The organism is Pseudomonas sp. B21-035, from assembly GCF_024748945.1.
Lineage (GTDB): Bacteria > Pseudomonadota > Gammaproteobacteria > Pseudomonadales > Pseudomonadaceae > Aquipseudomonas.
In genome coordinates, this window is record NZ_CP087179.1 from 5562772 (window position 1) to 5619976 (window position 57205).

The 57205-nt window shown below is 62.9% G+C and carries 49 protein-coding genes (2 of these 49 running past the window's edge); 21 read left to right on the forward strand and 28 right to left on the reverse strand.

The features are described from left to right. The 6 genes from ssuC to LOY22_RS25520 form a co-directional block, all read right to left on the reverse strand. Nucleotides 1–733: the 5' portion of an aliphatic sulfonate ABC transporter permease SsuC gene (ssuC, locus tag LOY22_RS25495; RefSeq protein ID WP_045201157.1), read on the reverse strand. The gene continues 62 nt to the left of window position 1, outside the view; only the first 733 of its 795 coding nucleotides appear in the window; it begins with the start codon at nt 731–733; the stop codon falls past the left edge of the window. A 10-nt stretch (nt 734–743) separates the two neighbouring features. Beyond that, nucleotides 744–1892, reverse strand: coding sequence for an FMNH2-dependent alkanesulfonate monooxygenase (ssuD, locus tag LOY22_RS25500; RefSeq protein ID WP_045201156.1), 1149 nt, complete (start codon nt 1890–1892; stop codon nt 744–746). 58 nt (nt 1893–1950) lie between these two features. Beyond that, complete coding sequence (locus tag LOY22_RS25505) at nt 1951–2916, reverse strand: sulfonate ABC transporter substrate-binding protein (protein WP_258595337.1); 966 nt, start codon at nt 2914–2916, stop codon at nt 1951–1953. Between the two features lie 92 nt (nt 2917–3008). Beyond that, a complete protein-coding gene (ssuE, locus tag LOY22_RS25510; RefSeq protein ID WP_045201154.1) occupies nt 3009–3602 on the reverse strand; it encodes an NADPH-dependent FMN reductase in 594 nt (197 codons plus the stop codon). A 223-nt stretch (nt 3603–3825) separates the two neighbouring features. After that, a complete protein-coding gene (locus tag LOY22_RS25515; protein WP_045201153.1) occupies nt 3826–4464 on the reverse strand; it encodes a peroxiredoxin in 639 nt (212 codons plus the stop codon). Between the two features lie 162 nt (nt 4465–4626). Beyond that, nucleotides 4627–5952: an OprD family porin gene (locus LOY22_RS25520; protein WP_093378368.1), complete on the reverse strand. Its 1326-nt coding sequence runs from the start codon at nt 5950–5952 to the stop codon at nt 4627–4629. A 587-nt stretch (nt 5953–6539) separates the two neighbouring features. Between LOY22_RS25520 and tauA the strand changes: the two genes are divergently transcribed. The 4 genes from tauA to tauD are packed head-to-tail and all read left to right on the forward strand — an operon-like array spanning nt 6540 to nt 10016. Beyond that, nucleotides 6540–7517: a taurine ABC transporter substrate-binding protein gene (tauA, locus tag LOY22_RS25525; RefSeq protein ID WP_045201151.1), complete on the forward strand. Its 978-nt coding sequence runs from the start codon at nt 6540–6542 to the stop codon at nt 7515–7517. Nucleotides 7518–7532: 15 nt separating this feature from the next. After that, nucleotides 7533–8327: a taurine ABC transporter ATP-binding subunit gene (gene tauB, locus LOY22_RS25530; RefSeq protein WP_045201150.1), complete on the forward strand. Its 795-nt coding sequence runs from the start codon at nt 7533–7535 to the stop codon at nt 8325–8327. Further along, nucleotides 8324–9163, forward strand: a complete 840-nt coding sequence (tauC, locus tag LOY22_RS25535) for a taurine ABC transporter permease TauC (protein ID WP_093378363.1) — start codon at nt 8324–8326, stop codon at nt 9161–9163. Before tauB ends, tauC begins: the two co-directional genes overlap by 4 nt. 19 nt (nt 9164–9182) lie before the next feature. After that, nucleotides 9183–10016: a taurine dioxygenase gene (gene tauD / locus LOY22_RS25540; protein WP_093378359.1), complete on the forward strand. Its 834-nt coding sequence runs from the start codon at nt 9183–9185 to the stop codon at nt 10014–10016. 66 nt (nt 10017–10082) lie between these two features. On the opposite strand, the gene betT is transcribed toward tauD, so the two are convergent. Together betT and epsC are read right to left on the reverse strand one after the other, a co-directional pair. Continuing rightward, nucleotides 10083–12083 (reverse strand): choline transporter BetT, encoded by a 2001-nt coding sequence (gene betT / locus LOY22_RS25545; protein ID WP_045201147.1) that lies wholly within the window; start codon nt 12081–12083, stop codon nt 10083–10085. A gap of 173 nt (nt 12084–12256) precedes the next feature. Further along, the gene (gene epsC / locus LOY22_RS25550) at nt 12257–13189 is read right to left on the reverse strand and encodes a serine O-acetyltransferase EpsC (protein ID WP_045201146.1); all 933 of its coding nucleotides are present in this window, start codon (nt 13187–13189) and stop codon (nt 12257–12259) included. Nucleotides 13190–13381: 192 nt separating this feature from the next. Between epsC and LOY22_RS25555 the strand changes: the two genes are divergently transcribed. The 11 genes from LOY22_RS25555 (at nt 13382) to LOY22_RS25605 (ending at nt 24006) form a co-directional block, all read left to right on the forward strand. Next, nucleotides 13382–14380: a D-cysteine desulfhydrase gene (locus tag LOY22_RS25555; protein WP_045201145.1), complete on the forward strand. Its 999-nt coding sequence runs from the start codon at nt 13382–13384 to the stop codon at nt 14378–14380. Between the two features lie 106 nt (nt 14381–14486). Continuing rightward, entirely contained in the window at nt 14487–15287 is an 801-nt protein-coding gene (gene tcyJ, locus LOY22_RS25560; RefSeq protein WP_093378350.1) for a cystine ABC transporter substrate-binding protein, read from the forward strand. Further along, nucleotides 15287–15952 (forward strand): cystine ABC transporter permease, encoded by a 666-nt coding sequence (tcyL, locus tag LOY22_RS25565; protein ID WP_045201143.1) that lies wholly within the window; start codon nt 15287–15289, stop codon nt 15950–15952. Before tcyJ ends, tcyL begins: the two co-directional genes overlap by 1 nt. Nucleotides 15953–15955: 3 nt before the next feature. Next, the gene (gene tcyN / locus LOY22_RS25570) at nt 15956–16717 is read left to right on the forward strand and encodes an L-cystine ABC transporter ATP-binding protein TcyN (RefSeq protein ID WP_045201142.1); all 762 of its coding nucleotides are present in this window, start codon (nt 15956–15958) and stop codon (nt 16715–16717) included. A gap of 277 nt (nt 16718–16994) precedes the next feature. Further along, nucleotides 16995–18236, forward strand: coding sequence for an SfnB family sulfur acquisition oxidoreductase (locus LOY22_RS25575; protein ID WP_093378342.1), 1242 nt, complete (start codon nt 16995–16997; stop codon nt 18234–18236). A 22-nt stretch (nt 18237–18258) separates the two neighbouring features. Next, nucleotides 18259–19464 carry an SfnB family sulfur acquisition oxidoreductase gene (locus tag LOY22_RS25580; protein ID WP_093378338.1) on the forward strand — a complete coding sequence of 402 codons (1206 nt, stop codon included), beginning with the start codon at nt 18259–18261 and terminating at the stop codon, nt 19462–19464. Continuing rightward, complete coding sequence (locus LOY22_RS25585) at nt 19464–20855, forward strand: LLM class flavin-dependent oxidoreductase (RefSeq protein ID WP_258595346.1); 1392 nt, start codon at nt 19464–19466, stop codon at nt 20853–20855. Before LOY22_RS25580 ends, LOY22_RS25585 begins: the two co-directional genes overlap by 1 nt. Further along, nucleotides 20848–21651, forward strand: coding sequence for a MetQ/NlpA family ABC transporter substrate-binding protein (locus tag LOY22_RS25590; protein ID WP_093378331.1), 804 nt, complete (start codon nt 20848–20850; stop codon nt 21649–21651). The genes LOY22_RS25585 and LOY22_RS25590 overlap by 8 nt, the downstream gene beginning before the upstream one ends. A gap of 1 nt (nt 21652) precedes the next feature. Further along, nucleotides 21653–22783, forward strand: coding sequence for a methionine ABC transporter ATP-binding protein (locus LOY22_RS25595; protein WP_258595348.1), 1131 nt, complete (start codon nt 21653–21655; stop codon nt 22781–22783). Beyond that, nucleotides 22773–23417, forward strand: coding sequence for a methionine ABC transporter permease (locus LOY22_RS25600; protein WP_093378325.1), 645 nt, complete (start codon nt 22773–22775; stop codon nt 23415–23417). Before LOY22_RS25595 ends, LOY22_RS25600 begins: the two co-directional genes overlap by 11 nt. Before the next feature lie 133 nt (nt 23418–23550). After that, complete coding sequence (locus tag LOY22_RS25605) at nt 23551–24006, forward strand: REP-associated tyrosine transposase (protein ID WP_045201130.1); 456 nt, start codon at nt 23551–23553, stop codon at nt 24004–24006. A gap of 78 nt (nt 24007–24084) precedes the next feature. Here LOY22_RS25605 and LOY22_RS25610 read toward each other — a convergent pair whose 3' ends face one another. Genes LOY22_RS25610 through LOY22_RS25620 form a run of 3 tightly spaced genes read right to left on the reverse strand, consistent with a single transcriptional unit; the run spans nt 24085 to nt 29287 of the window. Continuing rightward, entirely contained in the window at nt 24085–27132 is a 3048-nt protein-coding gene (locus tag LOY22_RS25610) for an efflux RND transporter permease subunit (RefSeq protein ID WP_195885275.1), read from the reverse strand. Beyond that, nucleotides 27129–28199 (reverse strand): efflux RND transporter periplasmic adaptor subunit, encoded by a 1071-nt coding sequence (locus LOY22_RS25615; RefSeq protein ID WP_045201126.1) that lies wholly within the window; start codon nt 28197–28199, stop codon nt 27129–27131. Before LOY22_RS25615 ends, LOY22_RS25610 begins: the two co-directional genes overlap by 4 nt. Next, a complete protein-coding gene (locus LOY22_RS25620; RefSeq protein WP_093378311.1) occupies nt 28196–29287 on the reverse strand; it encodes an efflux RND transporter periplasmic adaptor subunit in 1092 nt (363 codons plus the stop codon). The genes LOY22_RS25615 and LOY22_RS25620 overlap by 4 nt, the downstream gene beginning before the upstream one ends. Before the next feature lie 144 nt (nt 29288–29431). Between LOY22_RS25620 and LOY22_RS25625 the strand changes: the two genes are divergently transcribed. Beyond that, the gene (locus tag LOY22_RS25625) at nt 29432–30592 is read left to right on the forward strand and encodes an AAA family ATPase (protein ID WP_258595352.1); all 1161 of its coding nucleotides are present in this window, start codon (nt 29432–29434) and stop codon (nt 30590–30592) included. Nucleotides 30593–30662: 70 nt separating this feature from the next. Here the strand turns inward: LOY22_RS25625 and LOY22_RS25630 are convergent, their stop codons facing one another. From LOY22_RS25630 to LOY22_RS25660, 7 genes are all read right to left on the reverse strand, one after another. Continuing rightward, complete coding sequence (locus LOY22_RS25630) at nt 30663–31553, reverse strand: ABC transporter permease subunit (RefSeq protein ID WP_010221198.1); 891 nt, start codon at nt 31551–31553, stop codon at nt 30663–30665. Further along, a complete protein-coding gene (locus LOY22_RS25635; RefSeq protein WP_093378301.1) occupies nt 31550–32470 on the reverse strand; it encodes an ABC transporter permease subunit in 921 nt (306 codons plus the stop codon). Before LOY22_RS25635 ends, LOY22_RS25630 begins: the two co-directional genes overlap by 4 nt. Beyond that, entirely contained in the window at nt 32467–33609 is a 1143-nt protein-coding gene (gene potA, locus LOY22_RS25640; protein ID WP_045201117.1) for a polyamine ABC transporter ATP-binding protein, read from the reverse strand. Before potA ends, LOY22_RS25635 begins: the two co-directional genes overlap by 4 nt. A gap of 59 nt (nt 33610–33668) precedes the next feature. Then, nucleotides 33669–34763: a polyamine ABC transporter substrate-binding protein gene (locus LOY22_RS25645; RefSeq protein ID WP_093378296.1), complete on the reverse strand. Its 1095-nt coding sequence runs from the start codon at nt 34761–34763 to the stop codon at nt 33669–33671. 163 nt (nt 34764–34926) lie between these two features. Beyond that, nucleotides 34927–36024, reverse strand: a complete 1098-nt coding sequence (locus LOY22_RS25650; RefSeq protein WP_258595355.1) for a polyamine ABC transporter substrate-binding protein — start codon at nt 36022–36024, stop codon at nt 34927–34929. Nucleotides 36025–36193: 169 nt separating this feature from the next. Next, a complete protein-coding gene (locus LOY22_RS25655; RefSeq protein ID WP_093378291.1) occupies nt 36194–37552 on the reverse strand; it encodes an aspartate aminotransferase family protein in 1359 nt (452 codons plus the stop codon). A gap of 47 nt (nt 37553–37599) precedes the next feature. After that, nucleotides 37600–38958 carry a glutamine synthetase family protein gene (locus LOY22_RS25660; RefSeq protein WP_045201108.1) on the reverse strand — a complete coding sequence of 453 codons (1359 nt, stop codon included), beginning with the start codon at nt 38956–38958 and terminating at the stop codon, nt 37600–37602. Between the two features lie 605 nt (nt 38959–39563). Here LOY22_RS25660 and LOY22_RS25665 point away from each other — a divergent pair. Next, entirely contained in the window at nt 39564–40940 is a 1377-nt protein-coding gene (locus tag LOY22_RS25665; RefSeq protein WP_045201104.1) for a glutamine synthetase family protein, read from the forward strand. Between the two features lie 91 nt (nt 40941–41031). Here the strand turns inward: LOY22_RS25665 and argA are convergent, their stop codons facing one another. Both argA and argE read right to left on the reverse strand, forming a co-directional pair. After that, nucleotides 41032–42330, reverse strand: coding sequence for an amino-acid N-acetyltransferase (argA, locus tag LOY22_RS25670; protein ID WP_195885279.1), 1299 nt, complete (start codon nt 42328–42330; stop codon nt 41032–41034). Between the two features lie 115 nt (nt 42331–42445). Continuing rightward, nucleotides 42446–43603, reverse strand: coding sequence for an acetylornithine deacetylase (gene argE, locus LOY22_RS25675; protein WP_258595363.1), 1158 nt, complete (start codon nt 43601–43603; stop codon nt 42446–42448). 126 nt (nt 43604–43729) lie between these two features. Between argE and LOY22_RS25680 the strand changes: the two genes are divergently transcribed. Then, nucleotides 43730–45097 (forward strand): inorganic triphosphatase, encoded by a 1368-nt coding sequence (locus LOY22_RS25680; RefSeq protein ID WP_093378272.1) that lies wholly within the window; start codon nt 43730–43732, stop codon nt 45095–45097. A gap of 3 nt (nt 45098–45100) precedes the next feature. On the opposite strand, the gene LOY22_RS25685 is transcribed toward LOY22_RS25680, so the two are convergent. Continuing rightward, nucleotides 45101–45571, reverse strand: a complete 471-nt coding sequence (locus tag LOY22_RS25685; protein WP_123565204.1) for an Lrp/AsnC family transcriptional regulator — start codon at nt 45569–45571, stop codon at nt 45101–45103. Between the two features lie 125 nt (nt 45572–45696). Between LOY22_RS25685 and LOY22_RS25690 the strand changes: the two genes are divergently transcribed. The 3 genes from LOY22_RS25690 to LOY22_RS25700 all read left to right on the forward strand — a co-directional run bounded on the left by LOY22_RS25690 (nt 45697) and on the right by LOY22_RS25700 (nt 48182). Beyond that, entirely contained in the window at nt 45697–46017 is a 321-nt protein-coding gene (locus LOY22_RS25690; protein WP_195885282.1) for a hypothetical protein, read from the forward strand. A gap of 85 nt (nt 46018–46102) precedes the next feature. Then, nucleotides 46103–47773, forward strand: coding sequence for a GspE/PulE family protein (locus LOY22_RS25695; protein WP_258595365.1), 1671 nt, complete (start codon nt 46103–46105; stop codon nt 47771–47773). Nucleotides 47774–47864: 91 nt separating this feature from the next. Then, nucleotides 47865–48182: a DUF2388 domain-containing protein gene (locus tag LOY22_RS25700; protein WP_045201089.1), complete on the forward strand. Its 318-nt coding sequence runs from the start codon at nt 47865–47867 to the stop codon at nt 48180–48182. A 51-nt stretch (nt 48183–48233) separates the two neighbouring features. Here LOY22_RS25700 and gcvP read toward each other — a convergent pair whose 3' ends face one another. The 7 genes from gcvP to LOY22_RS25735 form a co-directional block, all read right to left on the reverse strand. Then, complete coding sequence (gene gcvP, locus LOY22_RS25705; protein ID WP_258595368.1) at nt 48234–51107, reverse strand: aminomethyl-transferring glycine dehydrogenase; 2874 nt, start codon at nt 51105–51107, stop codon at nt 48234–48236. Nucleotides 51108–51186: 79 nt separating this feature from the next. Then, nucleotides 51187–51570 (reverse strand): glycine cleavage system protein GcvH, encoded by a 384-nt coding sequence (gene gcvH / locus LOY22_RS25710; RefSeq protein WP_093378249.1) that lies wholly within the window; start codon nt 51568–51570, stop codon nt 51187–51189. A gap of 47 nt (nt 51571–51617) precedes the next feature. Beyond that, nucleotides 51618–52700 (reverse strand): glycine cleavage system aminomethyltransferase GcvT, encoded by a 1083-nt coding sequence (gene gcvT / locus LOY22_RS25715; RefSeq protein ID WP_045201083.1) that lies wholly within the window; start codon nt 52698–52700, stop codon nt 51618–51620. A 121-nt stretch (nt 52701–52821) separates the two neighbouring features. Beyond that, nucleotides 52822–54444 carry an iron ABC transporter permease gene (locus tag LOY22_RS25720; protein WP_258595371.1) on the reverse strand — a complete coding sequence of 541 codons (1623 nt, stop codon included), beginning with the start codon at nt 54442–54444 and terminating at the stop codon, nt 52822–52824. A gap of 144 nt (nt 54445–54588) precedes the next feature. Beyond that, complete coding sequence (locus tag LOY22_RS25725) at nt 54589–55590, reverse strand: extracellular solute-binding protein (RefSeq protein ID WP_258595373.1); 1002 nt, start codon at nt 55588–55590, stop codon at nt 54589–54591. Between the two features lie 102 nt (nt 55591–55692). Then, complete coding sequence (locus tag LOY22_RS25730; protein WP_176794311.1) at nt 55693–56910, reverse strand: 2-octaprenyl-3-methyl-6-methoxy-1,4-benzoquinol hydroxylase; 1218 nt, start codon at nt 56908–56910, stop codon at nt 55693–55695. A 9-nt stretch (nt 56911–56919) separates the two neighbouring features. Beyond that, on the reverse strand, nt 56920–57205 hold the 3' portion of the coding sequence (locus tag LOY22_RS25735) for a DUF4442 domain-containing protein (protein WP_045201076.1). The gene runs 197 nt beyond the window's last position; 286 of the gene's 483 nt are visible here — the last part of the coding sequence; its start codon lies off the right edge, out of view; the stop codon is at nt 56920–56922.

Sequence of the window (57205 nt, forward strand, 5' to 3'; positions counted from 1 at the left end):
GGCCGCGTGCGGCCAGATCGGCAAGCTTGCCGAGCACGGCATAGAGAACGATCGCCAGGACCACCACATCGGTCTGCAGGAACTCGCGGGCGTTCATTGCCAGGTAGCCGATGCCGGCGTTAGCCGAAATGGTTTCGGCAACGATCAGGGTCAGCCACATAAAGCCCAGGGCAAAGCGCACGCCGACCAGGATCGACGGCAAGGCACCGGGCAGAATCACCTGGCGAAACAGCTCGAAGCCGGACAAACCATAGCTGCGGGCCATTTCCACCAGCGCCGGGTCGACGTTGCGGATGCCGTGGTAGGTGTTCAGGTAGATCGGGAACAAAGTGCCCAGGGCCACCAGAAAAATCTTTGCCGACTCGTCGATGCCGAACCACAGGATCACCAGCGGAATCAGCGCCAGGTGAGGTACGTTGCGGATCATCTGCACCGAACTGTCGAGCAGGCGTTCGCCCCATTTCGACAGGCCGGTGATAAAGCCCAGCGCCAGGCCGATGGCACCGCCAATCACAAAACCGACGGCGGCGCGCCAGCCACTGATTGCCAGGTGGGTCCAGATCTCGCCGCTGCGTACCAGCTCGACGCCAGCGCTTAATACCGCGCTGGGCGCCGGCAAAATCCGCGTCGACAGCCAGCCGACGCTGACTGCCAGTTGCCAGACCGCCAACAACAGCAGCGGCAACGCCCAGGGCGCCAGGCGTTGCTGCCAGGGAGTGGATTTACGACTCATGGCCCGGCCCTCAGCGCTGCGCCGAGGATTTAGGCAGGATGTCGTTGGCGACCATCTCGCCGAACGGGCTCACGTAGCCACCGCTTTGCGGCAGTTGCGGGCGCTCCACGTCCAGGTGCGGGAACAGCAGCTCGGCGACCCGGTACGACTCTTCCAGGTGTGGATAACCGGAGAAGATGAAGGTATCGATGCCCAATGCTGCGTATTCCTTGACCCGCTCGGCCACGGTCGGGCCGTCGCCGACCAGCGCCGTGCCGGCACCGCCGCGCACCAGGCCGACACCGGCCCAGAGGTTGGGGCTGACTTCGAGGTTGTCGCGGTTGCCGCCATGCAGCGCGGCCATGCGTTGCTGGCCGACCGAATCGAAGCGTGCCAGCGAGGCCTGGGCGCGGGCGATGGTGTCGTCGTCCAGGTGCGAGATCAGCCGCTCGGCGGCCTGCCAGGCTTCGGCGTTGGTTTCACGCACGATCACGTGCAGGCGGATGCCGAAGCGCACCGTGCGGCCTTGCTTGGCGGCCTTGGCGCGCACTTGCTCGATCTTCTCGGCCACCGCCGCAGGCGGCTCGCCCCAGGTCAGGTACAGCTCGACCTGCTCGGCTGCCAGGTCCTGGGCCGCTTCTGAAGAGCCGCCAAAGTACAGCGGCGGACGCGGCTGCTGGATCGGCGGATAGAGCAGCTTGGCGCCTTTGACCTGGATGTGCTGGCCGTCGTAGTCGACGGTTTCGCCTTCCAGCACCCGGCGCCAGATGCGGGTAAATTCCACCGAGGCCTGGTAGCGCTCTTCATGGCTGAGGAACAGGCCGTCACCGGACAGCTCTTCCGGATCGCCGCCGGTGACCAGGTTGAACAAGGCACGGCCACCGGAAAGACGATCCAGGGTTGCCGCCTGACGCGCCGCCACGGTCGGCGAGATGATCCCCGGGCGCAGCGCGACCAGGAACTTCAGGCGCTGGGTTACCGGGATCAGCGACGCGGCAACCAGCCAGGAGTCCTCGCAGGAACGCCCGGTCGGAATCAACACGCCACCAAAACCGAGGCGGTCGGCGGCCTGGGCAATCTGCTGCAGGTAGCCGTGATCGACGGCGCGCGCGCCCTCGGCGGTGCCAAGGTAATGGCCGTCGCCATGGGTGGGAAGAAACCAGAATACGTTGAGGCTCATTGGAGTTGTCTCCTAGGGGTGGCGCAGACCGGGGCGGCGCCCCGGCGCGGGCAAATCGTCAAGGGGCGCTGGCGACCTTGGCCGGTGGGGTCCAGATCACATCCTTGATGCTCAAGGGCTTGGGAATCAGCTTGAGCGTCTTGAAGGTGTCGGCGATCTTCTGCTGGGCAGCGATCACTTGCGGGGTCAGGAAGGCAGCGCCATAGCCCTGGCGCTTGACCGAGGTCAGGGTGATGTCGCCCGGCAGGCCGAGCAGCGGCGCGACCTGGTCAGTGACTTCCTGCGGGTTGGCCTTGGACCACTCGCCCACCGCGCGCACTTCATCGACCAGCGCGCTGATCACTTCAGGGTGCTTTTGCGCATAAGGCTTGGTCGCCAGGTAGAACTGGTGGTTGTCGACGATGCCCTGGCCATCGCGCAGGGTGCGCGCCTGCAGCTGCTGCTCGGCAGCCGCCTGGTACGGGTCCCAGATCACCCAGGCATCGACGCTGCCGCGCTCGAAGGCGGCGCGGGCATCGGCGGGCGGCAGGAACACCGGCTGGATGTCGCTGTACTTGAGGCCGGCGTCTTCCAGGGCGCGGACCAGCAGGTAGTGAACGTTGGAGCCTTTGTTCAGCGCGACTTTCTTGCCCTTGAGTTCCTTCACCGACTGGATCGGCGAGCCCTTGGGCACCAGGATCGCTTCGCTGTGCGGCGCCGGCGGCTCGTAGGCGACATACAGCAGGTCGGCGCCAGCGGCCTGGGCGAACACCGGCGGGGTTTCGCCGGTGACGCCGAAGTCGATCGAGCCGACGTTCAGGCCTTCGAGCAGTTGCGGGCCACCGGGGAATTCAGTCCATTGCACCTGCACGCCCTGGGCGGCAAGGCGTTTTTCCAGCGTGCCCTTGGCTTTGAGCAACACCAGGGTGCCGTACTTCTGGTAACCGATACGCAGGCTTTCAGCCTGGGCTTGAGTAATGGCGCCGAAGGACACAGCCGCAGCAAACAGAGCGACCAGACCACGACGCAAAATGACAGTGCGCATAGCGCTCTCCTTTGCTGTTGGGGTTCAGGCTGCACCTGCTTGCCCGTTGGCGGGCGAGTAAGGTGGGAATTACAGGTAACGGATGGAAAGCCTCAGATGCTCCAGCGAGCACTGAGCAGACGTTCATTCAACACGCCCGGGGCAACCGGTTTGGGTCGACGCGCCAGGGCGCTGTGGAACAGTTCGAGCGATTCCAGCAGGCGCTGCTCCAGCGCCGGCGCCAGTTGCGCGGCGGCACTGCCTTCGCCGTAGGCGATCTGGCTGTCGTCGGCGAAGATGCCTTGCAGGGTTTCCTGGGCCTTGAGCGCAGACAGTACCGGCTTGAGCGCGTAGTCCACAGCGAGCATGTGGGCGATGCTGCCGCCGGTTGCGATCGGCAGCACCACCTTGTGGTTCAGGGCGCGTTCGGGCAGCAGGTCGAGCAGGGTTTTCAGCGCACCGGCAAACGAAGCCTTGTACACCGGAGTGGCAACCACCAAGCCGTCGGCCTGCTCTACCAACTGCAGAAAATGCTGCACCCTGGGGCTGTCGAAGCGTGCATGCAGCAGGTCTTCGGCGGGAAAGTCGCGTACCTGGAATGTCACCACTTCCACGCCCTGGCCCTGCAGCCACTGGCGGCTGCGCTCAAGCAGGACGCCGGAGCGCGAACGCAGACTGGGACTACCACCGAGAGAAACAACCAGCATTGGAGCGCATCCTTGATCGTGTTCTAGAGGGCCGCGAGTTGCAGTTCTCGCTGGAGTGGAGTGACCTTAACAGCTCGATACATATATCTATAAATCATATTTTTTCATTTGTTTATTCTTTACGGAACTATAGGAGCATCGCGGGGCAAGCCCGCTCCTACCGGCCTCCAGGGGAATAAAAAAAGGGCCGTAAACGGCCCGAGTTCCCTGCTATGGCTAAAGATCAACGATTGGGTTGCGGGGTCAGGCGCAGGTATGGCTTGACCGCCCGGTAACCCTTGGGAAAGCGGCGCTTGATTTCGTCTTCATCCTTGAGCGATGGCACGATCACCACTTCGTCACCGTCCTGCCAGTTGGCCGGGGTGGCAACCTTGTGGTTGTCGGTCAGTTGCAGCGAATCGATTACCCGCAAGATCTCGTGGAAGTTGCGCCCGGTGCTGGCCGGGTAGGTGATGGTCAGGCGGATCTTCTTGTTCGGGTCGATGACGAACAGGGAACGCACCGTCAGGGTGTCGCTGGCATTGGGATGAATCAGGTCGTAGAGGTCAGAAACCTTGCGATCGGCATCAGCCAGGATCGGGAAGTTGACGACAGTGTTCTGGGTTTCGTTGATGTCTTCGATCCAGCGGTGGTGCGAATCGACCGGGTCCACCGACAGGGCAATGGCCTTGACTCCGCGCTCGGCGAACTGCTCCTTGAGCTTGGCGGTGAAACCCAGTTCGGTGGTGCACACCGGAGTAAAGTCGGCCGGGTGGGAGAACAGCACGCCCCAGCTGTCGCCCAGCCATTCGTGGAAGCGGATCTTGCCGGCGCTGGAATCCTGTTCGAAGTCGGGGGCGATATCGCCGAGTCTGAGGCTCATGGTGCGGCTCCTTGGCTGGGTTCGTTATGGCTTCACTGTGCCTGCTTCCTGCTGAAATTAAAAAGAATAAATATTGATTTATTTAGAACTAACAGAAATATCAAAAAACAGGCAAAACAACGCCCGCGCGGCACAGGGCCGGGCGGGCGCGCTTTTCTCGCCTTACAGCAGCGGGATGGAGTAGCTGAGGATCAGACGGTTTTCGTCCTGGTCCTTGGTGTTGGCAATGTCGCTGCGCCAAGTGGCGTTTTTCCACATGATGCCCAGGCCCTTGAGGGTGCCTTCCGGTACCACGTAGGCCACGGTGATATCACGCTCCCACTCGGTACGGTCACCGATTGCCGAATCGATGTTATCGCCTTTGAGGTAGGTGACGCCGGCAGTAGCGCCCGCCAGGCCGACCTTGGCGAAATCGTAGGAGTAGCGAGCCTGCCAGGTACGCTCACCGGCACGGCCGAACTTCTGGATCTGCGAGTCGGTGATGGTGTAGTTGGACGAGCCGTCCCCCTGGTTCAGCCAAGGGAAGTCGCTGTCACCGCTAGAGACCTGGTAACCGCCACCGAAGGTGTGACCCTGGACGGTGTAGAGGAACAGGGCGCTGTACAGATCGTTATCAACCTTGCCCTTGGTGCCGTTGCCGTACCAGCCGCTGGTGAAGTAGGCCGGATCGTTGCTGTTGGCGCCGTCGTCAGTGCTGTGGAAGTAACGGAAGTCGGACTTCAGCACGCCCGGGCCGATTGCCCAGTTGTGTACCGCACCCAGGAAGTGCTGTTTGTAGAAGTCTTCCAGGTTGCCATAGTAGTACTGCAGCAGCAGGTCCTTGGTGACCTTGTAGTCGGCACCGGCGTAGAGGAACTTGTTGCTGAACTTGCCGGTACGGGCGTTGTTGGCGCCAGCGATCGACATTTCTTCGTTGTTGCTGGAGTTACGGCCTTTGACGTGCTCGATCTGACCACCGATCAGGGTCAGGTCCTTGAACTCGTTCGAGGTGATCTGACCACCTTCGAAGGTTTGCGGCAGCAGGCGACCATCGTTGTACGAGATGACCGGCAGCTTCGGCAGCAGGGTGCCGTAGCGCAGTTCGGTCTGGGAAATCTTGGCCTTGGCGGTCAGGCCCAGGCTGGAGTACTCGTCAACTGCACGACCGTTGCTGTCGGTCGGGAACACCGAACCGCCATAGGAGGCGCTGGTCGGGTTGCCATGACGGCCCTTGCCCGAGTCCAGACGCACGCCCAACAGGGCAATAGCGTCAACACCAAAGCCGACGGTGCCCTGGGTGAAGCCCGAGGCGTAATCGACCTGGAAGCCCTGACCCCATTCTTCCTGGTAGTTGGTGCTGGTGTTGGTACCGTGGTTACGGTTGTCGGTGTTGATATAGAAGTTGCGCAGCTTCAGTGTTGCCTTGCTGTCTTCGATGAAGCCGGCAGCACCCGCCTGCTGGGCCAGAACCCCAACGGCCACGGCAAGTGCCAAGGTGGACTTGTACATGTTTTGCTCCTCTACGTTCTAATTCTTGTGTGTCGCTTACGGCAGGATCTTTGTGTCCCGCTCGACGTCGATGGGCGATTAGCACCAAAGGGTGACCGTCAAGTCAATCGTAACTATTCATTTCACTACTTTGGTCTAATGCACCAGCGGTGGGGGTGAAGGATAATGACAATCCTATAAATCCAAAAAGACTTATTTCGTAATTTTTCAGATTATTACGGAATATCACCCAAGATTTTTCTTCGCTGCCGTTATCGGCACATAAGCTAATTCCTAAAGGATATTTCAAAGCGGTTTTTTAGATCGCTTAGCTTCGCCGATCCTTCCCCTTCGACAAAGTAGCCCTCATGGCCAGGCCATCATTGCGTTTCCTCTGCGCCCTGACCTTGACCAGCGTCACTTTTGTCGCCCAGGCCGATGGCGCCTATAGGCTGGAGCGGACTTGCCCCGCGATGACTCCCCCCTTTCGCAAGCCTTAAATCAATTGGCTCCTAAGCTAATGCTAAAAAGTTATTTATTTTAACTTTCTTAGATCATCTAGTCTTATCCCACACCAACACAATCGCCCGCCTGACAAGGAGTTAACCATGACCCTGCATGCTCCCCTGCGCCTGTTCGCCGCCCTGACCCTGGCCGGCACCAGCTGGTTTGCCCAGGCGGCCGACCTGACGGTGGCCTACCAGACCACCGTCGACCCGGCGAAAGTCGCCCAGGTCGACGGCACCTACGAGAAAACCAGCAAGGCCGATATCGACTGGCGCAAATTCGACAGCGGCGCCGACGTGATCACCGCCGTGGCCTCCGGCGACGTGCAGATCGGCTACCTCGGCTCCAGCCCGCTGGCCGCCGCTGCGACCCGCAAACTGCCGGTGGAAACCTTCCTGATCGCCACCCAGATCGGCGCAGCCGAAGCCCTGGTCGCCCGCGACGGCGCCGGCATAAACTCGCCACAGGACCTGATCGGCAAGAAGATTGCCGTGCCGTTCGTCTCCACCGGTCACTACAGCCTGCTGGCCGCACTCAAGCAATGGAACATCGACCCGGCCAAGGTACAGATCCTCAACCTCGCGCCACCGGCAATCATCGCAGCCTGGAAGCGCGGCGACATCGACGCCACCTACGTCTGGGACCCGGCCCTGGGCGTGGCCAAGGAAAACGGCAAGGTGCTGATCACCTCCGCTGAGCTGGCCGAAAAAGGCGCGCCGACTTTCGATGCCTGGATCGTGCGCAAGGACTTCGCCGCCAAGCACCCGGAGATCGTCAAGGCCTTCGCCAAGGTCACCCTGGATGCCTACGCCGACTACCGCAAGGACCCGCAAGCGTGGCTGGCAAACCAGAGTAACGTCGACAAGCTGGTCAAGCTCTCCGGCGCCAAGGCGGCTGACATCCCTGGCCTGCTGCAAGGCAACGTGTTCCCGCTGGCCGCTGACCAGGTCGCAGCACTCGGTGCACCGACCACCCAGGCAATCACCGACACCGCCACCTTCCTCAAGGAGCAAGGCAAGGTCGAAGCGGTGCTGCCGGACTACGCGCCTTACGTCAGCGCCAAATTCATCGCCAACTGAGACTCGGAGCAGATCATGGCCCTGTTACAACTGGAGCGCATCAGCGCACAGTACCCCGGCGCGGCCGAGCCGGTGCTGGCCGATATCAACCTGAGCCTGGGCCCGCAGCAATTGCTGGTGGCCCTCGGCCCTTCGGGCAGCGGCAAGACCTCGTTGCTCAACCTGATTGCCGGTTTCGTGGCGCCCAGCAGTGGCCGTATCACCCTCGACGGCGAGCCGGTACAAGGTCCGGGCGCCGAGCGCGGCGTGGTGTTCCAGGATGATGCTCTACTGCCCTGGCAAGACGTGCTGGCCAACGTCGCCTTCGGCCTGGAACTGGCCGGCGTGCCACGCGCCAGCCGCGAGAAAAAGGCCCGCGAAATGCTCGCCCTGGTCGACCTGGCGGACTTCGGCAACCGGCGCATCTGGCAATTGTCCGGTGGCCAGAAGCAGCGCGTGGGCCTGGCCCGGGCGCTGGCCGCCGATCCGCGGGTTCTGCTGATGGACGAGCCGTTCGGCGCGCTGGATGCCTTTACCCGTGAACAGATGCAGGAGTTGCTGTTGCAGGTCTGGCAGCGTACCGCCAAGCCGGTATTCCTGATTACCCACGACATTGAAGAGGCGGTGTTCCTCGCCACCGAACTGGTGTTGCTGGCGCCGAACCCCGGGCAGATCGTCGAACGCCTGCAACTGGACTTTGGCCAGCGCTACAGCGCCGGCGAGTCGGCCCGTTCGATCAAGTCCGACCCGCGCTTTATCGAAACCCGCGAGCACGTGCTGGCCCGGGTGTTCTCCCAACGCAGTGCCGCAACGCGGCAGGAGTCCGCATGAGCAGCCTGGATGTCCCGGTAGCGAGCAAACGCACCGCCAGCCACACTGCGCCGAGCAAACCCCGGCGCAGCCTGAGCACCCGCTGGATCAGCGGCCTGACCCTGGCCACGCTGTTGCTGCTGTGGTGGGCGGTGACCGCCGCCGAATGGATCGAGCCACTTTTTTTGCCCTCGCCGGAAGCGGTGCTGGGCAAGGCCTGGTTGCTGCTGACCCAGGGCTACATGGAGTCCACCCTGTGGCAGCACCTGGGCGCCAGCCTGCAACGTATCGGCCTGGCCCTTGGCGCGGCGATTGTCACGGCAATCCCGATCGGCATCGCCATCGGCCATAACCGTATAGCCCGCGGCATTCTCGACCCGCTGATCGAGTTCTACCGGCCGATTCCGCCCCTGGCCTACCTGCCACTGATCGTGATCTGGTGCGGTATCGGCGAGCTGTCGAAAGTGCTGCTGATTTACCTGGCGATCTTCGCCCCGATCGCCATTGCCACCGCCACTGGCGTGCGCACCGTCGACCCGACCAGGCTGCGCGCGGCGCAGTCGCTGGGCGCCACCCGTTGGCAGCTGATTCGCCACGTGATTTTGCCCAGCGCCCTGCCCGACATTCTTACCGGCGTACGCATTGGCCTGGGGGTTGGCTGGTCAACCCTGGTGGCCGCCGAGCTGATCGCCGCCACCAGCGGCCTGGGTTTCATGGTGCAGTCGGCGGCGCAGTTTTTGGTCACCGACGTGGTGGTGCTGGGCATCCTGGTGATCGCCTTGATTGCCTTTGCCCTGGAAATGGGCCTGCGCGCCCTGCAGCGCAAGCTGGTGCCCTGGCACGGCCAGAGCCATTGAAAACGAACAGAGAACAACCATGAGCCTGACCATTACCCCGCTGAGCCCGGCGCTCGGCGCCCAGATCAGCGGCATCGACCTCAGCCGCGAAATCAACAAAGAACAACGCGACGCCATCGAACAGGCGCTGCTCAAGCACCAGGTACTGTTCTTTCGCGACCAGCCGATCAACCCGCAGCAGCAGGCCGATTTCGCCGCGCGCTTTGGCGACCTGCATATCCACCCGATCTACCCCAATGTACCGGAAACCCCGCAGGTGCTGGTGCTCGACACCGCCGTCACCGACGTGCGCGACAACGCCATCTGGCACACCGATGTGACCTTCCTGCCAACCCCGGCACTGGGTGCGGTGCTCAGTGCCAAGCAACTGCCGGCCTACGGTGGCGATACCTTGTGGGCCAGTGGCATTGCTGCCTATGAGGCACTGTCGGCACCGCTGCAGCAGCTGTTGGCTGGCCTCACCGCCACCCATGATTTCACCAAGTCGTTCCCGCTGGAGCGTTTCGGCACCACCCCTGAGGACCTGGCGCGCTGGGAAACGGCACGGCGTAACAACCCGCCGCTGTCGCACCCGGTAATCCGTACCCACCCGGTGAGCAAGCGCAAGGCACTGTTCGTCAATGAGGGCTTCACCACCCGCATCAACGAACTGAGCGAGGCTGAAAGCGAGGCGATTCTCAAGCTGCTGTTCGCCCACGCGACCCGCCCGGAGTTCACCATTCGCTGGCGCTGGCAGGAAAACGACGTGGCGTTCTGGGATAACCGCGTGACCCAGCATTACGCGGTGGATGATTACCGGCCGGCGCGGCGGGTGATGCACCGGGCGACGATTCTCGGGGATGCGCCGTTTTAAGATCCATCGCGGTCTTGCCCGCTCCCAGCAGTCCACACTGTGGGAGCGGGCAAGACCGCGATGCTTTTAGCGCACCAGATGCAAGAACTGCATATGCCGTTCGTACTGATCCAGAATGTCGTTGATGATCTGCTCCTTGCTGTAGCCCACCAGGTCATAGTCCTGGCTGCCCTCGCTCAGGTGCACCTCGGCACGGTAGTAACGACGGTTCTTCAGCTCCTGGGTACCCAGGCCGCCCAAGGCAAATGACGGCGTGAAGTAACCGCGCATCTGCACCTGGTAAATGAACGGCTGCTCTTCGCCATGGCCGATCTTCAAGCTGACGTTGTCGTGGCTCGGGTCTTCCTGGGTGATGACGTGCAGGCCCTTCTCGCTAAACACCTCGGTCACCTCGGCAATCGCCGGGCGCACCACGTCGTCCATGAAGCGGTACACCTCGTCGCGTGACGGGAAGTGCACGGCCTGGCTCAGGCGCTGACGCCAGCCACCGCGGCCGCGCCGCGAATTGGCGAACGGCGCCAGCGAATGCAACTGGGCGATCTGTCGTTGCGACTCCAGATAGAAGGCCTTGTGCAGGCCCCACATCATCAGCAACAAGATCACCGAGAACGGCAGCGAGGTGAGCACTACCGCCGATTTCAGCGAATCGATACTGCCGGCGAACAGCAAGCCGCTGGTCACCAGTGCGGTCATCGCGCCCCAGAACACCCGCAGCCAGTTCGGCCCGTCTTCATCGGCATTGCCGCCACGGGCGGAGAGGGTCGAGAGCACCACGGTGCCAGAGTCTGCCGAGGTGACGAAGAACACGAAGCTGATGAACACCGTGACGGCGATCACCGCCTTGCTCCACGGGTAGGTTTCCAGCAACAGGTAGAGGGTCATCGACGGGTTGTCGAGGGCCGACTGGCCCAGCGCGGTCATGCCGTGCTCGAGCACCTGGAACAACGCGCTGTTACCAAAGATCGACATCCACGCCAGAGTGAAGCCCAGCGGAATCAGCAACACGCCGAAGACGAACTCGCGGATGGTCCGGCCGCGGGAAATCCGCGCGATGAACAGGCCGACAAACGGCGCCCAGGCAATCCACCAGGCCCAGTAGAACACCGTCCAGCCGCCCAGCCACTCATTGGCCTGGTTGTAGGCATAAACGTCAAAGCTCTTGCGCGGCAAGGCGCCAAGATAGTCACCGAGGTTCTGGATCAGGGTGTTGAACAGGTGCTGGGTAGGGCCGGCGAACAGCACAAACAGCAGCAGCGCGCAGGCCAGGAACATGTTGATGTCGGACATCACCCGCACGCCCTTCTCGACCCCGGCAACCGCCACCGCGACCGCCGCGCCCATCATCAGGGTGATGAGGATCACCTGCACCCACTGGGTGTGCGGCACGCCGAACAGGTAGTCCAGGCCGGAGTTCAGGTGCAACACGCCAAAGCCCATGTCGGCGCCCAGGCCGAACACCGTGGCGATGATGCCGAAGCCGTCGACGGCATAACCAATCGGACCGTTGATGCGCTTGCCGATCAACGGATACAGCGCCGAGCGCAGGGCCAGCGGCAGGTTATGGCGGTAGGCGAAATAGGCCAGGGCCATGCCGACAAAGGCGAACACCCCCCAGCCATGCAGGCCCCAGTGCAGGAACAGCAACTGCATGGCCTGGCGCCCGGCCTCGACCGTGCCGGCCTCGCCTTGCGGCGGCTGCAGCATGTGGGTCAGGGGTTCGGAGACGCAGAAAAAGAACAGGGTAATGCTGATGCCGGCGGCGAACAGCATGCCGGCCCAGGACAGGTAGCTGAACTCGGGCTCGTCGTGGTCGGCACCGAGCTTGATCTTGCCGTAGCCAGACAAGGCGGTGACCACCACGAAGACCAGGTACAGGGTCATCGCCAGCATGTAGTACCAGCCAACGGTGTTGGCCGCCCAGTTCTGCGCCGCCAGCAGCCACTCGCCAGCGGCTTGCGGGTTGCTGATGACCACCAGGCCGAATATCAGGATAAAGCTCGCCGCGAAGTAGAAAACCGGCGGGTTCATGCGGATCTTGCCGCTGGATTCGGAGCTGGGTGCACTCATTGGTTGTGCACCTCGCCGAGGGGGGAGAAGCTTGGATTGAACGGGTTCAGCAAAGGGTTTCCTCCTGTTGAACACCGGCAGCGGACCACCGTTTTAACTTGAACAAGCGTTCAAGTTAAACATGGATGGGGGTCGCGATGCGACCCGTTGCCGCAAGCCAAGCCTCGGATTGCCTACTTCTGGGTACCGTCATCATGCTGCAGATTGGCCTGGGTCAGGTTGCTGCCCGGCGCCACGCTGCGGGTCAGCCAGACGTTACCGCCGATGGTCGAACCCTTGCCAATGGTGATTCGTCCCAGAATAGTCGCGCCGGCATAAATCACCACGTCGTCCTCGACAATCGGGTGGCGCGGATGGCCCTTCTGCAACTGCCCGTCCTCGTCCGCCGGGAAGCGCTTGGCGCCCAGGGTCACGGCCTGGTAGATGCGTACCCGCTCGCCGATGATCGCCGTTTCGCCGATCACCACGCCGGTACCGTGGTCGATGAAGAAGCTCGGGCCGATCTGCGCCCCCGGGTGAATGTCGATGCCGGTGGCCGAATGCGCCAGCTCCGAGCTGATCCGCGCCAGCAATGGCAGGCCAGCGCGGTACAGATGGTGGGCCAGGCGGTGGTGAATCACCGCGAGGATGCCCGGGTAGCACAGCAGCACTTCATCGACGCTGCGCGCCGCCGGGTCGCCATGAAAAGCGGCCAGCACATCGGTATCGAGGATGCTGCGCAGGCTTGGCAGGGCGGCGGCAAAGTCCTGGATCAGGCGCAGCGCCGTGGCGTCGATCTCGGCCGTGGCCTGCTTGCCGTGGCGCGCCACATAGCGCAGCTCCAGGCGCGCCTGGGCGAGCAAGGCGGTCAGCGCGGCATCGAGGGTATGGCCAACATAGAAGTCTTCGCTCTCTTCACGCAGGTCGACCGGGCCCAGGCGCATGGGGAACAGGGCACCACACAACTGCTCGAGAATATGGCGCATGGCCTCGCGTGACGGCAGCTCGCGGCCGCCCTGCTCGCCGCTGCTGCGCCCGTTACTGCTGCGCCACTGGTCGCGGGCGGCACGCAGCTGGCCGACGATGGTCTGCAACTGCCAATGCCCTGTTTGCGCGTTGTCGCTCACGGTTACCTCTCCTGCTGCAGCGGCGGTCGGTGGATGGTGGTGCCGCCGAAGTGCCGATTACTTTACGGCAATTTCCTGCGACAGAAAAAATAACCCTTTATTCCAGAACGCAATAAAGGGGGCATAAGCCCGGGAGTTGCCCACCTGCCCCGGGCTGCCTATAGTCGAATTTTACCTAGCCGACGTGACCCCATGATCGACCGACAGCTTGCCCGCTTCAATCGTCTGGACCTGCTTGGCGCCCCTACCGCGCTGGAAAAACTGCATCGGCTGTCAGCCTGGGCCGGCCGCGACATCTACGTCAAACGCGACGACTGCACGCCGTTGGCGCTGGGCGGCAACAAACTACGCAAGCTCGAATACCTGGCCGCCGATGCCCTGGCCAAGGGCGCCGACACCCTGGTCACCGCAGGCGCCATCCAGTCCAACCATGTGCGCCAGACCGCGGCGCTGGCCGCGCAACTGGGCCTGGCCTGCGTAGCCTTGCTGGAAAACCCGATCGGTACCGATTCACTCAACTACCAGCACAACGGCAACCGCCTGTTGCTGGAGCTATTCGACGCCAAGGTCGAGCTGGTCGATAACCTCGACAATGCCGACGAACAACTGCAAGCCCTGGCTGTGCGCCTGCACGCCAGTGGCCGTAAGCCCTACATCGTGCCGATTGGCGGCTCCAACGCCCTCGGTGCCCTGGGGTATGTACGCGCAGGCCTGGAGCTGGCCGAGCAGATCGAACATTGCGGCGAACAGTTCGCCGGGGTGCTGCTGGCCTCCGGCAGTGCCGGTACCCACAGCGGCCTGGCCATCGCCCTGGCAGAAAAACTGCCGAAGCTGCCGGTGATCGGCGTGACCGTGTCGCGCAGCGACGAAGACCAGCGCCCGAAAGTCCAGGGCCTGGCCGAGCGCACCGCCGAGCTGCTGGGCCTGCGCCTGCCGGCCACCTTCAAGATCGAATTGTGGGATGAGTACTTCGCCCCGCGCTATGGCGAACCGAACGCCGGTACCCTCGCCGCCATCCGCCTGCTGGCCAGCCAGGAAGGCTTGCTGCTTGACCCGGTATACACCGGCAAGGCCATGGCCGGGCTGCTTGATGGTATTGCCCGTCAGCGATTCGATGACGGCCCGCTGATTTTTCTGCATACCGGTGGGGCCCCGGCATTATTCGCCTACCCTGAGGTCTGGAACGGCTAACTAACTTATTTGAAAATAATATAAGAAAATGAATTTATATTATTTTTAAGACTAAAAGCGTCACCCTATAGTCAGCGCCACACTCACAACAACATTGGGGCTAACCATGAAGATTTCCGCTTTCGGTAAACAGGCAGTCGCCGCAGGCCTCGGCTTGCTGCTCGGCGCCAGCCTGCTCGGCCAGGCTGTCGCTGGTGAGCAACTGCAGCAGATCAAAGACAAGGGCGTGATCAACATCGGCCTTGAAGGCACTTATCCACCGTTCAGCTTCGTCGACGCCGACGGCAAGCTGGCCGGCTTCGAAGTGGAGCTTTCCGAAGCCCTGGCCAAGGAGCTGGGGGTCAAGGTCAAGCTGCAGCCAACCAAGTGGGATGGCATCCTCGCGGCACTGGAGTCCAAGCGCCTGGACGCGGTGGTGAACCAGGTGACCATCTCCGATGAGCGCAAGAAGAAGTATGACTTCTCCGCGCCCTACACCGTTTCCGGGATTCAGGCGCTGGTGCTGACGAAAAAGGCCGCCGAGCTGAACATCAAGTCCGCTGCCGACCTGGGCGGCAAGAAAGTCGGCGTGGGCCTGGGCACCAACTACGAACAGTGGGTCAAAGCCAACGTGCCGACCGCGGACGTGCGCACCTACGAAGACGATCCGACCAAGTTCCAGGACCTGCGCGTCGGCCGGATCGACGCCATCCTGATCGACCGTCTGGCGGCGCTGGAATACGCCAAGAAAGCCAAGGACACCACTGCCGCCGGTGACGCCTTCTCCCGCCAGGAAGCCGGTATTGCCCTGCGCAAAGGCGAGCCGGAACTGCTGGCAGCAGTGAACAAAGCTCTCGACAAGCTACGCGCCGACGGCACACTGAAAAAGCTTTCGGAAAAGTACTTCAACGCTGACGTCACCCAATAATGGAAGCAGCTTTGCAACTGGCGCTGGAGTCCGCGCCCTTTTTGCTCAAGGGCGCGTACTTTACGGTCATTCTCAGCCTCGGCGGGATGTTCTTTGGCCTGTTGCTGGGCTTTGGCCTGGCGCTGATGCGCCTGTCGTCGATCAAGCTGCTGAGCTGGACGGCGCGAGTCTACGTGTCGTTCTTTCGCGGCACGCCGCTGCTGGTGCAGCTGTTCATGATCTACTACGGCCTGCCACAACTGGGCATCGAGCTCGACCCGCTGCCCGCAGCGTTGATCGGCTTCTCGCTGAACATGGCCGCCTATGCCTGTGAAATTCTCCGTGCCGCGATCAGTTCCATCGACCGCGGCCAGTGGGAGGCTGCCGCCAGCATCGGCATGACCCGTGGCCAGGCCATGCGCCGGGCAATCCTGCCGCAAGCGGCGCGCACCGCCTTGCCGCCACTGGGCAACAGCTTTATTTCGCTGGTCAAGGACACCGCCCTGGCCGCCACCATCCAGGTGCCGGAGCTGTTCCGCCAGGCGCAGCTGATTACTGCGCGCACCTTCGAGATCTTCACCATGTACCTTGCCGCCGCACTGATCTACTGGGTGCTGGCCAGCGTTCTCGCGCACCTGCAGAACCGCCTGGAAGCGCGGGTCAACCGGCACGACCAGGAGTCCTGAGGCATGATCGAGGTACAACGACTGAGCAAGCAGTTCAACGGCCAGACCGTGCTCGATGACATCAGCCTCAAGGTCGAGGCCGGCGAGGTGATCGCCATCATCGGCCCCAGCGGCTCGGGCAAGACCACCTTCCTGCGTTGCCTGAACCTGCTGGAAACCCCCAGCAGCGGGCGCATCAAGGTCGGCAAGGTAGAAATCGACGCCAACCGCCCGCTGGGCCAGCAAAGCGGGCTGATCCGCCAGTTGCGCCAGGAAGTCGGCTTCGTGTTTCAGAACTTCAACCTGTTCCCCCATCGTACGGCGCTGGAGAACGTCATCGAAGGCCCGCTGGTGGTCAAGAAAACTCCGCACGAACAAGCCGTGGCCCTGGGCATGAAGCTGCTGGCCAAGGTCGGCCTGGCCGGCAAGGAAGCCGCCTACCCGCGCAAGCTCTCCGGCGGTCAGCAGCAGCGGGTAGCGATTGCCCGGGCCCTGGCGATGGAGCCGGAAGTGATCCTCTTCGACGAGCCGACCTCGGCGCTCGACCCCGAGCTGGTCGGCGAAGTGCTGGCGACCATTCGTGGCCTGGCTGAAGAAAAGCGCACCATGATCATCGTCACCCACGAGATGAGTTTTGCCCGCGACGTGGCCAACCGGGTGATCTTCTTCGACAAGGGCGTGATCGTTGAACAGGGCGAAGCCAAGGCGCTGTTCGCCCACCCCAAGGAAGACCGCACACGCCAGTTCCTGAGCAAGTTCCTCGGTACGCAGAACACCGGCTACTGAGTTTTCCCCGCCCTTTCCCCGCCCCTCTTACAGCGCCTGCCCAGCTCCGGCAGGCGTTCGTCCAGCGACCGCCAAGTACTTCTATATTTATTCCTAAAAGTTAGTTTATTTAATTTTTATACGCTATTAGGGTATATGCACCGGACCACCGGACCAGCGCAATTTTGTCGTCGCAACCCGCGCCGACGTTTTCAATTCGTGAGGTAGGTATGGTCAGGAACACAATCACCCCAGTGCGTAACGCCAGGGCATTGAGTGCAGCCAAGGAGCGGTACTGATGTCCAATCTGGCAGAAACCACAGTCCACAGCGATCTGGACAGCGCCCCGCTGTTGCTGCCGGCCAAGGTGCTGAGCAACGACGAACAAGCCCTGCAGGCAGCCCACGAGCTGGCCGAAGCAGCACGCACCCAGGCGGCCAAGCGCGACCAGCAGCGCAAGCTGCCCTGGGCAGAAATCGAGCAGTTCACCCGCAGCGGCCTGGGCAGCATCAGCATCCCGCGCGCCTTTGGCGGCGCGCAGGTGTCGTTTGTCACCATCGCGGAAGTCTTTCGCATCATCAGCGCCGCCGACCCGGCGCTGGGGCAGATCCCGCAAAACCAGTTCGGCATCCTGCAACTGCTCAAAGGCACCGCCACGGAGCGGCAGAAAGAGCTGCTGTTCACCTCGGTGCTCGATGGCTGGCGCATCGGCAATGCCGGGCCGGAACGCGGCACCAAGCACACCCTGGACCTCAAGGCACGGATCACCCGCGAGGGCGATCACTATGTGCTCAGCGGCCAGAAGTTCTATTCCACCGGCGCCCTGTTTGCCCATTGGGTCGCGGTCAAGGCGTTGAACGATGACGGCCGTCAGGTCATGGCCTTTGTCCGCCGCGGCACCCCGGGCCTGCGCATCGTCGATGACTGGTCGGGTTTCGGCCAGCGCACCACCGCCAGCGGCACCGTGCTGCTGGACAAGGTGCAGGTCGATGCGGAGCTGGTGATCGACACCTGGAAACAGAGCGAAGTAGCAAACATCCAGGGCGCGGCTTCGCAGCTGATCCAGGCGGCCATCGATGCCGGTATCGCCGAAGCGGCGATTGCCGACACCATCGCCTTCGTTCGCGACAAAGCCCGGCCATGGATCGACGCCAAGGTCGATCGTGCCAGCGATGATCTTTATGTAATCGCCGACGTCGGCCGCCTGCAGCTTGAACTGCATGCCGCCCAGGCGCTGCTTTCCAAGGCTGCGCGGGTGCTCGACGAAGTCAGCGCCGCGCCGGTCGATGCCGCTGCGGCCGCTCGCGCTTCGATTGCCGTGGCCGAAGCCAAGGTGCTGACCACCGAGATTTCGCTGCTGGCTAGCGAGAAGCTCTTCGAGCTCTCCGGCAGCCGCGCCACCCTGGCCGAGTTCAACCTCGACCGGCACTGGCGCAATGCCCGCGTGCACACCCTGCACGATCCGGTGCGCTGGAAATACCACGCCGTCGGCGCCTATCACCTCAACGGTACCTTGCCTGCCCGGCACTCCTGGATTTGACCAGACCACTGGAGCCCTGTTTATGAGCCTTTTGCCACAACCGCACGCCAACGTCGCGGTCATCCACACTGACGCCCAGGCATTGCAAGTCGCCGAGGAAATCGCCGTCCAGCTGCGCCGCGACAGCGCCCTGCGCGACCGCGAACGACGCCTGCCACACCCTGAACTTGAACTGTTCTCGCGCTCCGGCCTGTGGGGCATCAGCGTACCCAAGGCCTTTGGTGGCGCAGGCGTATCGAGCGTCACCCTGGCCAAGGTCATCGCCCGCATCGCCCAGGCGGACGCCTCGCTGGGGCAGATTCCGCAGAACCACTTCTATGCCCTCGAAGTGCTGCGGGTCAACGGCAGCGCGGCGCAACAGCAGCGCCTGTACGCCGAAGTACTGGCCGGCCAGCGCTTGGGCAATGCCCTGGCCGAGCTGGGCACCAAGACCGCCCACGACCGCACCACCGCCCTTAGCCGCGACGGCGATGCTTACCGCATCAACGGGCGCAAGTTCTACGCCACCGGTGCGCTCTATGCCCAGCGCATTCCCACCTCGGTTGTCGATGAGGACGGCATCCAGCGCCTGGCCTTCGTCCCGGCAGACAGTACCGGGCTGAAGGTCATCGACGACTGGAGCGGCTTCGGCCAGCGCACCACCGGCAGCGGTTCGGTGCTGTTCGATAACGTCCAGGTTGGCGCCGAAGACGTGCTGCCGTTCCAGAGCGCCTTCGAGCGCCCGACCACGGTCGGCCCGCTGGCGCAGATCCTCCACGCCGCCATCGACACCGGCATCGCCCGCGCCGCCTACGAAGATGCCCTGCACTTCGTGCGCACCCGCAGCCGGCCATGGGTCGACTCCGGGGTCGATAAGGCCAGCGAAGATCCACTGACGCTGAAATCCTTCGGCCACCTGGCGATCCGTTTGCACGCCACTGAAGCGCTGCTCGAACGCGCCGGCGAATACCTCGACCGCGCCCAGGCCGAGCCCAATGCCGCAACCGTCGCCGCCGCCTCCATCGCCGTGGCCGAAGCGCGGGCGATCAGCACCGAGATTTCCCTCGCCGCCGGCACCACTCTGTTCGAGCTGTCGGGCAGCCAGGCCACCCTGGCCGAGCATGGCCTCGACCGGCACTGGCGCAACGCCCGGGTGCACACCCTGCACGACCCGGTGCGCTGGAAGTACCACGCCATCGGCAACTACTACCTCAACGATGAAAACCCACCGTTGCGGGGCACCATCTGATGGCCAAGAAAAAGATCCTGCTCAACGCCTTCAACATGAACTGCGTTGGCCATATCAACCACGGCCTGTGGACCCACCCGCGGGACAACTCGAGCCAGTACAAAACCCTCGAATACTGGACCGAGCTTGCCCAGTTGCTCGAGCGCGGGCTGTTCGACGGGCTGTTCATCGCCGATATCGTCGGTGTCTACGACGTCTACCAGCAGTCGGTCGATGTACCGCTCAAAGAGTCGATCCAGCTACCGGTCAACGACCCGCTGCTGCTGGTCTCGGCCATGGCCGCAGTCACCCGCAACCTGGGTTTCGGCCTGACCGCCAACCTCACCTACGAGCCGCCGTACCTGTTTGCCCGGCGCCTTTCCACCCTCGACCACCTGAGCCGTGGCCGGGTCGGCTGGAACATCGTCACCGGCTACCTCGACAGCGCTGCCAAGGCCATGGGCCTGGACCAGCAACCCGAGCACGACCGCCGCTATGACCAGGCCGACGAGTACCTGCAGGTGCTGTACAAGCTCTGGGAAGGCAGTTGGGAAGACGGCGCGGTGCTCAACGACCGCCAGCAGCGGATCTACGCCCAGCCGGACAAGGTGCACAAGGTCAAGCATCAAGGCGAGTTCTACCGGGTCGAGGGCTATCACCTCTGCGAGCCGTCGCCGCAGCGTACGCCGGTGCTGTTCCAGGCTGGCAGCTCCGAGCGTGGCCTGGGCTTTGCCGGCAACCATGCCGAATGCGTGTTCATCAGCGGCCAGAACAAGGCCGCCACCCGCGCCCAGGTCGACAAGGTCCGCGCTGCCGCCGTCGCAGCCGGGCGCGACCCGCAAGCCATCAAGGTGTTCATGGGCCTGACGGTGATCGTCGCCCGCACCGAAGAACAGGCCAAGGCCAAGCACGCCGAGTACCTGCGCTATGCCAGCCCCGAGGCCGGTGTTGCGCACTTTGCCAGTTCCACCGCTATCGATTTTTCCGAGTACGAACTGGACGAGCCGATCCAGTACGTGAAAAGCAATGCCATCCAGTCTGCCACCAGGAACCTGCAGAACAACGACTGGACCCGGCGCAAGCTGCTCGAACAGCACGCTCTGGGCGGGCGCTACATCACCCTGATCGGCTCGCCGACCCAGGTCGCCGACGCGCTGGAAAGCTGGATCGCCGAAACCGGCCTCGACGGTTTCAACCTGGCGCGCACGGTCACCCCGGAAAGCTATGTCGACTTCATCGACCTGGTCATCCCCGAGTTGCAACGCCGCGGCTCGTACAAGACCGCCTACGAACAGGGCAGCCTGCGCGAAAAACTCTTCGCCAGCGACCAGCCTCACCTGCCGGCAGACCATCCTGGCGCCAGCTATCGCCACACCACCACGACCCCGACGGGAGCGCTACAGCATGCTTAAAACCTTTATTGCCCGCCCGGTCGCAGCCCTGGCCTTGAGCCTCGGCCTGCTCGGCGCCGCCCAGGCCGCCGATGCCCTGAAAGTCGGCACCACCGCAGCCTTCTCGATCCCGCTTGAAGCCGCCGTCAGCGAGGCCAAGAAACAGGGCCTGGACGTCGAACTGATCGAGTTCAGCGACTGGATCGCGCCGAATGTCAGCCTGGCGGCCGGCGACATCGACGTGAACTACTTCCAGCACATCCCGTTCCTGGAAAACGCCAAGGCTGCTGCCGGTTTCGACCTGGTGCCCTTCGCCCCGGGGATCATCAACAACGTCGGCCTGTATTCGAAAAAGTACAAGAGCTTCGCCGAGCTGCCCGAGGGCGCCAGCGTGGCCATCGCCAACGACCCGATCAACAGCGGCCGCGGTTTGCAGTTGCTGGCCAAGGCCGGCCTGATCACCCTCAAGCCCGGCGTCGGCTACAAGGCCACCGAAGAAGACATTGTCGCCAATCCGAAGAAGCTGAAGATCCTCCAGGTTGAAGCAGTACAACTGGTGCGTGCCTACGACGACGCCGACCTGGTCCAGGGCTACCCGGCCTACATCCGCCTGGCCAAGACCTTCGACGCCACTTCGGCGCTGCTGTTCGACGGCCTCGACCACAAGGAATACGTGATCCAGTTCGTCATCCGCCCGCAGAGCAAGGACGACCCGCGCCTGGCCAGGTTCATCGACATCTACCAGCACTCGCCGGTGGTGCGTGCTGCCCTCGACCAGGCCCACGGCAAGCTCTACCAAGCCGGCTGGGAGAGCTGAAATGAGCGCCATCAGCGCCCGCGTGGCGCAGGAGCAGCAGGCCACTTTCGCGCCCCTGCAACAGGCCCGGCAACGGGCCTTGCACCCGGAGCTGGGCAACGCCCATGTACGCTTCATTGGCCTCGGCAAGACGTACCCTGGCCAACGGGCCCCGGCGCTGGACGGCATCGACCTGAACATCCAGCACGGTGAGATCTTCGGCATCATCGGCCGCAGCGGCGCCGGCAAGTCGTCGCTGATCCGCACCATCAACCGCCTCGAGCAACCCAGCCAGGGTCGGGTGCTGATCGACCAGGTAGACATCGGCGAGTACGACGAAGACCGCCTGGTGCGCCTGCGCCGGCGCATCGGCATGATCTTCCAGCACTTCAACCTGATGTCGGCCAAGACCGTCTGGCAGAACGTCGAGCTACCGCTCAAGGTCGCCGGCGTGCCCAAGGCCGAGCGCCAGCGCAAGGTTGCCCAATTGCTGGAACTGGTCGGCCTGCAGGAGAAGCATCACGTCTACCCGGCGCAGTTGTCCGGCGGGCAGAAGCAGCGCGTCGGCATTGCCCGGGCGCTGGTGCATGACCCCGAGATCCTGCTGTGTGACGAGGCTACGTCGGCACTCGACCCGGAAACCACCGAGTCGATCCTCGGCCTGCTACGCGATATCAACCAGCGCCTGGGTTTGACCATCGTGTTGATCACCCACGAGATGGCGGTGATCCGCGATATCTGCCACCGGGTAGTGGTGCTCGAGCGTGGGCGCATCGTTGAACAAGGCGCTGTCTGGCAGGTGTTCGGCGATCCGCAGCATGAGGTCAGCAAGACCCTGCTCGCGCCCTTGCAGCCTGCTCTGCCAGCTGCGTTGCAGGCTCGCTTGCAGCCGCAACCGGCGGGGCCTGAGGCAGCACTGGTGTTGAGCTTGCGGGTGAGTGGCAAAGACAAGCAGGCGCCGGAATTGTCTTCATTATTCGCCTTGCTCGGCGGTCGGATCAGCTTGCTGCAAGGCGGCATCGAACCGATCCAGGGCCGCGCGTTGGGGCAGCTTGTTGTGTCGGTGGCCAACTCGCCGCACCGCCACGAGCAAGTGATTGAGCGCGCCCGGCAATGGGCGGCACAAGTGGAGGTATTGGGTTATGTGGTTTGATCGCTTGCTCCAGGGCGTGCTCGACACCCTGCTGATGGTCGGCGTCTCATCGCTGATCGCCCTGCTCGCCGGCGTGCCGCTGGCGGTGATCCTGGTCACCAGTGGCAAGGGCGGGATCTTTGAAGCGCCTGCCCTGAACCGGGTGCTCGGCGCCTTCGTCAACCTGTTCCGCTCGATTCCGTTCCTGATCCTGATGGTGGCCTTGATTCCCTTCACCCGCTTGATCGTCGGCACCACCTACGGCGTCTGGGCGGCAGTGGTACCGCTGACCATTGCCGCCACACCGTTCTTTGCGCGCATTGCCGAAGTCAGCCTGCGCGAGGTCGACCACGGCCTGATCGAAGCGGCCCAGGCCATGGGCTGCCGGCGCTGGCATATCGTCTGGCATGTACTGCTGCCCGAAGCCCTGCCGGGCATTGTTGGCGGCTTTACCATCACCCTGGTGACCATGATCAACTCCTCGGCCATGGCCGGCGCCATCGGTGCCGGAGGCCTGGGCGACATCGCCTATCGCTATGGCTACCAGCGCTTCGACAGCCAGATCATGCTGACGGTGATCGTCATGCTGGTGGTGCTGGTGGCGTTGATTCAGCTGGGCGGGGACCGGTTGGCGAAGGGCTTGAACAAGCGCTGAATTTATCACGGGTCAAGTCGAGACGTCGTACCACCCCCACATCTATGGCACAGGGAAACATTCTGTTTTCAAGACCTCCATGCTCCCCCAGCGAGTCCAGCTACCTTGAAGTTTCAAACTCAAGGAAGTCGACATGGACCGTCCACACTCCAAGCGCCTGCGACGGGGGCGAATTTCCGAACCCGGCAGGTTGTATCTACTGACGAGCATCACTGAAAACCGGGCCCCCATACTCAGAGAGTTTGGCTTGGCCCGGCTCGTCGTTGCCCAATTCAAACTAGCTGAGCAAGAAGGCGCTGCGCGATCACTGGCCTGGGTAGTAATGCCTGATCACTTTCATTGGCTCATCGAGTTGCAGTCCTGCACATTGAAAACACTAATGCGCAGGCTCAAGTCACGCAGTGGCTGCGCCATTTGCAAGGCGTGCAAACTCAAAAGCAGACTCTGGCAGCCTGGGTTTCATGATCGTGCATTGCGCTATGAAGAAGATGTCCAGGCAGTAGCTCGTTACATTGTTGCCAACCCTATTCGTGCAGGGCTGGTGCAGCGAATTGGTGACTATCCTCATTGGGATGCGGTCTGGATCTAAAAGCATCGCGGGTCAAGCCCGCTCCCACAGAATACACCGTTGCAACTGTGGGAGCGGGCTGGACCCGCGATGGCGTAATCACTGGCGCTGCGGCTCGCGGATCTTGTACCAGGCCACGTACAGCGCCGGCAAAAACAGCAGGGTCAGCAAGGTGGCGACGATGATCCCGCCGATCATGGCGTAGGCCATCGGCCCCCAGAACACTTCGCGGGCGATCGGGATCATGCCCAGGCTCGCCGCTGCCGCAGTCAGCAAAATCGGCCGGCGCCTGTGGTTGGTCGCTTCCAGCACCGCATCCCAGGGCGAGTAGCCCTGGGCTTCGTACTCGTCGATCTGGGTCACCAGGATCACCGAGTTGCGGATGATGATGCCGATCAGCGCAAGAATCCCCAGGATCGCCACAAAGCCCATCGGCGTGCCGGTCGGCACCAGCGCCAGGACCACGCCGATCAAGCCCAGCGGCGCCACGCTGGCGACCAGGAACAGCTTCTGCACGCTGTGCAGCTGGATCATCAGGAAGGTGCCCATCATGAACAGCATCAGCGGCACCACCTTGGCGATCGGGCCCTGGGCCTTGCCGCTTTCTTCTACGGTACCGCCGGTGGCCACGGCGTAACCCACCGGCAGTTTGCTGGCGAATTTGTCGATCTGCGGCTTGAGCTCAGCCACCAGGTCGGTCGGCTGGATTTCGCCGCGCACCGAGGCCTTGATGGTGATGGTCGGTTTGCGGTCGCGACGCCATACCAGCGGCTGTTCCAGCTCATAGCGCACGGTGGCGAAGGCCAGCAGCGGGATCGAGGTGCCGTTGGGGGTGACGATCTGCAGGTTTTGCAGGGTCTGCGGCGTGCCGCGCTCGCTGTCTACGGCGCGCGCGATGACGTCGATCAGGTAGATGTTGTCGTTGACCTCGGTCACCGGCGCGCCGCTGACGATGCTGTTCATCACATTGGCCACGTCTTCGGACGACAACCCGAGCTGGCGCGCCTTGTCTTGGGCGATCTCGACCCGCAGCACCTTGCCCGGCTCGTTCCAGTCGTAAATCATCTCGCCGATGTGCTCGTTCTGGTCGAGCAGCGAGGCCAGGGCAATGGCGTGCTTGCGCACTTCATCGATGTCCTTGCCGCTGACCCGGTACTGGATCGGCCGGCCGACCGGCGGGCCCATTTCCAGTGACTGGACGTTGCTGCCAATGCCGACGAAGTCTTCACGCAGACGCTTTTGCAGGCGCGCCATCAATGCCTCGCGCGACTCCAGGCCTTTGCTGACAATCACCAGCTGGGCGTAGTACGGGTTCTGCAGTTGCTGGTCCAGCGGCAGGTAGAAACGGATCGCGCCCTGGCCGATGTAAGTGCTCCAGCGCACGATATCCGGGTCGCCCTTGAGCGTCGCTTCCAGGCGATCCACCGCCTTGCGGGTTTCCTCGATCGAGGCGTTTTGCGGCAGGTTGAGGTCGACGAGAATTTCCGGGCGGTCCGAGGACGGGAAGAACTGGTTCTGCACGAATCGCATGCAGAACACCGCCAGCACGAACAGCAACACAGTGCCGATGATGGTCAGCCAGCGATGACGCATGCACCACAGCAGGCTGTTGCCAAAGGCCTTGCCGATACGCCCCGGCTCTTCGCTGTGCGGTTTGACCTTGGTGCTGAGGATATGCACGCCGAGTACCGGGGCAAATACTACGGCCACCACCCAGGACACCAGCAAGGCGGCCGCGATCACCGCGAACAGGGTGTAGGTGTACTCCCCTGCCGAGCTGGCATTGAGGCCGATCGGCACGAAGCCCGCGACCGTCACCAGGGTACCGGTAAGCATCGGAAAGGCGGTCGAGGTGTAGGCGAAGGTGGCTGCCTGCTCCTTGGACTCGCCCATTTCCAGGCGCGTGACCATGACCTCGACGGTGATCATCGCATCGTCCACCAACAGGCCCAGGGCAATGATCAGCGCGCCCAGGGAGATCCGCTGCATGGTGATGCCGCTGTATTCCATGAAGATGAAGACCATGGCCAGCACCAGCGGAATCGAACAGGCCACCACCAGACCGGCGCGTACCCCGAGGCTGATGAAGCTGACCACCAGGACGATCACCACCGCCTCGAACAGGGCGCTGGTAAAGCCGCCCACGGCCTCCTCTACTACCACCGCCTGGTCAGACACCGTATGCACGCCAACACCAACCGGCAACTCGGAGACCACGCGGTCCATCATCTTGTGCAGGTCGGCACCGAACACCTGGATGTTGCCGCCGGCCTTCATGCCGATGGCAAGACCAATGGCGGTCTGGCCGTTGTAGCGAAACATCGGCGCGGGTGGGTCGACAAAGCCTCGCTGGATCTCGGCGATATCCGCCAGGCGGAAAAAACGGTCGTTTATCCGCAGGTTGACCGCTTCCAGGTCTTTTTCCGAAGCGAACTGCCCGGTGGTGCGTACCGAAATGCGCTCGGGACCGGCCTCGATCACCCCGGCCGGGGTGACTGCGTTCTGGCTCTGCAGGGCCTGCAATACCTGGCGCTGGTCGATGCCGAACGACGCCAGCTTGCGGGTCGAGAAGTTCAGGTAGAGCACCTCGTCCTGGGTGCCGATCATTTCCACCTTGCCCAGGTTGGGCACTTCACGGATCTCGGCGCGCACCTGTTCGACGTAGTCGCGCAGCTGGCGCATGCTCAGGCCATCGGCGGTAAAGGCGTAGATCGAGCCGAACACGTCACCGAACTCATCGTTGAAACCCGGGCCCTGAATGCCTTGGGGAAACTCGCCGCGAATATCCTGGATCTTCTTGCGCACCTGATACCAGATCTGCGGGATGTCCGCCGCCTTGGTGGTGTCGCGCAGGTTGACGTACACGGTTGACTCGCCCGGGCGGGTGTAGCTTTTCACATAGTCGAGGGAGTCCAGCTCTTCGAGCTTCTTTTCGATGCGGTCGGTGACCTGGTACAGGGTTTCATCCTGGGTCGCACCCGGCCAGCGGGTCTGAATGACCATGGTCTTGATGGTGAACGAAGGGTCTTCCTCACGCCCCAGGTTCATGTAGGAAAACACGCCCATCAGCAAGCCGACGAACATCAGGTACCAGACAAAGGATTGGTGCTTGAGCGCCCACTCCGACAGGTTGAAGCTTCCATTCATTGCGGGTCTTCCTCGTCGACGATGACCTTCTGGCCCGGTTTGAGACTGTTTACACCGGCGGTTACTACTCGCTCGCCAGGCTGTACGCCCGAGGCCAGCACTACGCTGCCGGGGGTACGCTCAAGCAGCTTCACATCACGTGTGGCGACGGTTTTTTGCTGCGGATCGACCACCCATACCCGGGTCTTGCCGTCGCTTTCGAGCAAGGCCGACGCCGGCAGTTCGGTGCGTGGCGAAACCGCCGAGGTCAGGGTGACGCTGATAGCCGTGCCGAGACGGAACGCATTCGGCGTATCGACCAAGGTCAGGCGGGCGCGACGGGTGCGCGTGGTGGCATCGGCCTGCGGCTCCAGCTCACGCAGGGTCGCTGTGGTGTTGATATCCGGGTCCAGTTGCGAGGCCACCAGGAACTGAAGCTGCGTGTTCAATTGCTCGGCCAGGCTGGTCGGCAGGTCGATCACCGCTTCCTTGATATCCGGTCGCGCCAGGGTCACCACGGCCTGGCCGGCACTCACCGTTTGCCCGGCCTCGGCCTGCCAATTGGTGACTACGGCGCCATGGTCGGCCTTCAGCTCGCTGTAACCCAGTTGATCACGGGCCTGGTCAACCGCCGCCCGCGCCTGCTTGAGGGAGGCTCCAGTGGTCTTCAGGTCGGTCTGCGCGATGTCCAGCTGGGCTTGCGCACCCACGCCGCGATCAAACAACTGCTGCTGACGTCGGGCGTTGGCCTGGGCGTTGATCCACTGCGCCTGGATCTTCGCCAGGTCGCCCTCAGCGGCGCGCAACTGGTTGCGCTGGTCGGTGGGATCAAGGCTGGCAAGCACATCGCCTGGTTGCACTTGACTGCCGACATCGACCCAGCGCCGGGCAATCCGGCCCCCCACACGAAAGCCCAGGGTGCTTTCAAAACGGGCCTGGATGCTGCCAGCGAAACGTCCAAGATTGGCCTGTACCTGTGGCTGGGCAATGACCGACAGCACTGGTCGCACAGGTTCTGGCGCACTGGCTTGCTTGCCGCAACCTACGAGCAGTAGTGCGCCGCCCAAGACAAACGTGATTGCTTTCATTGCGCCACCCCGCTGTCCTTGAGCGGCGCGATTTCCACCTGCATGCCCGGATTTAGCAGTTGCCCGCCAGTTACCACAACGGTTTCCCCACCTTTGAGGCCATCGCCCACCACCACCTTGCCGGTCAGGTAGCGCATCACCTTGACCTTCTGCAAGCGCACCTTGTCACCCTCGCCCACCAGCCACACCGCCGGCTCATGCAGGTCTTTGGTCAGCGCTGACCAGGGCAACTCTACGCTCGGCTTGCCCTGAACTTTGCCTGTGGCAGTAACTGGCGAGCCCAGGTCCATGCCGGGCGGCACATCATTCAATGCCACCTTGACCTGCACCGTGCCGCTTTGCGCCGAAACCGTCGGGGTGACCTCACGGATGTAACCCTGAGCCTGGATTTTCGGGTTATCCACCAGGCTGACCTTGATTGCCTCACGGGTGGCCGGGGCCACCAGCAAGGCTTCGTAGACATTGAACACCGCATCGCGCTCACCATCGCGGGCCAGGCTGAAGATCGGCACCGTGGCCTGAACCACCTGGCCGACCTCGGCCTGGCGCTCGGTGATCACCCCGTCCGCCTCGGCGACCAGCGCGGTGTAGCTCAACTGCTCTCGGGCGTTGGCCAGTTGCGCCTGGGCGGCCTTGAGTGCGCTCTGGCTGCTGCGCAAGGCGGCTTCGGCCGAGTCGTACTCGCTCTGGCTGGTGTAGCCCTTGGGCAACAGTTTTTGCTGGCGAACAAAGGCCGCGGCAGTCTGGGTCACGCGCGCCTGCTCGGCGAAGACCTCGGCCTTGGCCGAGTCGACGTTGGTCTGCAGATCCTTGGGGTCAAGCCTGGCCAGTACCTGGTTGGCCTTGATGTGATCGCCGACATCGACGCTGCGGGCAATGATCTTGCCGCCCACGCGAAAGGAAAGATCGGTCTGCACCCGCGCCTGAACATCGCCGGTCAGGGTTACGGACGCTGCGAAATCACTGGGCTGAACACGTTGAACACCAACCCTGGGCAGTTCGGCTTCAGGGGCTTTTTTCTCCCCGCATCCCGTCAGCACCAGCGACACCCCCAGGCAGACGAGCGATAAAGGACGCAACACCCTCATGCAGGCTCCTTGCATGTGCCAGATCTATTTAGGAATGCGAGTGTTAGCGTAGATCAGGGTTCCCTTGATCGCTTGTCGGTGTACACAATTCGTTCACCACGCGGAATCGGCGATACTGCCCTCTTTACCTGAATGGACGCTGCCATGCTGACCACCCTGGCTGTCGCCAACTACCGCTCGATCAATCACCTGGTGCTGCCACTGGCACGCCTTAACGTCATCACCGGGCCCAACGGCAGCGGCAAGTCCAATCTGTACAAGGCCCTGCGCCTGCTCGCCGAAACGGCGCAAGGCGGTGTGGTCAACGCCCTGGCGGTGGAGGGCGGGCTGGAGTCGACGTTCTGGGCCGGCCCCGAGCAGATCAGCCGGCGCATGAGCAACGGCGAAGTCGCCATCCAGGGCGGCCCGCGCCAGCATGCACGGCGCTTGCGCCTGGGCTTTGGCGACGAAGAATTCGGCTACGCCATCGGTCTCGGCCTGCCGGAGCCGAGCAGGTCATCTTTCGCCCTCGACCCGCAGATCAAGCGCGAAAGCATCTGGGCAGGTCCGTTGTACCGCCCGGCCAGCCTGCTGGTGGACCGCCAGGGGCCGATGGTCAAGGTCCGTGAAGGCCGCCAATGGGAGGTGCAGGCGCAGCACACGCCGAGCTTCGACAGCCTGTTCGACCAGGTCGGCAACCTGCGCTCCTCACCGGAGGTGTTGCTACTGCGCGAGCGCATCCGTGGCTGGCGCTTCTACGATCACTTTCGCACCGACCGTGATGCCCCGGCCCGCCGCCGGCAACTGGGTACGCGCACGCCGGTACTGCACCACGACGGCCGCGACCTGGCCGCCGCGCTGCAGACCATCATCGAGATCGGCGACCCGCAGGCCTTGCAGGCAACCATCGCCGATGCCTTCCCGGGCGCACGCCTGGAGATCGATGCAGTGCCGGGTGGGGCGTTCGGGGTGTTGTTCTATCAGGAAGGTTTGTTGCGACCGCTGAGCGCCGCCGAGCTATCGGACGGGACCTTGCGCTACCTGCTGCTGGTCGCCGCGCTGCTGACGCCAAGGCCGCCGACCATGATGGTGCTGAACGAGCCGGAAACCAGCTTGCACCCGGATTTGCTGCCAGCGTTGGCGCGCTTGATCGTTCGTGCCTCGGAGCAGTGTCAGGTGTGGGTGGTGTCACATGCACGCCGCCTGGTGGCAGCGCTGGAACAGGACGCGAGCTGCAATTCGATCGTGCTGGAGAAGGTGCTGGGGCAGACCCGCGTTGCCGGTCAGGGGATGCTCGATGAGCCGGCCTGGCACTGGCCGGAGTGAAAACCAATCGCGGGGCAAGCCCGCTCCTACCCATTTGTAGGAGCGGGCTTGCCCCGCGAAGGGTTTCAGATCACGCCGAAACCGGCGCCGGCGCGCGACGCACGTCCGGTTGTTTCCACGAGTCGGCAGCGCTTTCTTCGATAGCCTGCTGGATCGCCCGACGGCGACGCTCTTCGGCCTGACGGCTGAAGTACCAGACCATGAAGGTCACCAGCGACACGCTGAGCAGGATCAGGCTGGCCACGGCGTTGATTTCCGGCTTCACGCCCAGACGCACGGCAGAGAAGACTTCCATCGGCAGGGTGGTCGAACCCGGGCCCGAGACGAAGCTGGCCAGTACCAGGTCATCCAGCGACAGGGCAAAGGACATCATCCCGCCCGCTGCCAGCGACGGTGCGATCATCGGGATGGTGATCAGGAAGAACACCTTCCACGGCCGGGCACCGAGGTCCATGGCCGCTTCTTCGATCGACAGGTCGAGCTCACGCAGGCGCGCCGACACCACTACCGCCACATAGGCTGCGCAGAAGGTGGTGTGGGCGATCCAGATGGTGACGATGCCACGCTCCTGCGGCCAGCCGATCATCTGCGCCATGGCCACGAACAGCAGCAACAGCGACAGACCGGTGATCACCTCGGGCATTACCAACGGCGCGGTAACCAGGCCACCGAACAGCGTGCGGCCCTTGAAGCGGGTAACCCGGGTCAGCACGAAGGCGGCCAGGGTGCCCAGCGCCACGGCGGCGATCGCGGTGTAGCAGGCGATCTCCAGTGAGCGCATCACCGAGCCCATCAACTGGGTGTTGTCGAGCAGGCCGACGTACCACTTCACCGACCAGCCGCCCCACACCGTCACCAGCTTGGAGGCGTTGAACGAGTAGATCACCAGGATCAGCATGGGCAGGTAGATGAACAGCAGGCCCAGGACCAACATCAATTTGGAGAAACTGAAACGCTTCATGCCCTACCCTCCATCTCTTTGGCCTGACTACGGTTGAAGAGCAGGATCGGTACGATCAGGATCGCCAGCATCACTACCGCCAGGGCAGAGGCCACCGGCCAGTCACGGTTGTTGAAGAACTCTTGCCAGAGCACTTTACCGATCATCAGGGTTTCCGGGCCGCCAAGCAGCTCAGGAATGACGAACTCGCCCACCACCGGAATGAACACCAGCATGCATCCGGCGATGATGCCGTTCTTCGACAGCGGCACGGTGATTTTCCAGAAGCTGTTGAAGGTGCTCGAACCCAGGTCCGAGGCGGCTTCAAGCAGGCTCTGGTCATGCTTCACCAGGTTGGCGTAGAGCGGCAGGATCATGAACGGCAGGTACGAATAGACCACGCCGATATACACCGCAAGGTTGGTGTTGAGGATCTGCAACGGCTGATCGATCCAGCCCAGCCACAGCAGCAGGGCGTTGAGCAGGCCGTTGTTGCTGAGGATGCCCATCCAGGCATAGACGCGAATCAGGATTGCGGTCCAGGTCGGCATCATGATCAGCAGCAACAGTACCGTCTGGGTTTCCTTGCGGGCGTTGGCGATGGCGTAGGCCATCGGATAGCCGATCAGCAGGCACAGCAGCGTGCTGACGAAGGCCATCTTCAACGACCCCAGGTACGCCGAGATGTACAGTTCGTCTTCGGTCAACAGGCCATAGTTGGCCAGGTTGAGCACCAGCTGCACCTTGTCTTCGACGTAGCTGTAGATCTCGGTGTACGGCGGGATCGCCACGTCGGCTTCGGCGAAGCTGATCTTCAGAACGATGAAGAACGGCAGCATGAAGAACAGGAACAGCCAGATGAACGGCACGCCGATCACCACATGGCGCCCCTCGGGCTTTATTCGGTTGAAGGCTCGCTTGAGCTTGCGGGCGTTCATGAGCGCAGTACCACGCCGCTGTCATCCTCCCACCAGACGTAGACCTGGTCGTCCCAGGTCGGCCGGGTGCCCTGGCGTTCGGCGTTGGCAACGAACGACTGGACGATCTTGCCGCCAGGCAGCTCGACGTAGAACACCGAATGGCCACCCAGGTAGGCGATGTCGTGGACCTTGCCGCGCGACCAGTTGTGCTCGCAGGTCGGCTGCTCGGTGGTCACCAGCAGTTTTTCCGGGCGCAGGGCGTAGGTGATGCGCTTGTCTTCCACCGAAGTGGTGACACCGTGGCCGACGTAGATCTTGCGCTCAAGCTCGGGGCTGGCGATCACCGCGTGGCCTTCGGCATCGTCGACCACTTCGCCCTCGAACAGGTTGACGTTGCCGATGAACTCGCAAACCAGGCGGCTGGTCGGGGTTTCATAGATGTCGATCGGGCTGCCGATCTGGGCGATCCAGCCCAGGTGCATGATGGCGATGCGCTGGGCCATGGTCATGGCCTCTTCCTGATCGTGGGTCACCATCACACAGGTCACGCCGACCCGCTCGATGATCTCCACCAGCTCCAGTTGCATCTGCGAGCGCAGCTTCTTGTCCAGCGCGCCCATCGGCTCATCGAGCAGCAGCAGTTTCGGCCGCTTGGCCAGCGAACGGGCCAGGGCCACACGCTGACGCTGGCCACCGGAGAGCTGGTGCGGCTTGCGCTTGGCGTACTGGGTCATGTGCACCAGCTTGAGCATCTCGGCCACGCGGGCGTCGATCTCAGACCTGGGCATGCGGTCCTGCTGCAGGCCGAAGGCGATGTTCTGCGCCACGGTCATGTGCGGGAACAATGCGTACGACTGGAACATCATGTTGATCGGCCGCTCGTAGGGCGGCATATCGGTGATGTCTACACCATCGAGGAAGATACGCCCTTCGGTGGGCCGTTCGAAGCCGGCGAGCATGCGCAGCAAGGTGGATTTGCCCGAACCGGAACCACCGAGCAGGGCGAAGATCTCGCCCTTCTTGATTTCCAGGGACACATCGTCCACGGCGACCGTTTCGTCGAACTTTTTCGTGACCCGGTCGATTTTGACCAGCACCTGTTTAGGTTGCTGGTCGCCCTCGAGGGCTTTCTTATAGGCACCGGAGGCAACTGCCATTTGTGAAACTCCCAACAAGATTTTTTGCGTCCGCCCCTGCCGTGACGGACCCTGGATTTTTACTTGCCCGACTTGACCTTGGTCCAGCTACGGGTCATCAACCGTTGCACCTTGGGAGGCAGCTCGGAGTTGACGTACAACTTGTCCAGCACTTCTTGCGGTGGGTAAACCGCTGCGTCGGTTCGCACGCTCTGGTCCATCAGATCGCCAGCCTTGGGGTTCGGGTTGGCGTAACCGACGTAATCACTGACCTGGGCAATTACCTCAGGCTGCAGCAAATAGTTGATGAAGGCATGGGCCTCTTTGACATTCTTGGAGTCCTTGGGGATCGCCAGCATGTCGAACCAGAGGTTGCCGCCTTCCTTGGGAATCGCATAGGCCACCTTGACGCCCTTGCCGGCTTCTTCGGCGCGGGACTTGGCCTGGAATACATCGCCGGAGAAACCGGCAGCCACGCAGATGTCGCCGTTGGCAAGGTCGGAGATGTACTTGGAGGAGTGGAAGTAGGTCACGTAGGGACGTACGGCCAAAAGCTTTTTCTCGGCATCGGCGTAGTCCTTGGGGTTGGTGCTGTTGGGGTCGCGCCCCATGTAGTTGAGCACCGCCGGGAGCATCTCGTCAGCCGAGTCGAGGAACGCGACTCCGCACTTGGAGAGCTTCTTGATGTTCTCCGGCTCGAGCAGCACGGCCCAGGAATCGATCTTGTCGGTACCCAGCGCCGCCTTGACCTTGTCGACGTTATAGCCGATGCCATTGGTGCCCCACAGGTAGGGGACGGCGTACTGGTTGCCCGGGTCGTTCTTTTCCAGGCGCTTCATCAGCGCCGGGTCGAGGTTCGCATAGTTTGGCAGCAGCGCCTTGTCGAGCTTCTGAAACGCGCCCGCCTTGATCTGCTTGCCGAGGAAATGGTTGGACGGCACCACCACGTCATAGCCGGTGCGACCGGCCAGCAGTTTGCCTTCCAGGGTTTCGTTGGAGTCGAAGACATCTTGCACCGGCTTGATGCCAGTGGCTTTTTCGAAGTCCGCGAGGGTGGTCTGACCGATGTAGTCGGACCAGTTATAAATGTGCACCGTGGGCGCCGCTTGGACGCTGATCGCCAGCGTCAGACCCGCTCCAGCCAACATGGCCTTGCGAAATACAGAAATAGACAAGTGGGAGGTCCTCACAAATGTGCCCGTGGCAAACGGCAGAAATACCTGCCTGATAAGCAAACCGGCGCGCAACTTACCTTCGATGCACTCATGCCGCAAAAAAAATTTGTGCTTTCATGCTCCCCGGGCGGGATTTACACCGCGCCCAGGGAGGTCACCGCTGTTACTTGCCCGACTTGATCTTGGTCCAGCTGCGCGTGATTTCGCGCTGGGCCTTGGCACCCGGGTCAGCAATTGCGTACAGCTGCTTCTTCACATCAGCCGGTGGGTAGATGCTCGGATCGCCCGAGATATCCTTGTCCACCAGTGCGGTCGCTGCCTTGTTGCCGTTCGGGAAACGGACGGCATTGGTGATCTCGGCCATGATTTCCGGCTGCATCAGGAAGTCCATGAACTTGTAGGCGGCGTCGACGTTGACGGCATCTTTAGGGATAGCAACCATGTCGTAGAAGGTACCGGCGCCTTCTTTCGGAATGACGTAGTCCAGCTTGACCTTGTCGCCGGCTTCGTGGGCACGTGCCTTGGACTGCTCCAGGTCACCCGAGTAACCCACGGCGACGCAGATGTTGCCGTTGGCCAGGTCCGAGATGTACTTGGAGGAGTGGAAGTAGCCAATCGAAGGACGCACGCTGAGGAACAGGTCTTCGGCGGCTTTGAGGTCTTCTTTTTTCGTGCTGTTGGTCGGCTTGCCCAGGTAGTGCAGCGCCGCCGGAATCATCTCGGTCGGGGCATCGAGGAAGCTCACGCCGCAGCTCTTGAGCTTGGCGATGTTTTCCGGCTTGAACACCACGTCCCAGGAATCGATCTTGTCGACGCCCAGCGCCGCCTTGACCTTCTCCGGGTTGTAGCCGATGCCGATGGAGCCCCACATGTACGGGAACGCATGCTTGTTGCCCGGGTCGCTGGCATCGCCAACGGCCTTGAGCAGGTCCTCGTCGAGGTTCTTCCAGTTTGGCAGCTTGGACTTGTCCAGCTCCTGATAGACGCCAGCCTTGATCTGCTTGGCCAGGAAGTTGTTCGACGGTACCACCACGTCGTAACCGGACTTGCCTGCCAGCAACTTGGCCTCGAGGGTTTCGTTGCTGTCGAAGACGTCGTAGACGACCTTGATACCGGACTGTTTCTCGAACTTGGCGACGGTGTCTGGTGCGATGTAGTCGGACCAGTTATAGACGTGCAGTACTTTGTCATCCGCCTGAACAGCACTGGCCATGGCGCCCATCAGGGACACGGCCAACAACGTCTTGCCCAATTTCTTCATGCGTAATGCTCCAGAATTTTTTATTTAGCCATCTGTTCAGCGGCCGGCTTATTCGGCGCAAGCTCCGAGCGACTGAAACAGCCGCTAGTCTGGCAAGTTACAAGGCGCTCTTTCAACAACAGAGGCGCCTTGAAACCCATTGATGCCATTACGCTAGCCTAGCACCTGGCTATTTCAGCGCTTCGAGCGTCAGGTCCAGGCATTTGCGCGCCTTTTCCACCAGCTCGTCGATCTCGGCGTGGCTGATCACCAGCGGCGGCGCGATGATCATGGTGTCGCCCACGGCGCGCATGATCAGGCCGTTGTCGAAGCAGAACTGGCGGCAGATCATGCCAGCACCCTGGCCTTCGTAACGGGCACGGGTGGCCTTGTCCTTGACCAGCTCGATGGCACCGAGCATGCCCAGGCCACGCACTTCGCCCACCAGCGGGTGATCGTTGAGCTCACGCAGACGTTTCTGCAAATACGGTGCCGTTTCGGCCTGAACCCGCTCGATGATCTTCTCGTCGCGCAGGATCCGCAGGTTTTCCAGGCCTACCGCCGCCGCCACCGGGTGGCCGGAGTAAGTGAAGCCGTGGTTGAAGTCGCCGCCTTGGCTAAGCACCTTGGCCACTTCGTCACGTACGATCACACCGCCCATGGGGATGTAACCGGAGGTCAGACCCTTGGCGATGGTCATCAGGTCGGGCTTGAGGTCGTAGTAATCGGAACCGAACCACTCGCCAGTGCGACCGAAGCCACAGATCACTTCGTCGGCAATGAACAGGATGTCGTACTTGGCGAGGATCTCCTTGATCTTCGGCCAGTAGGTTTCTGGCGGAATGATCACCCCGCCGGCGCCCTGGATCGGCTCGGCAATAAAGGCGGCGACCTTGTCTTCGCCGACTTCGAGGATTTTCTTTTCCAGCTGCTCGGCAGCCCAGACCCCGAACTCGTCCGGGGTCATGTCACCGCCCTCACCGAACCAGTATGGCTGCGGGATGTGCTCGATGCCCGGCAGCGTGCCACCCTGGGCATGCATGCCGCTCATGCCGCCCAGGGCGGCGCCGGCCACGGTGGAGCCGTGATAGCCATTGATACGGCCAATGATCACCTGTTTCTGCGGCTTGCCCTTGAGCGCCCAGTAATGGCGGACCATGCGCAGGTTGGTGTCGTTGCCTTCAGAACCGGAACCGGTGAAGAACACATGGGTCATGCCCTTGGGCGCCACGGCGGTAACCGCCTTGGCCAGCTCCAGTGCCGGTGGGTGGGCAGTCTGGAAGAACAGGTTGTAGTACGGCAGCTCGCGCATCTGCTTGGCGGCCACTTCAACCAGCTCTTCACGGCCATAACCGACCGCCACGCACCACAGGCCCGCCATGCCATCGAGGATTTTGTTGCCCTCGCTGTCCCACAGGTGCACGCCCTCGGCTTTGGTGATGATCCGCGGCCCCTTCTCTTTCAGCTGTTGGTAGTCACTGAAAGGTGCCAGGTGATGCTCACTGCTAAGGGTTTGCCACTCACGGGTTTGCGGGTTGTTGACGCTCATGTGCTTCTCCGTTTGTTGACGGCCGCGGTCCTGCGGCTCCGGGTTGATCAGACCGCAAACAGCAGGAACTCACGTTCCCAGGAGCTGATTACGCGTTTGAAGTTTTCATGCTCGGCGCGTTTGGTGGCGACGTAGCCGGTAATGAATTTCTTGCCCAGGTAGGGTTCCAGGGCCTTGCAGTTTTCCATGCGCTCGAGGGCGTCCTCGATGGTCAGCGGCAGGCGCAGGTTACGCCGCTCGTAACCACGACCCTGTACCGGCGCGCTCGGCTTGATGCCTTCGACCATGCCGATGAAACCGCACAGCAGGCTGGCGGCGATCGCCAGGTAGGGGTTGGCGTCGGCGCCTGGCAGGCGGTTCTCGACCCGGCGGTTCTGCGGGCCGGCATCCGGTACGCGCAGGCCGACGGTACGGTTCTCTTCGCCCCACTCGACGTTCACCGGCGCCGAGGTGTCGGGCAGGAAGCGGCGGAACGAGTTGACGTTGGGGGCGAACAGCGGCAGCACCACCGGGATGAACTTCTGCAGGCCGCCGACGTGGTTGAGGAACAGCTCGCTCATGCGCCCGTCTTCGTCCGAGAAGATGTTCTTGCCGGTGTGCACGTCGATGATGCTCTGGTGCAGGTGCATGGCGCTGCCCGGCTCGCCGGTCATCGGCTTGGCCATGAAGGTGGCGGCGACGTTGTGCTTGAGCGCAGCCTCGCGCATGGTGCGCTTGAACACCAGAATCTGGTCGGCCAGCGACAAGGCATTCCCGTGACGGAAGTTGATTTCCATCTGCGCCGTGCCGTCTTCGTGGATCAGCGTGTCGAGGTCCAGGTTCTGCAGCTCGCACCAGTCGTAGACGTCCTCGAACAGCGGGTCGAATTCGTTGGCCGCTTCAATAGAGAAGGACTGGCGACCGGTTTCCGGGCGCCCGGAGCGGCCAATCGGCGGCTGCAGGGGGAAGTCCGGGTCTTCGCAGCGCTTGGTCAGGTAGAACTCCATCTCTGGCGCCACGATCGGCTGCCAGCCCTTGTCGGCGTAGAGCTTCAAAACCTTCTTGAGCACGTTGCGCGGCGACAGCTCGACCGGGTTGCCCTGCTTGTCGTAGGTGTCGTGGATCACCTGGGCGGTCGGCTCGATGGCCCAGGGCACGAGAAACACCGCGTTCTCGTCGGGGCGGCAGATCATGTCGATGTCGGCCGGGTCGAGCAGTTCGTAATAGATGTCGTCATCGACATAGTCGCCGGTCACGGTCTGCAGCAACACGCTCTCGGGCAGGCGCATGCCTTTTTCGGCGATGAACTTGTTGGTCGGCGAGATCTTGCCGCGGGTGATACCGGTGAGGTCGCTGATCAGGCACTCGACTTCGGTGATCTTGTGTTCTTTCAACCAATCGGTGAGCTGGTCGAGGTTGCTACTCATAAATACCTCAGGAGGTAAATGTCTGGACTGACGTCAGGACGTGACCCGGAGTGGGCCGTCCCAGACATTCTGGATGCCCCACGGGGCTAAAGCAAAAGTCAGGCGCAGGGAGGCCGCAACGGGCAGTTCCCGCAAGGCTGACGAGCCCGCTATAGTGATGGCAGAGGTCATTCGAAGTAGCGTCGACAGCAGGCAGGACGCCTGGGCCGTCAATTATTTCAGCCGGGGCGCAAGGTGCTGGCGCAGGGCGCAAGCCACCCGCGAGGAATGCGTGCAAACCGTTCTGTGAACGGCGGGCGATGATGCCGGTTGTCGGCAGGCGTGACATGTAACCCCCGGTATTATTGGTGTTATGGGTTGCCACCGAGCTTAGCCTTGTTCATTTTTTTACACAACACCCCCGTAAAAAATAGAACACGGCCCGCTCAAGATCGCCGTTACCGTACGAAAGCAGCCCTTGTCGGCGCCCCCAATTGCAGCAAAAATGCCGCTTGAGGGCCATTTTAGGGCATCATGGGGCTGGCTTGACTTCAGCAAGGCTTTCCGATTGACTGAACCTGCAAGCCCCCATTGATTGATATTTTTAACAACAAAGGTGTTGCATCATGTCGGTACCCCCGCGTGCCGTTCAGCTTAACGAAGCGAACGCGTTCCTTAAGGAACATCCTGAGGTTCTCTACGTTGACCTTCTGATTGCAGATATGAATGGTGTGGTGCGCGGCAAGCGCATCGAGCGCACCAGCCTCCACAAGGTTTACGAGAAAGGCATCAACCTGCCGGCCTCCCTCTTCGCCCTGGATATCAACGGCTCGACCGTCGAAAGCACCGGCCTTGGCCTGGACATCGGCGATGCCGACCGCATCTGCTATCCAATCCCGGACACCCTGTCCAACGAGCCCTGGCAAAAGCGCCCGACCGCGCAACTGCTGATGACCATGCACGAGCTCGAAGGTGAACCGTTCTTCGCTGACCCGCGGGAAGTCCTGCGCCAGGTCGTGAGCAAGTTCGACGAGCTGGGCCTGACCATCTGCGCCGCATTCGAGCTTGAGTTCTACCTGATCGACCAGGAGAACGTGAACGGCCGCCCGCAACCGCCGCGCTCGCCGATCTCCGGCAAACGCCCGATCTCGACCCAGGTCTACCTGATCGATGACCTCGACGAATACGTCGACTGCCTCCAGGACATCCTCGAGGGTGCCAAGGAACAAGGCATTCCGGCTGACGCCATCGTCAAGGAAAGCGCCCCGGCACAGTTCGAAGTCAACCTGCACCACGTTGCCGACCCGATGAAGGCCTGCGACTACGCGGTACTGCTCAAGCGCCTGATCAAGAACATTGCCTACGACCATGAAATGGACACCACCTTCATGGCCAAGCCCTACCCGGGCCAGGCGGGTAATGGTCTGCATGTCCATATCTCGGTGCTGGACAAAGATGGCAAGAACATCTTCACCAGCGAGGATCCCGAGCAGAACGCCGCACTGCGTCACGCGATCGGCGGTGTGCTCGAGACCCTACCGGCGTCGATGGCGTTCCTGTGCCCGAACGTCAACTCGTACCGCCGTTTTGGTGCCCAGTTCTACGTGCCGAACTCGCCTAGCTGGGGCCTGGACAACCGTACCGTGGCCCTGCGCGTGCCGACCGGCACCCCGGACGCCGTGCGCATCGAACACCGCGTAGCCGGTGCCGATGCCAACCCGTACCTGCTGATGGCCGCTGTACTGGCCGGTGTTCACCATGGCCTGACCAACAAGGTCGACCCGGGCGAACCGGTTGAAGGCAACTCCTACGAGCAGAACGAGCAGAGCCTGCCGAACAACCTGCGTGATGCCCTGCGCGAGCTGGACGACAGCGAGATCCTGGCCCGGTACATCGATCCGAAATACATCGATATCTTCGTGGCCTGTAAAGAGAGCGAGCTGGAGGAGTTCGAACACTCCATCTCCGACCTTGAGTACAACTGGTATCTGCATACCGTTTGATGCTTGAGGGCCTTATCGCGGGTCAAGCCCGCTCCCACAAATATCTTCTGTGGGAGCGGCGGTGCGGCGACCCGACTTGACCCGCGATGCTTTACAGCGCTTTTTCGAAGATCTTCGAATTGCGCTGATAGTTGTACAGCGATGCCCGCGCCGCCGGCAGCCGCTCGACGCCGCTAGGCACAAAGCCGCGTTCGCGGAACCAGTGCGCTGTCCGCGTTGTTAGCACAAACAGCGTGTTGAGCCCCATTTCCCGCGCCCGCGTCTCGATCCGTTCCAGCAGCTCGTCACCGCGACCGCCGTGGCGATACTCCGGGTTGACCGCCAGGCACGCCAGCTCGCCCGCTTCGGAATCGGCAATCGGGTACAGCGCCGCACAGGCGATGATCATACCCTCGCGCTCGACCACACTGAACTGCTCGATCTCACGCTCCAGCACCTCACGCGAACGGCGCACGAGAATGCCCTGCTCCTCCAGCGGGCTGATCAGGTCGAGCAAGCCGCCGACATCCTCGATCGCGGCTTCACGCACCTTCTCGAACTGCTCCTGGGCCACCAGGGTACCGCCACCATCGCGGGTGAACAGCTCGGTGAGCAAGGCGCCATCTTCGCCATAGCTGACGATATGACTGCGCGCCACACCGCCCCGGCAGGCTTCGGCGGCGGCATCAAGCAGCTCGCCCTGGTAGTCGCTGCCCAGACGCTGCAGGTGCGCCGGCACTTGCTGGGGGCGCAGTTCGCGTACCAGCCGGCCCTGTTCATCGAGCAGGCCGCGCTCGGCGCCGAACAGCAGCAGCTTGTCAGCATTCAGTTCAATCGCGGCGCGAGTGGCGACGTCTTCACAGGCGAGGTTGAAGATCTCGCCGGTGGGCGAATAGCCCAAAGGCGAAAGCAGGACGATAGAGCGCTCGTCGAGCAGGCGATTGATACCTTTGCGGTCGACCCGGCGCACTTCGCCGGTGTGGTGGTAATCAACGCCTTCGACCACGCCGATCGGCCGCGCGGTAACCAGGTTGCCGGCAGCCACGCGCAGGCGTGAGCCCTGCATCGGCGAGGCGGCCATATCCATCGACAGGCGCGCCTCGATGGCGATGCGCAAGTGGCCTACGGCATCGATCACGCATTCAAGCGTCGCCGCATCGGTGATGCGCATGCCGCGGTGGTAGTGCGGGGTCAGGCCGCGGGCCGCCAGGCGGCTTTCGATCTGCGGGCGCGAGCCGTGGACCAGCACCAGGCGCACGCCAAGGCTGTGCAACAGCACCAGGTCGTGAACGATATTGCCGAAGTTGGGGTGTTCGACGCCGTCACCGGGCAGCATGACCACAAAGGTGCAGTCGCGGTGGGCGTTGATGTAAGGCGAAGCATGACGCAGCCAATTGACGTATTCGGGCATAACCGGAGAGCCTGTAGAAAATAGGGACAAGAACGGGAAAGCACACAGCGCTCGAAGGGTTATCGTCGGAACAGGCTTGGCGTCACGCGCAATCTCCTCTGCAAAACGGTTCAGCTCAGCGGGCAATTACCGGGCTGAGGCAATAATGTTCGATCAACTCACGCAATAGACGCACGGTAGGCTGCAAGCGTGACATTTCAAGGTATTCGCCCGGCTGGTGGGCGCAGGCGATGTCGCCGGGGCCCAGTACCAGGGTCTCGCAACCCAGGCGCTGAAGATAAGGCGCTTCGGTGCCAAAGGCTACCGCTTCGGCGCGATGGCCGGTAAGACGTTCGGCGACCCGTACCAGTTCCGCATCGGCGGCCTGCTCGAACGGCGGTACCTCGGGGAACAGCGGCGCGTAGTCGATGCGCACCTGATGCTGCTCGGCCAGCGGCGCCAGTTTGTGCCGGATGGCGTTGCGCAGTACTTCAGGGTCCATGCCCGGCAGCGGGCGCAGGTCGAACTCCAGGGCGCACTGCCCGCAGATGCGGTTGGGGTTGTCGCCGCCGTGGATGCAGCCGAAGTTCATCGTCGGTTGCGGCACGCTGAACTGGACATTGTTGTATTCCCGCTGCCACTGCCGGCGCAGGCTCATCAGCTCGCCCATCACCTGGTGCATGGCCTCCAGCGCGCTGTGGCCCAGGCTCGGATCGGACGAATGGCCACTGCGCCCAAGAATGTCGATGCGCTCCATCATCACCCCTTTGTGCAGGCGGATCGGCTTGAGCCCGGTCGGCTCGCCGATCACCGCCGCACGGCCCAGCGGCCGTCCGGCCTCGGCCAGGGCGCGGGCGCCGGCCATCGAGCTCTCTTCGTCACAGGTGGCGAGAATCAACAATGGCTGCTTGAAGTCATGCGTCAGCAGCGGCTGCACGGCCTCGATGATCAGGGCGAAGAAGCCCTTCATGTCGCAACTGCCCAGGCCCACCCAGCGGCCGTCGACCTCGGTCAGCTTGAGCGGGTCGGTCTGCCACAGCTCGGGATCATACGGCACGGTATCGCTGTGCCCGGCCAGCACCAGGCCGCCCGGGCCGCTGCCGTAGCTCGCCAGCAGGTTGTACTTGCCCGGGGTCACCTGCTGAATGTCACAGGCAAAACCCAGGTCCCCCAGCCAGCCGGCCAGCAGGTCTATCACCGCACGGTTGGACTGATCCAGCGACGGCTGGGTACAACTGACCGATGGCGCGGCGATCAGGGCGGCGAACTGCTCTTTGAGCGATGGCAACGGCATGCGCTTTCTCCTTGGGCGAAGCTCATCATAGGGCCATCCGGCACCGGGAATAAACCGCCGCGAGCCGACTCCTGTACACTGCACCCCCAAGACGCTCCCTGTCATTCGAGCCTGGATTACCCAGCAATGCATAAAGAAACCGAAATCAAACTGCGGGTCAGCCGCGAGACCCTCGCCGCCCTGCGTGAACACCCATTGCTGAACAAGCGCAACAAGTCCGGGTGGCAAAGCCGCGAACTGCTCAACCAGTACTTCGACACTCCGGAGCGCGACCTGGCCGCCGCCAAGGTCGCCCTGCGCCTGCGCCGCGACGGCGAGGTGGTCATCCAGACCCTCAAGACCCGCGGCCAGAGCGTCGCCGGCCTGTCCCAGCGCAACGAGTTCGAATGGCAGTTGCCCAAGGCCAAGCTCGACCTGAAAAAACTCGACGCCGAGTGCTGGCCAGAGCAACTGGCCGATGTCGACAAAAAGACCATCAAGGCGCTGTTCACCACCGATTTCACCCGTGAGTACGCCGAAATCGCCTGGGGCCGCGGCAAGGCCAAAGTGGTAATCGAAGCCGCCCTGGACCTCGGCACCGTGGTCGCCGGCAAGCAAAAAGAAGAGATCTGCGAGCTGGAGCTCGAGCTGCGCGAAGGCGCCCCCGAAGCCCTGCTGGAACTGGCCGCCGAGCTGTCAGCCAAGCTGCCGCTGATGCCCTGCGACATCAGCAAGGCCGAGCGCGGCTACCGCCTGCTCGACGCCGGCAGCTACGCCCTGAGCCTGCCAGCCGCCGAACTGAACGCCGAAATGACCCTCGACGACGCCTTCGCCGCGTTGGCCTGGCAGTTGCTCGGCAGCAGCCAGCGCCTGGCCGAACAGTACCGTTTCAACGGTCACTGGCGCCTGCTGCAAGACTGGGTCGAAAACCTCTGGGAACTGCGTGCCCTGGCCAGCAGCCTCGGCCAGGCCGGCCCACGCGCCAGCACCCGCGAGTTGCGCAACAGCCTCGACGCCCTGCTCGAAGACTGGCGCCCGCTGGTGCTCGCCGGTGCCGACGACGAAGATGTACGCCGCGCAGCGCCCGAGCAGTTCGCCGAGGAGCTGCTGGAAACCCGCTGGGGCCAGTTCTCCCTGGAGACCTCGCGCTGGCTGCTGGCCCGTGCCTGGACCGTCGAGCGCAACAAGCGCGGCGACCGCCAGGGCGCCGCACAACTGGCCAACTGGCTGAACGTGCTGCTGGCCGAAGAAGCCAAGGCCCTCAACCTGCCGCTGTATCATCGCCAGCCCGAAGACCTGGCCGAGCAGCTGCCGCGCATCGAGCGCCTGCTGGCCTGGCTGCATCATGCCCGCCAGGTGCTGGAAAGCCCGGACCTGGACCGCCTGTTCGGCGAGCTGAACAAGCTCCAGGAACTGGCCAACCTGCCGATCAGCGACGAAGTGCTCGAAGCCCGCGTCCACCAGGCCATGGCCGTGTTCCAGAGCCGCGGCTGGAAACACCTGCTGCGCAAGTAAGGCTCAAGGCAATACCGGCAAACTCGTCGTGGACTTGATTTCGGACAAGGCCACGGTCGAGTTGACCTCCTGGATCCCCGGCACCATCGACAGCTTTTCGAAGAAGAACCGTTCGTAGGCTTCGATGTCCGGGGTGACAATGCGCAGCAGAAAATCCACTGCGCCCATCAGCACATAACACTCCAGCACTTCCGGAAAACCGCGGATCGCCTCGGTAAACTCGGTGAAGTTGGAGCGCCCGTGGGCGTTGAGTTTGACCTCGGCGAAAATCTGCGTGTTCAGGCCGATCTTCTTGCGGTCGAGCAGGGTCACCTGGGCGCGAATCACCCCCTCCTCTTTCAGGCGTTGTATGCGCCGCCAGCAAGGCGATTGCGACAAGCCCACGCGCTCGGCGATCTGCGCGCTGGAGAGCGAGGCATCTTCCTGCAGCAAGGCCAGGATGCGCCGGTCATAAGCATCCAGTTCGCTGTGCATGATTATTTCTCCAAAGTCATTAGCTGCGAATTGATCTATTCAAGATTGAGCAATATCGCACGATCATAGAGAAGAAATGCCCCGGCCCGCATGTAAAAATTTCTCCACTTTCTGCGGAGAAACCCATGAGCGCTCTCGAACGGCTGGACAGCCCCCTTACGCCCTTGCGCCACGATGTCTGGGCCGCCAACAACGCCCACAGCGATGTCTGCTATCAACTGCAGGTCGAAGCCGAGCCCGACAGCCTGTGCCGGGTGCTCAACCTGTTTGCCCTGCAATTTCTGGTACCGCATCGCTTGAATGTCGAGCAGCAGGATGACCTGCTCAACGTCGAGATTGGCATCAGCGGCCTTAGCTGGCACCGCGCCGAGCTGATTGCGCAAAAAATGCGCAACCTGATTTGCGTAAGCGAAGTGCAGTTGAGCACTGCCGGAAAAGCCTGGTAACCCTTGTTCAGCGGGAAGCCCCGGCTCAGCCGCTAACCTTGCTCAAGCCATCACTGTCGGTGGCGCGGCAAGGAAGCCCGCAGCCATGCACAACCTTAGCGAAGATCGCTGGCTTGACCTGAACACCCTGCTGGACGAGCTGCTGGCCGAGCAACGCATCAGCCCGGCTGATCGCGGCAATTGCCCGCCGGTGCCGCACGACCAGCACCCGCTGGAGTGGATCGCCAGCCAGCAGCTTGCCGACCTGCTTAATCCCGGCCAGCACCTGGACCTCGATAGCCTGTGCCAATGGCTGGCCAGGCAGGCCGGGCAGCCGTACCTGCGTATCGATCCCCTGGAGATCGACCCCGCCCGCCTCACCGGCCTGATGTCTGCAGGCTTCGCCCGGCGCCACGGCATCCTCGCGGTGGCCGCCGATGCCAGCGGCGTCACCGTGGCCAGCGCACAACCTTATGTACGCGCCTGGGAAGCGGACCTGACGCAGGTGCTGCAACGGCCAATCAAGCGCGTGCTGGCCAGCCCGGTGCAGATCCGTCAGCTCAGCCAGACGTTTTTCCAGGTCGCGCAATCGGTCAGCGGCGCCAGTCAGCAGCAGTCGACGCCAATCGCTGCGGGTAATCTTGAGCAGTTGCTTGAGCTGGGCGCGCGCGGGGCTGACGCACAAGCCAACGATGCGCACATTGTCAGCATCGTCGACTGGCTGTTGCAGTACGCCTTCGAGCAGCGCGCCAGCGATATCCACCTCGAGCCCCGGCGCGACCAGGGCCAGCTGCGCTTTCGCATCGACGGCGTGCTGCACCCGGTCTACCAGTTTCCGGGGCCGGTGACTCTGGCGGTGGTCAGCCGCCTGAAAAGCCTGGGGCGCATGAATGTCGCAGAAAAACGCCGGCCCCAGGACGGCCGGATCAAGACCCGCCTGCCAGGCGGCGCAGAGGTCGAGCTGCGGCTGTCGACCCTGCCGGCCACATTCGGTGAAAAGCTCGTACTGCGTGTTTTCGATCCACAGTTGCTGCAACAGGACTTTGCCCAACTGGGCCTCGGCGGCGCCGACCTCAAGCGCTGGCTGGCCATGCTCGACCATCGCCACGGCATTATCCTGGTCACCGGGCCTACCGGCTCGGGCAAAACCAGCACCCTGTACGCCAGCCTCAAACACCTGGCTACCCCGCAGATCAACCTGTGCACCGTCGAAGACCCGATCGAGATGGTAGAACCGGCCTTCAACCAGTTGCAGGTGCAACCAGCCATCGACCTCGACTTTGCCGCCGGCACCCGCGCCCTGCTGCGCCAGGACCCGGATGTCATCATGATCGGCGAAATACGCGACCTGGAAACCGCTCAGGTGGCGATCCAGGCCGCCCTCACCGGCCACCTGGTACTCTCGACCCTGCATACAAACGATGCCTGCAGCGCCATCACCCGCCTGCTGGAGCTGGGCATTGCGCCCTACCTGCTCAAGGCCAGCCTGATCGGGGTCATGGCCCAGCGCCTGGTGCGTACCCTGTGCCGGCACTGCAAGGGAGCGCCGCTGGGGTGCCGGGAATGCCGGCACACCGGGTATCACGGCCGTAGCGCGATCTTCGAGTTGCTGGGCATCAGCGATGCGCTCAAGTCACTCATCAACCGTGAAGCCGACCTGCCTGGCCTGCGCCAACTGGCGTTGAAGGAAGGGATGCACAGCCTCAGGCAAAGTGGCCTGGACAAAGTCGCGGCCGGGCAGACAAGCCAGGCTGAAGTGCTTCGCGTCACGGCCTGAGGCTGCGACAAAGCTTTTACCCGGGCAGGGAACTAGATCTGCGCAAAGCCGATCAAAGGCCCCAGTTCACCTCACGTTGGAGTCACCCCCGATGCGCCTCAAATTCGCAGTCGCAACCCTCGCCCTGCTGTCCCTGCCGGTTGGTTCTGCCATGGCCGATACCTTCTGGCGCAACGTCATCTCGTCCGGCGCCACCACCGGTTCCACCTACCTGACCTTCAAGGACCACAAACTGGTCATGGCGGCCCAGGATGATGCCGGCAGCTACGTCGCCAGCGAAGGCGCGATTCGCGGCCCGTACCTGGAAGCGGCGATGCACAAAGTGCGCGCCGACAACCCGGGGCTGCAAGTCAGCGACATGGAACTGGCCAATGCGATCCTGGCCAAGAATGCGCTAGCCAGCGAGTAAGCTCGCGACCGCTGTGGGAGCGGATAAATCCCCTCCCACACCAATAGCGCTTCAACGATAGTCATCCACCGGCACACAGGCGCAAAACAGGTTCCTGTCGCCATACACATTGTCGACGCGATTCACTGCCGGCCAATACTTGTGCTGCCGCGCATGGGCACTGGGCGCCACGCCCTGGGCAATGCTGTAGGGCCGCTCCCACACCCCTAGCACATCCTCCAGCGTATGCGGCGCATGCTTGAGCGGGTTGTCTTCGGCCGGCCAGTTACCCTCCTGCACTTCACGGATCTCGGCGCGAATGCTCAGCATCGCCTCGACAAAGCGATCCAGCTCCGCCTTCGACTCGCTCTCGGTCGGCTCGACCATCAGGGTGCCCGGCACCGGGAACGACATGGTCGGCGCGTGGAAACCGTAATCCATCAAGCGCTTGGCCACATCCTCCTCGGTGATGCCGGTCAAGGCCTTGAGCGGGCGCAGATCGAGGATGCATTCATGGGCCACCCGTTCGTTGCGCCCGCGATAAAGCACCGGGAAGGCGCCGCCCAATTGCTCGGCCAGGTAGTTGGCCGAGAGGATCGCCACCTCGCTGGCATCGGCCAGTTGCGGGCCCATCATGGCGATGTACATCCAGCTGATCGGCAAAATGCTCGCGCTGCCCCAGGGCGCGGCGCTGACTGCGGTGTTCTGCGGGTCGGGGCCAGGCAGCGGGATGACCGGGTGGCTGGCGACAAACGGCGCCAGGTGTGCGCGCACACCGATCGGGCCCATGCCCGGGCCGCCACCGCCGTGGGGGATGCAGAAGGTCTTGTGCAGGTTCATGTGCGAGACGTCGGCGCCGATATCCGCTGGCCGCGCCAGGCCGACCTGGGCATTGAGGTTGGCACCGTCCATGTACACCTGGCCGCCGTGCGTGTGGATAACCTCGCAGATCTCGCTGATGCCTTCCTCGTACACGCCGTGGGTCGATGGGTAGGTCGCCATCAGGCACGACAGCTTGTCGCCAGCCGCCTGCGCCTTGGCTTTGAGGTCGGCCAGATCGACGTTGCCGGCCTGGTCGCACTCGACGATCACCACCTGCATCCCGGCCATCTGCGCCGAGGCCGGGTTGGTGCCATGGGCCGAGGCCGGGATCAGGCAGATATCACGTTGCGGTTGATGACGGCTGCGGTGGTACTTGGCAATTGCCATCAGCCCGGCGTACTCGCCCTGGGCGCCGGAGTTGGGTTGCATGCAGATGGCATCGAAGCCGGTGATCGCGCACAGCCAGCTTTCCAGCTCGTCGATCATCGCCTTGTAGCCCTGCACCTGCGCGGCCGGGGCAAAGGGGTGCAGCAGGGCGAAACCCGGCCAGGTGATCGGGATCATCTCGCTGCTGGCATTGAGTTTCATCGTGCACGAGCCCAGCGGGATCATCGACTGGTTCAGCGCCAGGTCCTTGTTCTCCAGCTGCTTAAGGTAGCGCAGCATCTCGGTTTCGCTGTGGTGCAGGTTGAACACCGGGTGGCTGAGAAAAGCCGAGCGTCGCACCAATGCCGACGGAATGCCCTCGGGCTGCGCCAGAGCATCCAGCGCGGCGATATCCAGGCCGTGGTCGGCGCCCAGGAAGATATCGAACAGGCGCATCACCGTGGTTTCGTCACAGGTCTCGTCGAGGCTCACGCCCAGTTGCCCGCGACCCAGAATCCGCAGGTTGATCTGCGCCGCCTCGGCGCTTTCGATAATGGCCGTCTGACTGCCGCCGACTTCCAGGGTCAGGGTGTCGAAGAAGTGCTCGTTGAGGCGCTTGATGCCCTTGCTCTCCAGACCCGCCGCCAACACGAAGGTCAACGCATGCACGCGCTGGGCGATGCGCTGCAGGCCTTCCGGGCCGTGGTACACCGCATAGAAGGCGGCGATGTTGGCCAGCAGCACCTGGGCGGTGCAGATGTTGGAGTTGGCCTTCTCGCGGCGGATATGCTGTTCGCGGGTTTGCAGGGCCATACGCAACGCGGTGTTGCCGCGGGCATCCTTGGACACGCCGATGATGCGCCCAGGCATGGCCCGCTTGAATTCGTCCCGGCAGGCAAAGTACGCCGCATGCGGGCCACCAAAGCCCATGGGCACGCCGAAGCGCTGAGAGGAGCCCAGTACCACGTCGGCGCCCTGCTCACCCGGCGGCATCAGCATCACCAGGCTGAGCAGATCGGCAGCGACGCAGGCCAGCGCCTGCTGGGCATGCAGCTGAGTGATCAGCGGCCGCAAGTCACGCACTTCGCCGTGGGTATCGGGGTATTGCAGCAAGGCCCCGAACACCTGGTAGTTCGCGAGGTTATCCACAGCGTCGACGATCAGTTCGAAACCAAAGCCCTCGGCGCGGGTCTGCAGCACCGAGAGGGTTTGCGGGTGGCAGTGTTCATCGGCGAAGAAGGCATTGCTTTTCGACTTGGCCACGCGCTTGGCCAGGGCCATGGCTTCTGCCGCGGCAGTGGCTTCGTCGAGCAACGAGGCGTTGGCGAGGTCCAGGCCGGTGAGGTCGATGATCATTTGCTGGAAATTGAGCAAGGCTTCCAGGCGGCCCTGGGCGATTTCCGGTTGATACGGGGTATAGGCGGTGTACCAGCCCGGGTTTTCGAGGACGTTACGCAAAATGACGGTTGGCGTGATGGTGCCGTGATAACCCATGCCGATCAGGCTGGTCCACACCTGGTTCTGCTCGGCATAGCCCTTGAGCTTGGCCAGGGCAGCCTGTTCATCGAGGGCCTCAGGCAGCTCCAGTGGCCGGTTCAAACGGATGCCCGGCGGCACGGTCTGTTCGATCAGCTCGCGGCGGCTGCCAACCCCGAGGGTGGCGAGCATGGCCTGCTGCTCTGAGGCATCGGGGCCCAGGTGGCGACGCAGAAAAGGATTGCGGTCGTGCAGTTGGCTCAGGGACGGCGACTGGGACATAGCGGCTCTCTCTTCCTCGACCAAGCCTCGAGCGCTCGAGGCATATTGAGTCTAGGAAGAGATTGCCGCCTGCGTGAAACTATTCGCCGATGGCGGCTTTGTAACCAGCGGCGTCGAGCAGTTTGTCCAGCTCGGCCTTGTCGCTTGGCTTGAGTTTGAAGATCCAGCTGGCATATGGGTCGCTGTTCAGCGACTCGGGGCTATCGGCCAGCTCTTCGTTTACCGCGATCACTTCACCGCTGACCGGTGCGTAGATATCGGAAGCGGCCTTGACCGACTCGACCACGCCCGCCGCATCGCCGGCGGCAAAGACCTTGCCCACTTCCGCCAGCTCGACGAACACCACGTCACCCAGGGCTTCCTGGGCATGGTCGCTGATCCCGACAGTCACAGAGCCATCGGCTTCCAGCCGGGCCCATTCGTGGCTTTCGGCAAAACGCAGGTCGGCGGGGATATTGCTCATAATTGTTGTCCTCGATTGGGTCAGCGGTTGGCCCGCCAGAATTGGGTTCAGATCAGGATCTTGCCATGGCGCACGAAGGTCGGCTTGACCACCCGCACCGGGTACCACTTGCCGCGAATCTCCACCTCGGCACGATCGGCGGTGGCCATCGGCACCCGCGCCAGGGCAATGGATTTGCTCAGCGTAGGAGAGAAACTACCACTGGTGATCTCCCCTTCGCCAATCCCGGCGACACGGACCACCTGATGGGCGCGTAAAACCCCGCGCTCTTCGAGCACCAGGCCGACCAGTTTCTGCTCGACGCCATGCTCGATTTCTTCCAGCAGGCCCTTGCGACCGATGAAGTCACGCGCTGCCGGCTCCCAGGCGATGCTCCAGCCCAGGTTCGAGGTCAGCGGCGTGTGGGCTTCGTCGATGTCCTGGCCATACAGGTTCATGCCCGCTTCCAGGCGCAGGGTATCGCGGGCGCCAAGGCCGCTGGGGGCGATGCCGGCGCCGACCAGGTCGTTGAAAAACGCCGGGGCCTGTACCGCCGGGAAAATGATTTCCAGGCCATCCTCACCGGTATAACCGGTGCGGGCGATGAACCAGTCACCATCGGCCAGGCCTTCGAAGGGCTTGAGTTCACGGATCAAAGCGGCGCGGGCAGCGGTTACCAGCTCCGCGACCTTTTCTCGCGCCTGCGGGCCCTGGATGGCAAGGATGGCCAGTTCCGGGCGCTCGCTCAGCTCGACCTCGAAGCCGATCATCCGCGCCTGCAGCCAGGCCAGGTCCTTGTCGCGGGTCGAGGCGTTGACCACCAGGCGGTAACCGTCTTCACAGCGGTAGACGATCATGTCGTCGATCACCCCGCCCTGCTCGTTGAGCATGGTGCTGTACAGGGCCTTGCCGGTGGCGTTCAGGCGCGCGACATCATTGGCCAGCACCTGTTGCAGCCAGGCACCGGCCTGGGCGCCACGGATATCGATCACGGTCATGTGGGATACATCGAAGACCCCGCAGGCCTGGCGCACCTGATGGTGTTCCTCGACTTGCGAGCCGTAATGCAGGGGCATATCCCAACCGCCAAAATCGACCATCTTGGCGCCGAGGGCCAAGTGCAGGTCATAAAGAGGCGTACGCTGTCCCATGGGTTTCTCCTTCCGGGCGTGGCGAGGCTACGGCGGCTGGCAGCGTTGCAGCTACCCGGTCTGTAGGACCGGCCGCAGCGAATGCCGCGCATTGTAGCTGCAAGCAAGCAGGCTTACACCCTCAGCGCGTTTGACCGGGGTGGCGGGCCGAACGTCGAATCAGGCCGATGACCGGCAGCAAGCCGACCAGCACCAGGGTCAGCGCCGGTAGCGAAGCCCGCGACCATTCGCCTTCGCTGGTCATTTCGAATACCCGAACCGCCAGGGTATCCCAGCCAAAGGGGCGCATCAGCAAGGTCGCCGGCATTTCCTTGAGCACGTCGACGAATACCAGCAGCGCCGCGCTCATGGCACCGGGCACCAGCAAGGGTAGATACACCTTGAAAAACAATCTCGGGCCACTGACTCCCAGGCTGCGCGAAGCTTCCGGCAAGGACGGGCGAATCCGTCCCAGGCTGTTTTCCAGCGGGCCGTAGGCCACGGCGATAAAGCGCACCAGATACGCCAGCAACAAGGCCGACAGGCTGCCGAGCAGCAACGGCTTGCCGGCACCACCGAGCCAGCCGGACAGCGGCACCACCAACTGGTTATCGAGGTAACTGAAGGCCAGCATGATCGACACTGCCAGCACCGAGCCGGGCAAGGCATAGCCCAGGTTGGCCAGGCCGACGCCGGCGCGGATGGTCGAGGTCGGCGCCTGGCGCCGGGCAAACGCCAGCATCAGGGCAACACACACAGTAATCAGTGCCGCCATGGCGCCCAGGTACAGGGTATGCAGGATCAGCCCGGCATAGCGCTCGTCAAGGTCGAAACGCCCCCGCTGCCAGAACCACACCAGCAACTGCAGCATCGGCACCACGAAGGCACAGGCGAAGACCAGCAGGCACCAGCTGCTGGCGGCCAGGGCCTTGATGCCCCGCAAGTGATACAAGGCCTTGCCGCGCGGGCGTTCGTTGCTGCTGCGCACGGCGCCACGGGCCCGGCGCTCGCCGTACAGCACCAGCATCACCGCCAGCAACAGCAGGCTGGCCAGTTGCGCGGCGCTTGAGAGGCTGAAGAAGCCATACCAGGTCTTGTAGATGGCGGTAGTGAAGGTGTCGAAGTTGAACACTGACACCGCGCCAAAATCCGCCAGGGTTTCCATCAATGCCAGGGCCACCCCGGCACCGATGGCCGGCCGCGCCATGGGCATGGCAACCCGCCAGAATGCCTGCAGCGGCGACAGACCCAGAACCCGCGCCGCTTCCATCAGGCCCTTGCCCTGGGCCAGGAAGGCGTTACGGGCCAGCAGGTAGACGTAGGGGTAGAACACCAACACCAGCACGGTGATGACCCCGCCGGTAGAACGCACCCGCGGCAGGCGCAAGGGTCCGAACCATTCGCGCAACAAGCTTTGCACCGGCCCGGCGAAATCCAGCAGCCCGACAAACACGAACGCCAGCACATAGGCCGGAATCGCGAACGGTAGCATCAAGGCCCAGTCGAGCCAGCGCCGCCCGGGGAACTCGCACAGGCTGGTGAGCCAGGCCAGGCTCACGCCCAGCACCGTCACACCAATGCCGACACCGAGGATCAGCGTCAGGGTGTTGCCCAGCAGGCGGCTCATCTGGGTATCGAGCAGGTGCGACCAGATCTGCAGGTCGACCGACTGCCAGGACAACAACAGCACGCTCAGCGGCAGCAGCACCAGGGCGGCGATGATGAAGACCAGGGGGTACCAGCGGCGTTGGGCGGGGTGGGCCAAAAGGAAAAATCTCTATGTAGAAGCACAGGCTCTGTGGGAGCGGCCTTGCCCCGCGATTGCATTGTGTCAGTCACATTGCAATCGCGGGGCAAGCCCGCTCCCACAGGGGGCCGATAAGGGCCCCGGAAGGATAAAGCCTGGCGCTTAGTTCCAGCCAGCCCGATCCATCAGGCGGATGGCTTCGGCCTGGCGTTTGCCGGCCACTTCCACAGCAATGCCGTCGGCCTTGAAGGTGCCCCAGGCAGCCACTTCTTCAGATGGCGCCACGGCCGGGTTGGCCGGGAACTCCTGGTTCACGCCGGCGAAGATTTTCTGCGCCTCGGCACCGGTCATCCATTCGACCAGCTTCTTCGCCGCCTCAGGGTGCGGCGCATATTTGGTCAGGCCGATACCCGAGAGGTTGACGTGCACGCCACGGTCAGCCTGGTTGGGCCAGAACAGCTTGACTGCCAGCTTGGGGTTTTCCTTGTGCAGGCGGCCGTAGTAGTAGGTGTTGACGATGCCGACGTCGCACTGGCCGGCGTTGATCGCCTGGAGCAAGGCGGTGTCGTCGGAGAACACATCGGTGGACAGGTTGTTGACCCAGCCCTTGATGATCTCTTCGGTTTTTTGCTCGCCATGGGTTTCGATCAGGGTAGCGGTCAGCGACTGGTTGTAGACCTTCTTCGCCGTACGCAGGCACAGGCGACCTTCCCAGTTTTTGTCGGCCAGGGCCTCGTAGGTGCTCAGCTCTTCGGGTTTGACCCGCTCGGTGGAGTAGGCGATGGTCCGTGCGCGCAGGCTCAGGCCGGTCCAGTCGTGGGACGAGGCGCGGTACTGGGCGGGGATGTTCTTGTCGATGACGTCCGACTTGATCGGCTGCAGGATGCCCATCTGCTCGGCCTGCCAGAGGTTGCCGGCGTCGACGGTGAGCAGCAGGTCGGCGGTGGCGTTCTCGCCCTCGGCCTTGATCCGCTGCATCAGCGGCGCTTCCTTGTCGGTGATGAACTTGATCTTCACCCCGGTTTCTTTGGTGTAGGCATCGAATACCGGTTTGATCAGCTCGTCGATGCGCGAGGAATACACCACCACCTCGTCCGCCGCCTGGGCGGCCGTGCCGAACAGGGTCAGAGCCAGGGCGGCCATTACGTGCTTGCGTGGCAACATGGTGCAGTCCTCGGAATTCATGAGAGGCGCAAATGGTAGTTAATCCCATTTGCCTTCTCAACCGAACTCACAAGGGAGGAGTTACCAGATGTTGCGGGGCCCTCAGGCCCGCGCCAGTTCCGGCAGGTCACCGCTCAAGCCCAAGGCCTGGCGCACGAACAGGGCCTTGGCTTCCGGCAATTGCTCGATCCATTTCAGGCCGCTGTTGCGCAACCAGCGCAACGGCAGTGGATCGGCCTGGAACAAGCGCTCGAAGCCTTCCATCGCCGCCATCAAGGCCAGGTTGTGCGGCATGCGTCGGCGCTCGAAACGGCTCAGCACGCGAATATCAGCCAGGCGCTCGCCACGCTCGTAGGCATGCAGCAACTCTTCGGCCAGTACCGCGGCATCAAGGAAACCGAGGTTGACGCCCTGCCCGGCCAGCGGGTGGATGGTGTGCGCGGCATCGCCGATCAGCGCCAGGCCTTCGGCCACGTAACGCTTGGCGTGACGCTGGCGCAGCGGCACGCAAACCCGTGGGTCGGCCTGCAGGACGCCGCCCAGGCGCCCTTCGAAGGCGCGCTCAAGCTCGGCGCAGAACGCCTCGTCGCTCAAGGCCATCAAGTGTTCAGCCTGCTCGGGCGTGGTCGACCAGACGATCGAGCACCAGTCCTGCTGGCCATCGCGCAACAACGGCAGGAACGCCAGCGGCCCCTCGTCGGTAAAGCGCTGCCAGGCGGTCGCCTGATGTGGCCGGGCACAACGCACGCTGGTGACGATGGCGTGGTGCAGATAATCCCACTCGCGGGTCTCGCAGCCAGTCAGGCGGCGTACCGCCGAGTTGGCGCCGTCGGCGGCAATCACCAGCGGCGCACGCAGGGTACGGCCGTCGGCCAGGGTCAGCAGCCAGTCGTCGCCGGAGCGGCGCATCTGCTCCAGACGGGCATTGGCCAGCAGGCCGATTTCGCTGTCGTGCAGACGCTCCAGCAGGCCATCCTGCACTACCCGGTTCTCGACGATATGGCCAAGCACTTCGGCGTGCACGCTGGCCGCCGAGAAGTGGATCTGACCGGTGCCGCTGCCATCCCACACGTGCATGTCCGAGTAGGGGCTCAGACGTCGCTCGCTGACTCCCTGCCAGGCGCCCAGGCGTTCGAGAATGCGCTGGCTGGCCGCCGACAAGGCGCTGACCCGCGGCTCGAACGCCGATTGCTGGTCGAAGGGTTTGATCGACAAGGGGCTGCCGTCGAGCAAGAGAATTTCCAGGCCGCTGTGCTGCAACGCCAGGGCCAGGGCGCTGCCGACCATACCGGCACCGACAATCAACAGATCTGCGCGCATTTCCATGCCTTAAGCCTGTCTCGCTTGCGGCTTGAGCCGCACGTAAAGGGTTTTGTCGACCCGCGCCACCAGTTCACCGGCGGCATCGCGGATATCGACCTGAAGTCGTGGCAGGTACTTTTTGCCGCCGGCGGTGTGCTGGCGGATGTCGTCGAGCAGGGCATCGTCGATGCGCAGGTCGGCGAACACCGGGCCCTTGCCCGGCGACACGAAATCGATGCTGGCAGCCTTGTCCCAGACGATGTACTCACGCCCGAGCAGCTCCATCAGCATCAGCATGTAGAACGGGTCGACC

What these genes read in the sequence shown, in the direction of transcription:
- ssuD (WP_045201156.1), bottom strand. Translation starts at nt 1,892, where the DNA reads ATGAGCCTCAACGTATTCTGGTTTCTTCCCACCCATGGCGACGGCCAT.
- LOY22_RS25505 (WP_258595337.1), bottom strand. Translation starts at nt 2,916, where the DNA reads ATGCGCACTGTCATTTTGCGTCGTGGTCTGGTCGCTCTGTTTGCTGCG.
- ssuE (WP_045201154.1), bottom strand. Translation starts at nt 3,602, where the DNA reads ATGCTGGTTGTTTCTCTCGGTGGTAGTCCCAGTCTGCGTTCGCGCTCC.
- LOY22_RS25515 (WP_045201153.1), bottom strand. Translation starts at nt 4,464, where the DNA reads ATGAGCCTCAGACTCGGCGATATCGCCCCCGACTTCGAACAGGATTCC.
- LOY22_RS25520 (WP_093378368.1), bottom strand. Translation starts at nt 5,952, where the DNA reads ATGTACAAGTCCACCTTGGCACTTGCCGTGGCCGTTGGGGTTCTGGCC.
- tauA (WP_045201151.1), top strand. Translation starts at nt 6,540, where the DNA reads ATGACCCTGCATGCTCCCCTGCGCCTGTTCGCCGCCCTGACCCTGGCC.
- tauB (WP_045201150.1), top strand. Translation starts at nt 7,533, where the DNA reads ATGGCCCTGTTACAACTGGAGCGCATCAGCGCACAGTACCCCGGCGCG.
- tauC (WP_093378363.1), top strand. Translation starts at nt 8,324, where the DNA reads ATGAGCAGCCTGGATGTCCCGGTAGCGAGCAAACGCACCGCCAGCCAC.
- tauD (WP_093378359.1), top strand. Translation starts at nt 9,183, where the DNA reads ATGAGCCTGACCATTACCCCGCTGAGCCCGGCGCTCGGCGCCCAGATC.
- betT (WP_045201147.1), bottom strand. Translation starts at nt 12,083, where the DNA reads ATGAGTGCACCCAGCTCCGAATCCAGCGGCAAGATCCGCATGAACCCG.
- LOY22_RS25555 (WP_045201145.1), top strand. Translation starts at nt 13,382, where the DNA reads ATGATCGACCGACAGCTTGCCCGCTTCAATCGTCTGGACCTGCTTGGC.
- tcyJ (WP_093378350.1), top strand. Translation starts at nt 14,487, where the DNA reads ATGAAGATTTCCGCTTTCGGTAAACAGGCAGTCGCCGCAGGCCTCGGC.
- tcyL (WP_045201143.1), top strand. Translation starts at nt 15,287, where the DNA reads ATGGAAGCAGCTTTGCAACTGGCGCTGGAGTCCGCGCCCTTTTTGCTC.
- tcyN (WP_045201142.1), top strand. Translation starts at nt 15,956, where the DNA reads ATGATCGAGGTACAACGACTGAGCAAGCAGTTCAACGGCCAGACCGTG.
- LOY22_RS25575 (WP_093378342.1), top strand. Translation starts at nt 16,995, where the DNA reads ATGTCCAATCTGGCAGAAACCACAGTCCACAGCGATCTGGACAGCGCC.
- LOY22_RS25580 (WP_093378338.1), top strand. Translation starts at nt 18,259, where the DNA reads ATGAGCCTTTTGCCACAACCGCACGCCAACGTCGCGGTCATCCACACT.
- LOY22_RS25585 (WP_258595346.1), top strand. Translation starts at nt 19,464, where the DNA reads ATGGCCAAGAAAAAGATCCTGCTCAACGCCTTCAACATGAACTGCGTT.
- LOY22_RS25590 (WP_093378331.1), top strand. Translation starts at nt 20,848, where the DNA reads ATGCTTAAAACCTTTATTGCCCGCCCGGTCGCAGCCCTGGCCTTGAGC.
- LOY22_RS25595 (WP_258595348.1), top strand. Translation starts at nt 21,653, where the DNA reads ATGAGCGCCATCAGCGCCCGCGTGGCGCAGGAGCAGCAGGCCACTTTC.
- LOY22_RS25600 (WP_093378325.1), top strand. Translation starts at nt 22,773, where the DNA reads ATGTGGTTTGATCGCTTGCTCCAGGGCGTGCTCGACACCCTGCTGATG.
- LOY22_RS25605 (WP_045201130.1), top strand. Translation starts at nt 23,551, where the DNA reads ATGGACCGTCCACACTCCAAGCGCCTGCGACGGGGGCGAATTTCCGAA.
- LOY22_RS25610 (WP_195885275.1), bottom strand. Translation starts at nt 27,132, where the DNA reads ATGAATGGAAGCTTCAACCTGTCGGAGTGGGCGCTCAAGCACCAATCC.
- LOY22_RS25615 (WP_045201126.1), bottom strand. Translation starts at nt 28,199, where the DNA reads ATGAAAGCAATCACGTTTGTCTTGGGCGGCGCACTACTGCTCGTAGGT.
- LOY22_RS25620 (WP_093378311.1), bottom strand. Translation starts at nt 29,287, where the DNA reads ATGAGGGTGTTGCGTCCTTTATCGCTCGTCTGCCTGGGGGTGTCGCTG.
- LOY22_RS25625 (WP_258595352.1), top strand. Translation starts at nt 29,432, where the DNA reads ATGCTGACCACCCTGGCTGTCGCCAACTACCGCTCGATCAATCACCTG.
- LOY22_RS25630 (WP_010221198.1), bottom strand. Translation starts at nt 31,553, where the DNA reads ATGAAGCGTTTCAGTTTCTCCAAATTGATGTTGGTCCTGGGCCTGCTG.
- LOY22_RS25635 (WP_093378301.1), bottom strand. Translation starts at nt 32,470, where the DNA reads ATGAACGCCCGCAAGCTCAAGCGAGCCTTCAACCGAATAAAGCCCGAG.
- potA (WP_045201117.1), bottom strand. Translation starts at nt 33,609, where the DNA reads ATGGCAGTTGCCTCCGGTGCCTATAAGAAAGCCCTCGAGGGCGACCAG.
- LOY22_RS25650 (WP_258595355.1), bottom strand. Translation starts at nt 36,024, where the DNA reads ATGAAGAAATTGGGCAAGACGTTGTTGGCCGTGTCCCTGATGGGCGCC.
- LOY22_RS25655 (WP_093378291.1), bottom strand. Translation starts at nt 37,552, where the DNA reads ATGAGCGTCAACAACCCGCAAACCCGTGAGTGGCAAACCCTTAGCAGT.
- LOY22_RS25660 (WP_045201108.1), bottom strand. Translation starts at nt 38,958, where the DNA reads ATGAGTAGCAACCTCGACCAGCTCACCGATTGGTTGAAAGAACACAAG.
- LOY22_RS25665 (WP_045201104.1), top strand. Translation starts at nt 39,564, where the DNA reads ATGTCGGTACCCCCGCGTGCCGTTCAGCTTAACGAAGCGAACGCGTTC.
- argA (WP_195885279.1), bottom strand. Translation starts at nt 42,330, where the DNA reads ATGCCCGAATACGTCAATTGGCTGCGTCATGCTTCGCCTTACATCAAC.
- argE (WP_258595363.1), bottom strand. Translation starts at nt 43,603, where the DNA reads ATGCCGTTGCCATCGCTCAAAGAGCAGTTCGCCGCCCTGATCGCCGCG.
- LOY22_RS25680 (WP_093378272.1), top strand. Translation starts at nt 43,730, where the DNA reads ATGCATAAAGAAACCGAAATCAAACTGCGGGTCAGCCGCGAGACCCTC.
- LOY22_RS25685 (WP_123565204.1), bottom strand. Translation starts at nt 45,571, where the DNA reads ATGCACAGCGAACTGGATGCTTATGACCGGCGCATCCTGGCCTTGCTG.
- LOY22_RS25690 (WP_195885282.1), top strand. Translation starts at nt 45,697, where the DNA reads ATGAGCGCTCTCGAACGGCTGGACAGCCCCCTTACGCCCTTGCGCCAC.
- LOY22_RS25695 (WP_258595365.1), top strand. Translation starts at nt 46,103, where the DNA reads ATGCACAACCTTAGCGAAGATCGCTGGCTTGACCTGAACACCCTGCTG.
- LOY22_RS25700 (WP_045201089.1), top strand. Translation starts at nt 47,865, where the DNA reads ATGCGCCTCAAATTCGCAGTCGCAACCCTCGCCCTGCTGTCCCTGCCG.
- gcvP (WP_258595368.1), bottom strand. Translation starts at nt 51,107, where the DNA reads ATGTCCCAGTCGCCGTCCCTGAGCCAACTGCACGACCGCAATCCTTTT.
- gcvH (WP_093378249.1), bottom strand. Translation starts at nt 51,570, where the DNA reads ATGAGCAATATCCCCGCCGACCTGCGTTTTGCCGAAAGCCACGAATGG.
- gcvT (WP_045201083.1), bottom strand. Translation starts at nt 52,700, where the DNA reads ATGGGACAGCGTACGCCTCTTTATGACCTGCACTTGGCCCTCGGCGCC.
- LOY22_RS25725 (WP_258595373.1), bottom strand. Translation starts at nt 55,590, where the DNA reads ATGTTGCCACGCAAGCACGTAATGGCCGCCCTGGCTCTGACCCTGTTC.
- LOY22_RS25730 (WP_176794311.1), bottom strand. Translation starts at nt 56,910, where the DNA reads ATGCGCGCAGATCTGTTGATTGTCGGTGCCGGTATGGTCGGCAGCGCC.